Origin of the sequence: Streptomyces sp. NPDC058401 (assembly GCF_042722885.1) — a bacterium.
GTDB lineage: Bacteria > Actinomycetota > Actinomycetes > Streptomycetales > Streptomycetaceae > Streptomyces.
In genome coordinates this window covers 1-44,786 of the sequence record NZ_JBHXKA010000062.1, presented here as the reverse complement: position 1 = coordinate 44,786, position 44,786 = coordinate 1, and the positions used below count along the sequence as shown (strand labels likewise).

Genomic DNA, 44,786 nt, shown 5'->3' with positions numbered 1-44,786 from the left:
GTGCCGCGGAGCGGGCCGGGAGCGGTGTGCGTGCAACAGGTTCAGGTGTGCGTGCAACACGTTCAACAGCGGCACCCGTTTCCCACCGTTGCCCCCGGGCCCTGGGAGCGGTTGATGCACCGGAGGACTCCGGCACCCCTGCGTCAGCAGGACGCCTGGACAGCCGTATGCGATTCAGCCTTTGGGGCGATACCCCGATGGCCCAGCGGCGGTAACGTTTCTTCCTGCACACCGCTGAGCTGCGGCGATGACGCCGCAGCGGGCTTCCAGTACATGCGTTCCCCTCCGTCTCCGCACCCGCCGTGATCTTGACGCGCCCTACAGTCGTGCCGCTCCCCCGAGATCCCTGCTGAGAGACGTGCGTGACTTCCCTCCTGCCTTGCCCAGAAGACCAGTTGACACTCCCGGCCAGCCGTTCCGTCCCGCCCGCGGCGGTGCTGGAGGGCATCGCCGGATACGTTCCGCCCCGGGTGGTCGCCAACGCCGGACTCCCCGCGGCCTGGGGCATCGACGACGCCTGGGTGCACCGCCGCACCGGGATCCGCGAGCGGCGCCGGGCCGATCCCGGAGTCTCCACCGGCGAACTCGCCCTCGAAGCCGGGCGCCGGGCCCTGGCCGTGGCGGGCGGCGCTCCGGTGGACACCGTGCTCGTGGCCACGTCCACGCCGGACCGGCCCATGCCGGCCATGGCCCCGCAACTGGCCACCCGCCTGGGCCTGGGCGGCGCGGCCGCCTGGGACGTGAACGCCGCCTGCAGCGGCTTCCTGTACGGGCTCGCCACCGCCGCCGGCGCCCTGCTGTCCGGCTGCGCGGACCGGGTGCTGCTCGTCGCGGCCGACCTGTACTCCACGCTCCTCGACCCCGAGGACCGCTCGGCCGGCATCGTCTTCGGCGACGGGGCGGGTGCCGTCGTCCTGCGCCGGGGCCGCTCCGGGGAACCGGGGAGCATCCTCGCCTTCGACCTCGGCAGCGACGGCTCGGGCGACGAACTCATCGAGGTGCGCGGCGGCGGAGCCCGGGAGCGGTCGGCCCCGGACGCCTACGGCCCCGGCGACCGGCACTTCCGCATGCAGGGGCGCGAGGTGTTCCAGCACGCGGTGAACCGGATGACCCAGTCCTCGCAGACCGTACTGAAACACGCGGGCTGGGGGCCCGAGGACGTGGACCGCTTCTGCGCCCACCAGGCCAACGCCCGCATCCTGAAGGCCGTCGGGGAGCGCCTGCCCGTCCCCGGTCCGCGCCAGGTGACCAACATCGAGCGGGTCGGCAACACCGGCGCCGCGTCCATCCCGCTCGCCCTGGCCGACGCCGCTTCGCGCGGCGAACTGCACGCCGGGGAAAGGGTGTTGCTCACCACCTTTGGCGCCGGGCTCACCTGGGGGTCGGCGGCCGTGCTCTGGCCCCGGTTCGAGCGTGCGGTGCCCGGCATCGAACCGGCGCCCTGACCCCTGGTCTCTGATCCCTGCTTCCTGACCGCTGGCCGCTGGCCGCTGACGCCTGATTCCCGAGCCCTCTTCTCCGGCTCCGGCTCCTTGCCGCCAACCGGCCCTTTCCGCCTGCCCGTTTCCGCCTGCCCGTTTCCCCTGCCCGCCCGTAACCCGTCCCGGAAGGACACCACGCCATGCCCCCGGTCCAGACCGTGCTCACCACCGTGCTCACCGAGAAGTTCGAGGTCTCCCCGGAGAGCGTCCTGCCCGACGCCACCCTGGAGAGCCTCGACCTGGACTCGCTCGCCCTCGCCGAACTGGCCCTCACCCTCCAGGAGGAGCTCGGTGTGAAGGTCGAGGAGCACGAGGCGGCCAAGCGCACCACCATCGGCGAACTCGTGGCCGTGCTCCACTCCAAGCGGTCCGAGCGGGAAGCCCTGTGACGGGCTCCCCGCGCCCCCGCGCCGTGGCCGTCACCGGTCTGGGGCTCATCACCCCGGCCGGGGTGAGCCGCGAGGAAACCTGGGCCGGAGTGCTCCGGGGCCGCTCGACCGCGGACACCGATCCCGAGCTCAAGGGCTGCCCGGTGGACTTCTCCTGCCGGATCCCCGCCATGGCCCCCGAACAGGGGCGCATCGGCGGCCGCAAGGCCTGGCGGATGGGCCGTTTCACGCAGCTCGCGGTACTGGCGGCCCGCGAGGCCGTGGCCGACGCGGGACTCGATCCCGCCTCCTGGGACGGGGCCCGCGTTGCCGTGGTCATCGGCTCCGGACTGGCCGGGGCCGCCCACCTGGAGGCCCAGACCCTGCGCCACCACCAGGGCGGACCCGACCTGGTCACGCCCTCCCTCATCCCGATGCTCATCCCCAACATGGCCGCGGGAGAGGTGTCGGCGGACCTCGGCACCCACGGCCCCTCCCTGGCCACCGAGACGGCCTGCTCCTCCGGGGCCACCGCCCTGGCCGTCGCCCGTGACCTGCTGCTGTCCGGGGCCTGCGACATCGCGATCGCCGGCGGCGCGGAGGCCGCCGTGACCCCGGTGGTCACCACCGGGTTCGCCCGGATGGGCGCGCTGTCCGGGCGGGTGGACCGGCCGGAGGAGGCCTCCAGGCCGTTCGCGGCGGACCGCGACGGCTTCGTCATCGCCGAGGGGGCCGCAGTGCTCGTACTGGAGCGGCCGGCGGACGCGGCGGCCCGCGGGCGGCGCGGATACGCGCACCTCGCCGGGGCCGGCCTCACCTCGGACGCACACCATCCGACGGCGCCGTCGCCCGGCGGGGAGTACGCCGAGGCGGCCCTGCGGGCGGCGCTCGCCGAGGCCGGGCTGTCCGCCGCCGATGTGGACCACGTCAACGCCCACGGGACCTCCACCCCCCTCAACGACCGCACGGAGGCCGAACTCATCGGCCGCGTCCTGCCGCACGGTCCGAGCGTGACCGCTCCCAAGGGGGTGCTCGGCCACACCCTCGGCGCCGCCGGCGCCGTGGAGGCCGCGCTCACCGCGCTCTCCATCCGGGACTCCCGGGTGCCGCCCATCGCCAACCTCGGGGCGCGCGGGTCCGGTTCCGGCTCTCCCTACGACATCGACTGCGTGACCGGCACGGTGCGCGAGCAGCGGGTCACCGCGGCCGTCAGCCACTCCTTCGGCTTCGGCGGACACAACGTGGTGCTCCTCCTCACCGCGCCCTGACCGCCTCCGACGTCTCCCACCAGCAGAAGGCTCCGTACCCTTGGCCGTTCACAGTGCCGTCGTCCACGCCACCGTCCACGTACCGCAGGAGCGCCAGAGCGTCTCCGCGGTCGAGGACCGCTTCCGGGCGGGCAGCCCCGGCATCCCGATGTCGCGGGGCGTGCTCCAGCACATGTACGGGCTGGCCCACCGCACGGTGGCCCCGCACGAGGAGCAGCCCTCCGACCTGGCGGTGCACGCCGCCCGCAGTCTGCTGGAGGAGAGCGGCACCCCGGCCGGGTCGGTGGACCTGCTGCTGTACGCCGGGATCCTCGCCGATATGGAGGAACCGGCCACCGCCCATGTGGTGGCGGCCAAACTCGGCCTGGACTGCCCGGTGTTCGACCTGAAGAACGCCTGCAACGGCGTACTGAACGCCCTGGAGGTGGCCGACGCCTTCGTCCGCACCGGACAGTACCGGCGGGTGCTGATCACCAGCGCCGAGGTCAGCACCCGGGAGAGCCGCTGGAACGTCACCGACCCGGACGAGGTGCTGAGCGCCCTGCCGAGCCTGAGCACCGGCGACATGGGCTCGGCGGTCCTGGTCACCGCGAGCACGCGGCCCGGGATCCTCGGAAGCCGCTTCTTCGCCAACTCCTGGGGCTGGCAAGCGGCGACGCTGCCCAATCCGTACGCGAACCACCGCACGATGGGCCGCCTGGAGATCGACTCGGCCCGGCTCGTGGCCTCCTTCGACGGCATGCCGGCCAAGGTGCGCGGAGCGGTCCGCGAGCTCGGGGTGGACGTCGAGGACCTCGACCTCGTCTGCGTGCACCAGCCGTCCGTGCCCTTCACCCGGGTGGCGTGCGGCTGGGTGGGCGTGGATCCGGCGCGGATCCTGTCCACCTTCCCGGCGCACGGCAACGTCGCGACCAACACGATCCCGCTGCAGCTGGCCACCGCACTGAACTCGGACCGGCTCCACCCGGGGGACCTGGTGGGCATGTTCGGGTTCGCGAGCGGCGCGAGCGCCGGCGTCGTGATCTGCCGGTGGTGAGCCCGATGACCATCGAAGAGCCCGTAGGACACGAGGGTCCGGAGCAGCGCGAGGACGCCGACCGGCCCGGGCAGCCCGGGCACTCCGTACGGATCGCCCCGCTGCCGCCCGAGCAGTGGACACCCGCGCTGCGCGCCCTGCTGGCCGGATCCGCCAAGGACGGCCCGGGCCGGGTGAACCTCTTCGGGACCCTCGCCCACCATCCCGGCCTCGCCCACGCCTGGCTCTCCCTCGCCCGGGTCCTGACCCACGAAGGCACCCTGACCAGCCGTCAGCGCGAGCTGGTCGTCCTGCGCACCGCCCACCGCCGCGGCGGGTCCTTCGTGTTCGACCGCCACAGCGCGGTCGCCTCCGACGCCGGGCTGGACCCCCGCGAGGTGGCGGCAACGGCCCTGCCCCTGGCCGGACATCCCTGGTCCGTCGCCGATGCGGCCCTGCTGGAGGCCTCCGACGCGCTCGCCGCCGGGGAGCCGCTGCCGCAGCCGCTGTGGGACCGGCTGGCGGGCGGACTGCGCCCCGACCAGCTCATCGAACTACTGATCCTCGCCGGGCAGTGCGCCACCATGTGCGCCACGCTCGGCGCCCTCCGCACCCCGCCCGACGGCGGCCGAACCCCCTCCGGATGAGATCCGCCACCATGACCGCCATCACCTCCCCGACCGGCACCTCCCCGACCGCCGCCGGTGCCGACACCGCCGCGGACGGCGCTTCCGCTGCCGCCTCCGCCCCCGGGTCTGCGGCCGCGGCCCCGCTCGCCCTGCCCGCCCCGTACGGCTCCTGCCCCTACGATCCGCCGCCCGGCTACACCCAAGCCGCCGCCGGGGAGCCGGTCAGCCGCGCCGAGCTCCCCGACGGCACCCCCTGCTGGCTCGTGACGGGCCACCCGGAGGTGCGGGCGGTGCTCGCCGACGCCCGTTTCAGCGCCGACGCGCGCACTCCCGGGTTCCCCTTCCTGTCCCCCGGCCAGCGTCAACTGGCCACCGCCCAGCCCAGCTTCATCCGGATGGACGACCCGGAGCACGCCCGGCTGCGGCGGATGGTGGCCAAGGACTTCCTGACCCGCCGGGTCCAGGAGCTGCGCCCGGCCATCGTCGAGGTGGTCGAGGCCGCCGTCGGGGCCATGACCGCCGACGGGCGCCGGAGCGCCGACCTCGTCGCGGACTTCGCGCTGCCGGTCCCGTCGCTGGTCATCTGCCTGATGCTGGGGGTCCCGTACGAGGACCACGCGCTGTTCCAGTCGCTCAGCCGGACCCTGCTCGACAACACCACCGACCCCGGGCGGGCCGCCGCGGCCCACCGCGAGCTGATGGGTTACCTGTCCGGTCTGGCCGAGCGCAAGCGGCGGGATCCCGGGGACGACATCCTCAGCCGGCTCGCCGTCCGGCCCGACCTGACCGCGCGGGAAACGGCCTCGCTCGGTTTCATGCTGCTGATCACCGGCCACGAGAGCACCACCAACATGGCGGCGCTCAGTGTCCTGGCCCTGCTGCGCCGTCCCGATCAGGCCGCCCGGCTGCGGGCCGAACCGGCCCTGGTTCCGGGGGCGGTGGAGGAGCTGCTGCGCTACCTCACGATCATCCACCTCGGTCTGGGCCGCGCCGCCACCGAGGACGTCACGGTCGGCGGAGCGAGGATCAGGGCCGGCGACGGGGTGATCTGCATGCTGTCCACCGCCAACCGGCAGCCGGAGCTGTTCGGTTCACCGGACGGCGCCGCGGCCTGCCCGGCGGAGCTGGACGTGACCCGGGACGCGCGCCGGCACGTGGCCTTCGGCCACGGCGCCCACCAGTGCCTGGGCCACACCCTGGCCCGGGTCGAGCTCCAGATCATGCTGGAGACCGTCCTGCGCGAACTGCCGGGCCTGCGCCTGGCCGTGCCCGAGGAGCGGCTCGTCTTCCAACGGGACACCATCGTCTACGGATTGCGGGAGCTCCCCGTGACCTGGTGACCCAACCGGACTGGTTCGGACGCGGGTTGACATTCCCCGCGTCCGCGGAGAACCGAACGGGTCCGTCCGGCGTGATACCCCACACCACATGCATGGGCATGCACACGGACTCGGGGGAACACGGGTGGGATTTACCAGGAAGGCCCGGACGGCGGCGCTCGCCGCAGCGGTGACGGGGACTCTGCTCACGGGCACGGCGGCGGCCGGCGTCACACCGGCGCTGGCCGCGGGCACCGCCGCACGGGACGGCACGGGGGGTCCGGCCGCGGACCGCGCGAAGAAGGAGACGAAGCCGCCGGCGACGGTGACCCTGATCACCGGCGACCGGGTCGTCGTCAAGGGCGACGGCAGCGTCGAACAGCTGCTGCGCGGCGCGGGCCGTGAGGGGACCGCCTTCTCGGTGCGCCGCGAGGGCGAGCGCACGTACGTCGTTCCGCAGGACGCCCTGCGCCTGGTCGCCGACGGGGTGCTCGACCGGCAGCTGTTCGACGTGGCCGGGCTGGTCAGGGACGGGTACGACGACGCGCACCGCAGCACACTGCCCCTGATCGCCGGCTACCGCCTCGACGCCTCGGGGGCCAGGACCTTCGGGGCCTCCGGCGACACGCTGGCGGCCGTCGCCCGCGACCGCCGCGAACTGCCCGCGGTGGCGGGCGAGGCGTTCAACGCACCGAAGGCCGACGCCGCCGCACTGTGGACGGCGGTCACCGGCCGGAAGGACGCCCGCACGCTGGGCTCCGCGCCCGAACCGCCGGTCGCGCACCTGTGGCTGGACGGCAAGGTGAGCGCCACCCTGGACAAGAGCGTGCCGCAGATAGGTGCGCCCGCCATGTGGAAGGCGGGCTTCACCGGCAAGGGCGTCAAGGTGGCGGTCCTGGACACGGGGGTCGACGAGACCCACCCGGACCTCAAGGGCGTCGAGACCCTGCAGAAGAACTTCAGCAGCTCGCCCGACTCCAAGGACCGGTACGGGCACGGTACGCACGTGGCCTCCACGATCGGCGGGTCGGGCGCGCGGTCGGGCGGCCTCTACAAGGGCGTGGCACCCGATGTGCAGCTCCTGGACGGCAAGGTCCTGGGCGACGACGGGTTCGGCTCCGACTCCGAGATCATCAGCGGTATGCAGTGGGCCGTGGACCAGGGCGCCGCGGTGGTCAACATGAGCCTGGGCTCGCCCGACACTCCCGGCGTCGACCCCCTGGAGGAAGCGGTCGCCCGGCTCTCCGGCAAGGCGCTCTTCGTGGTGGCCGCCGGGAACGAGGGCGACAAGGCCGCCACGCTGCGGTCGCCCGGCAGCGCCGCGGCGGCGCTCACCGTCGGCGCGGTGGACAAGCAGGACCAGCTCGCCGAGTTCTCCAGCCGCGGTCCGACGGCCGACGGACTGACCAAGCCGGACATCACCGCCCCGGGCGTCGACATCACCGCCGCCTTGACCACGCAGAACGACGGTACGCACGAAGAGGGCTACACCAGCATGTCGGGCACCTCGATGGCCACCCCGCACGTCGCGGGCGCCGCGGCCCTGGTCAAGCAGCAGCACCCGGGCTGGAACGCGGCCAGCATCAAGGCCCTGCTGACCGCCTCGGCCACGCCCAACCCGAAGCTCAACGCCTACCAGCAGGGCGCGGGCCGGGTCGACCTGGCCCGGGCCGGCAAGGCCGTCGTCAGAGCCGATCCCGGTTCCCTCGCCTTCGGTACGCACCTGTGGCCGCACGCCGACGACAAGCCGGTGTCCAAGTCACTCACCTACCGCAACCACAGCACCAAGCCGGTCACGCTGAAGCTGAGCACGGCCGGCACCGGGCCGACCGGCCAGCCGGCAGCGGCCGGGATGTTCACCGTCAAGGACGCCCAGCTGACCGTCCCCGCGGGGGGCAGCGCGACGACCACCGTCACCGCCGACCCCCGCAAGGGCTCCGTCGACGGCGTCTTCGGCGGAACCGTGCTGGCCTCCGGGGGCGGGCAGGAGGTGCGCACCGGTCTCGTGGTCGAGCGCGAGGTGGAGTCCTACGACATCACCCTGAAGCACCTGGACGTCAAGGGCGCGAACCCGGCGACGTACTACACCACGGTCACCCCGCTCGGTGCGGGCCCGGACGCCCGCCGCGAGGTCCCGTACGACCCGAGCGGCACGGTCGTCCAGCGGCTTCCCAAGGGCGACTACCTGCTGGAGGGCGTCGTCTGGGGCCCGGACTCCACCCTGGGCTTCTTCGTCCAGCCGGTGCTGAAGGTCACCGGGAAGGCCACGGTCACCTTCGACTCCCGCAAGGCCAAGCCGTTCGCCGTCACCCCGCCGGATCCCGGCGCGAAGCTGGTGAGCGGGTACGCCGGGTTCTCCGACGACGGCGCGATGGTGTCCGACATGTGGGCCACCGACGGGACGACGAAGATCCTCACCCAGCACCTGGGGCCGGCCTCGTCCACGCTGCGGGCCCAGTACAACGGCCTCTGGAAGACCCCGGGGGCGGCGGGCAAGAACGTCGACTACCGGCTGGTCTTCAACCGGACGGGCACGTGGTTCAACGGGCTCGACCGCAAGCTCACCCGGGCCGACGTCGCCGAGGTCAAGCTCGGCTTCGGGGCCTCGGTCACCGGGGCGAAGGCCCAGGTGACCGCGATGGCGACGGACGACCACGGGTACACCGCCGGGGTGATGGACCCGCCGGTGCAGAGCCTGCCGCTGGCGAGCACCCAGTACGTCACCACGGAGGGGGTGCGCTGGTCCTGGACGGCCTCGCAGCTGGACTCCGCGGGCGAGACGCGCATCCTCTACACGCACGACCGGGCGTCCTACAAGCCGGGCAAGCGCTACGCGCTGAACTTCAACACCGGCGTGGTCGGCCCCGACCTGGATGCCGGGGACGAACAGGGCGGCTGGCGCAACGGCGACTACCTGGACGCCAACGTCGGACTGTTCAACGACGGCAGCGGTCACGCGGGCTACTCCTTCACCACCGGGGGCTTCACCCGGCTGGAGTCCGGCGGGCGGGTCATCGTCGAAACCCCGTCCACCGGCTGGATCAGCGCCGACGTTCCGGCCGGCTCCGCCGTGTACCGGCTGACGAAGGAGGCGACCCGGTCCGCCAAGGACACCGCCACCAGCACGAAGGTCCGGGCGAGCTGGACGTTCACCTCGGCCCGTCCGGCCACCGACCGGCAGGTGAAGCTGCCGCTGTCCTCGGTGCGGCTCTCGCCGAACCTGAGCCTGGCCGGAACGGCGCCCGCGGGCGGCGCGCTGAAGGTGCCGCTGCGGATCGGCGGGCCGGCCGCCGCGGCAGGTCAGGTCGCCGCGCTGGCGGTCCGGGCCTCCTTCGACGGGGGCAAGACCTGGCAGCTCCTCGCGGTGGCGACGGACGCGGACGGGGCGCGTTCGGTGACCGTGAAGCACCCGGCGTCGGCCAAGGCCGTGTCGTTCCAGGTGGATCTGAGGGACAAGGCCGGCAACACGGTGCGGGAGACGATCACGAACGCCTACCTGCTCGCCCCCTGACCCGACCGTACGACGCTCCGGCCCGGGCGCTCTACCGCACGGGGTCGGGCAGTCAGTCGCGGGCCGGGTCGTACTCCGGCCGGCGGCTGCGCCCGGCCTCCGCTCGCAGGCGGTCCAGTTCGTCTCCGATCGCCCTGCGCAGCGGGGCGTGGCGGGGGCCGAGGGCGAACTGTGGGGCGGACCAGTGGGTGCGGGGGTAGAGCCAGACCGGGCTGCCCACCGCGGTGGGCGGCTCCCAGTCGTAGCGTGGCCACACGTGGGCGTGCAGGAAGCCGTCGGTGTTGCCCAGGATCTCCAGGTTGACCCGCCGGAAGGCGGGATCCGTGCGGCGGCATGCTCGCTCGACCGCCTCCCCCAGGTGGTCCATGTCGGAGAGGAAGGCCAGCCGTTGCGGTCTGGGGAGGTCGGACAGCCTCTCCGTGCCGGGGTCGTCCGCCAGGAGCACCGCGTACCCCGGCAGGAACTGCACGTCGCCGATCACGGCGAACCCCGCCGCCAAGCGCCGCAGCACCGTGGGGTTTTCGCCGCGCAGCGCGCTCCCGATCCGGTCCGTCCGCCAGTCGTCCGCCATGGGCAGAGAGTAGGGGAGCCGCGTGCTCCGGCGTCAGGGGCCGACGCCCCTCCCGCGCGGGTGCGCCCGGCCGGGTTGGGGGCCCGGCCGGGCGGGTGGTGTGCGGGCGGGGGTCAGGAGATGGTGAGGAACCGGGCCGTGCTCGGTACTCCCTGGGCGTCCAGGGCGAAGAGCATGTAGTTGCCCGGGAGGACCACGCCGGGGTCGGCGGGTATGGACACCGTGTGGGTGCCGGTTCCCGTGGCCGTGGAGGCGAGGGGGATCCGGCGCTGGTCGTTGTCGGTGGAGTGGGTCGCGGCTGCCGCCCGCATCAGGACGAAGGACGCCGCCGGGGTGGAGGGGGAGGTGGAGAGCGTCAGGGTGGTGCCGGGGGCCGTCCTGGAGGGGGCTCCCCCGGTGATCTCGGGGCGCGGTTTCGGCGATCCGTCCGGGTTGAGCAGGTACGGCGGTGTGAAGACGGCCCCGTCGGCGTGGTTGGTGGCGCAGTCGCCGCACAGGCCTCCGCCGCCGGAGAAGACCCGTCCGTCCGGCAACAGGTTGGCCACGCTGTGGTAGTTGCGCGGCACGGCCATGGTGGCGAGCGGGGTGAAGACGCCGGTCGCGGGGTCCCACAGTTCGGGGGTCAGGACCGAGGTCGCGTCACTGAAGGGGACCGGGTAGCTCTGTCCGCCGAAGACGAGGACCTTGCCGTCGGGCAGGACCACGCTGTTGGCGAAGGCCCTGGCGTACGCCATGTCACCGGTCCGCGCGGTCTCGACCTGGGTGCCCGCGATGTTCACGGTGTAGGCGCGGCGCGTGGCGGGGGTGTTCTGGTAGGCGGGCGAGCCGCCGAGGGTGAGCAGTTTGCCGATGTCGTAGGCGACGGCGTTGCCCGTCATGGCGTCGCCGCTGTCGGACCGGGTGCCGGCCGGGGTGATACTGCCCGTACCGGTGGTCGAGATCCAGTTCATCTGCTTGCTCGGGCCCAGTTGCAGCACCTTGCCGCCCGAAGTGGCGTGCAGCCACATGTGGTTGTCGGCGCGGTAGGGTCCGGCCGGGTCGGCCGTGGAGGCCTGGAGGGCGGGGACTCCCGGGAGCCCGCGCCAGGTTCCGGTGGCCGGAGACCAGGCCTCGGCGGCCTTGTCGCCCGCGGGGCCGCTCCAGGATCCGCCCAGGACGAAGGCCTCGCCGGTGGAGAGCAGCGTCATGGCCTGGTAGCCGCGCGGGATGTTCATGTTGGCGGTGGCCGACCAGGCGTCGGTGGCGGGGTCGTAGATGCTGGCCTTCTCCGCGTTGCTGCCCCCGGTGACGAGGACGCGGCCGTCGGCCAGCATGGCTATGCCGGGGCAGAACATGTCGTGCCCGGTGTTGTCGATGCGGCGCTGGGTGACCTTGCCCGTCTTCAGGTCGAGGATCGCGGTCTGGGTGTAGCCGTTGCTGCCGCCGAAGCGGTCCACCGCGTACGCGGACCAGGCCAGCAGTTTGTCCCCCGGCAGGACGGCGGTGGCCACGGGAACCAGGGGGAAGCCGGTGATCCGGCCCCAGGATCCGTGGGCGGCGGGGCTGGCGGGACCGCTCAGGCGGATCTCGGCGGCGGAGGTCCACGGGCCGCGGGCGCCGGCCTCGGTGGTCACCGTCAGCCTGACGAACCGGGCGTTCGCGGTACGGGTGAAGGTGGCGGTCTTGACGGTGTCGTCGTCGCGCCAGGTGCCCGCGGCCACCGGTGCGCCGAAGGCGGTTCCGTCGGTGCTGGTGGTGACGGTGTACGCGCCCGCCCGGCCGTTGATGCCGTTGGTGCGGGGGTGGTAGACGAGTGCGGAGACCGCGGCCGTGCGGTGCATGTCGATGGTGATGCTGTGCGGCAGCGGGGCCGCGGTGCCCGACCAGCTGCTGTGCCAGAGGGTGGCGGTGTCACCGTCGAGGACCTGGGCGGCGCGGCCGTTCTCGCGGACCGTCTCCTCGTCGCTCGCCACGGCCGTCCACCCGGTCCGGTCGAGGACGGGGGCCGCCGGCTCCATGGCGTTCGCCGGTGCGATGCCGTGGTGCGGCGACTGCTTCGCCGCCTGATCGCCGAAGGGCGCGGGTGACGGCGCGGACGCCGACCGGGGATCCGGGCCGCGGCCGGCCGCGGCCTGGCTCGCGACCCCGAGCCACGGCGTGAAGCCGATCAGCAGCGCGCCGAGGCCGAATGCGATGAGCAGACGTGATCGGCGTAGCAAGCGGGGTGGGGCGAGGAAGCGCCTGGACTGCAATCTGACCTCCTGGGACGAACCGGTATGCCCCATGGAAGATAGGTCAACATGGCGTCAACTCTCCTAAATGAGAGGAGAGTTGACGCAAAACCGCAGTCTCCCCCGGGGACCGCGCCGACACCGGCGGCCCCGAACGTCCCGAGGCGGCAGAAGAGACGGCCTAGACCGGCACGGTGCCGGCGGCGGCGAACGGGCCGCCGTGGCCGGGGACGATCAGGTCCGCCGCGGCGAGCACCCGCAGCCGGGAAGCGCGCAGCACCTCGCGGTCCGGGGCCACCGGGTCGTCGGCGGGGCCCTCGGCGTGCCACCACAGGTCGCCGGCGAACGCCACCACGCCCGAGTCCGTCCCGGCCAGCAGGGTGATGTCCTCGTGGCTGTGTCCCGGGGTACGGATCAGGCGCAGGGACGGGGTGAGTTCGTAGCCCTCGGCGTCCCGGTTCGTCCACTGGTCGCCCCGGTACTCGACCTTGTGGTCGTGCACCCGGGCCCGGCCGAACAGGCCCACGTTCATGGTGTTGTCCGGGTGGTGGTGGCTGAGCACCACGTCGGTGATGTCCTCGGGGCCCAGCCCCAGTTCCGCGAGCGGGCCGAGGATGTCCGCGTGGCTCGCCACCATGCCCGGGTCGAAGACGAAGTGCCGGCCTGCATCGGACACGTACGAGACGGTGGCGGCGACCCCGGGGCCGGTGGAACCGACGTAGCCGGTGGTGAGGATCTTGTAGACGGCGCTGCGGCCGAGCGGTGCGCCCGCCTTGGCCTTCGGCGCGTTGTCCGCCGTGGCCTTCGCCGTGGCCTTCGCCGCGTTGTCCGCCGTGGCCTTCGGCGCGTTGTCCGCCGTGGTGTCCGTCGCGATGTCCGTCTTCGTGTTCGTCATGGCCGTCATCCTTCCGCGCCCCCGGAGGGCGTACGAGTGGCACATCTGCCAGTGATCGCAGGATTCGTGCCACGGGTGGCAGACTGCCCCCGTGCCCCCTTTCGCGACCGTCGCCGCGTACGTCCCACCCGGTGTCGGCATGCTCGCCGTCGGGATCGTCTCCGAGGTCTTCGGCCCGCACGGGCAGGGGCTGCCCGGCTTCGACTTCGCGCTGTGCGCGGAGCGGCCCGGGCCGGTCCCCACCGACATCGGCGTGCCGCTCGCGATCGAGCACGGCCTCGACCGGCTGGCCTCCGCCGACCTGGTGATCGCCCTGCCCGGGGCCGGTTTCCGTACACCGCCCGGTCCGGCGGTGCGCGAGGCGCTGGTCTCCGCGCACCGGGGCGGCTCCGTGCTCGCGGCCCACTGCGTCGGCACGTTCGCGCTCGCCGAGGCCGGGCTGCTCGACGGGCTGCGGGCCACCACGCACTGGCGGTTCGCCGAGCTGCTGGCCCACCGCCATCCGGAGGTCGCCGTCGAACCGGACGCCCTGTACATCGACGAAGGCAGGATCGTCACGGGCGCCGGAGCCGCCGCCGGCTTCGACCTGTGCCTGCACCTGCTGCGCCGGGAGCACGGGGCAGCGATGGCCAACGCCGTCGCCCGGGACATGGTGCTGCCCTCGCACCGCGACGGCGGTCAGGCCCAGTACCTCGCCGCACCCGTCCCCGAGGACTGCCGCGACGAGCGGCTCGCCGACGTCCTCGCCTGGGCCCGCGAGCACCTCCACGAACCGCTTCCCGTCACCGAGCTGGCCCGCCGCGCCGTGATGAGCAGGCGTTCCTTCGCCCGCCGGTTCACCGCCGCTACGGGCACCACCCCGCACGCCTGGCTGCGCAACCTCCGGCTGAGCAGCGCGGAGGAGCTGCTGGAGAGCACGGACCTGCCCGTCGAGGAGATCGCCCGCCGGGTCGGCTACGGCAGCGCGGCGGTCCTGCGCGAACAGTTCGTGCGGCGCAGGGGGGTTCCGCCCCGCTCCTACCGCCGCTCCTTCACGAGCACGCCCTGAGGCCCGCCGCAGCCCGCAGCCCCCGCCCGGCCTTCCCTCCCGCCGGGGCCGCGGCGGCGGTACGGCCCTGTCCTATGATCGTTCCCGTGACCTCCGCACTGATCCTCATCGACCTGATGCCCCGCATCATCGACATGCCGGTCGCCCCTCACTCCGGTGAAGAGGTACTGGGCCGCTGCCTCCGGCTGGCCGAGGCCTTCAGGGCGGACGGGCGTCCGGTGGTGCTCGTCCGAGTGGACCGGCCGGGGGTCGCCGAGCAGCCGCCGGGCAGCGGTTTCGCCGGCGGGCTGGTGCGGCCGGGTGATGTCCGGATCGTCAAGCACACCGTCGGGGCCTTCCACGAGACGGGCCTGGACGAGCGGTTGCGCGGCCTGGGCGTGGACACGCTGGTGCTCGCCGGGCTGGTCACCACGATGGGGGTCGAGTCCACGGCGCGGGCCGCGAGCGACCTCGGCTACGAGCTGGAGTTCGTGGCCGACGCCATGTCGGGTTTCGCCGCGGACGAGCACGAATTCACCGTGGAGCGGATCTTCCCCAGGTTCGGCGACGTGCACGACACGGCGCACTACACCTGATCACGATGAACGACCTGAACGACCTGAGCGACCTGAACGAACAGCCCGGCCCCGCGACCGTCCGCGTGTTCATCGCCCTCGCCCCGCCCGACGACGCGAAGGACGAACTCGCGCGCGAGCTGGGCCCGGCCTACGCCGCGTACCCGGACATGCGGTGGAACCGCATCGAGGACTGGCACATCACCCTGGCGTTCCTCGGCGAGCTGCCGGTCGGGGCCGTCCCGCTCCTGCGGCCGCCGCTCGCGGAGCTCGCGGCGGCACGCGGTCCCGTACGCCTGGCCCTGCGCGGGGGCGGGCACTTCGGCGAGCGGGTGCTCTGGAGCGGGATCGACGGGGACCTCGACGGGCTGCACCGGCTCGCCGCCGATGCCCGCGCCGTGGTCAAGGAGTGCGGGATCCCCTTCGAGGACCGGCCGCTGCGGCCCCATCTGACGCTGGCGCGCGCCCGCCGCAACGATGTCTCCTCGGCGGTGGAGGCCGCCGCCGGACTCTCCGGGTTCACCGGACAGCGCTGGCGGTCGGAGCGTCTGCACCTGGTCGGCAGCAACATCGGCCGTGGCCCGGGGCCGATCCACTACCGCGACATCGAGGCGTGGGATCTCGGCGGCGTGGCGGACCCCGGCATCGGCGGCCGGGAGGACTGAATCCCCAACACCCCTCCCCCACTTCCCCGTTCGGCGATCCCCGGACGACAGGCAGGCCACCCTTGCCCGCACCGCAAGGAAAACCCTTGACGCAAAACCACTTAGCGCTAAGCTACTTCCTAGCAATCTAATCGGGGGAGAGATCGACGTGGTCACGGTCAGGGGCAAGGGCATGCGCGAAGAACGGGTGGCGGGCGAACGGTCGCTGCTGCTCGGGGTGGGAATCAGCGCGATCGGGATCGGGATGTACATCCCCTTCTCCCTCGTCTTCTTCCACCACGTCACCGGCCTCTCCTTCGCCCTGGTCGGCATCGTGCTGACGGCGACCGGCCTGGCCGGGCTCGCGGTCATGCCGCTCGCCGGCTCGGCCGTCGACCGGTTCGGGGCCAAGAAGGTCAACCTGCTGCTCTACGCGGTACGGGCCCTCGGCTTCGCCCTCTACCCGCTCGCCGGGTCCCTCCCCGCCTTCGCCGCCGTCGCGCTGATCACGGCCCTCGCCGACCGCTCCTTCCCCATCGTGCAGCAGTCGCTCATCGGTGAAGTGGCCCGCGGCGGCGCCCGCGACCGGCTCCAGGCCTCCATCCGGGCCCTGCAGAACGCGGGCATGGGCGCCGGCGCCCTGATCGTCTCCGGGGTCCTGGCCCTGTGGGGCACGGCGGGGTTCACCTACACCGCCTGGGGCAACGCGGTCGCCTTCGCGCTCGCCGGACTGCTCGTCAGCCGGGTGAAGCCGGTACGGGACCACGCGTACGGCGAGCTCGGCGCGGGCGGCGCACCCGTCTCCGCCAAGCGTCCGCCCGCCGGTTACCGGATGGTGCTCGCCGACCGGCCCTTCCTGGGCCTGACCGCCGCCAACTTCCTTACCGCGCTCGGGTACTCGGCCCTGTCCGTCCTCTTCCCGCTCTACATCACCACCTGGCTGCACGGCCCCGACTCCCTCACCGGTGCGGCCTTCACCGTCAACACCGCGCTCTGCGCCGGGATCGGCGTCCTGATCGCGAGCCGGGTGCGGCGCTCCGGAGCCCGGCGCACCCGCTCCGCCGCCCTCGGGGCGCTGCTCTTCGCCGCGGCCTTCGTGGGGCAGATCGTGCTCGGCACGGTCCGGCCCGGACAGACCACGACGCTGGTCGCCCTGCTGCTGATCGTGGTGGTCTACACGGTCGGCGAACTGGTCCACAGCCCCTCGGCCGGCGCCCTGTCGGTCTCGGCCGCGCCCGAGGCCGTGCGCGGCCGCTACCTCGCCACCTACCAGGTGTCGTACTCCCTGGCCAGCGCCCTGGCCCCGTCGCTCTTCACCGGGCTGCTCGCCCTCGACGGCCGCCTGCCCTGGGCCTTCCTGACCGTCGCCGCGCTGGGCGCCGCGCTCGCGCTGACCCGGCTGGAGCGCCACCTCCCGGCGGAGGCGGTGTACGCCGCACGGCCGGCCGCGACTCCGGCTCCGGCCGCGGCCCAGGACCCGGCCCCCTCCCCCGCTCGCGAGCCGGCCGTCACGGCCGGCGCCTGAGGGGCGAGGTCAGGCGGGCTGCCACAGTTCGATCCGGTTGCCCTCGGGATCGGTGACCCAGCCGAACCGGCCTACGCCGTCCATGTCCTGGGTCTCCTGGGCCACGTCCGCCCCCTTGGCGCGCAACTGCGCGAGCATCGCGTCCAGGTCGCGGACGCGGAAGTTCAGCATGGTCTGCTGGGAGGGGGACCCGAAGTAGTCGGTCCCGGACTCGAACGGGGCGAACACCGTCGGTCCGGCGGCCTGGCGCCACAGACCGTGCTCGTCCGAGTCCAGCCCGAGGCAGTCCCGGTACCACGCACCCAGGGCCGCCGGGTCCGCGGCCCGCATGAAATATCCACCGATTCCCAGCACACGTTCCATACCCGCGATCCTGCCAGGCGGCCGTCAGAATCCCTTGCCGAGCGCGCCCAGCACCAGGGGGTTGATCCCGGTGTCGACCTCGGGGAGCGGACGGGGCTCGGATCCCCGGCCCGCGTACATGGGGCGTATCCCCCTCAGTCCCTTCGTGCCCTCGGCCGCCCACGGCGCGTCCGGCTCACTCCCGCCCGGGAGCGGCCGCCAGGGTGGTGTGGAAGCGGTAGCGGTCGGCGCGGTAGACGACGCGGTTGTACTCGCAGGGGCGGCCGTGCTGGTCGTAGGTGAGCTGTTCGATGTGCAGTACGGGAGCACCCTCGGGCAGGTCCAGCAGGGGGGCCTCGTCCGGGGGGACCAGGGAGGAGTGGACCGTGTAGCTCGCGCGGGTGGGGACGATGCCGCGTGCGGTGAGCTCGCCGTACAGCGAGGCGGTGGTGTAGTCGGCCTCGCCGATGCCCGGGGCGCGCTCGGCCGGGACGAGGGTGACGGAGTGGCACATGACCGCGCCGTCGAAGAGCCGCACCCGGTCCAGCTCGAAGATCACCGCCCCGGGCAGCACCTGGAGGGTGTCCGCCTCCTCGAAGTCCGCGGGGCGCAGCCCGGCGGCGAACACCCGCGCGGTCGGCGTGAAACCGCGCCGGCGGCTGTACTCCCTGAGCCCGCCGATGAGCTCGGAGGTGTGCTCGAAGGCGGGAAGGACTCCGGAGCCTGCCGCGACGTGCCAGCCCGCCCGTTCCGCCGAACCGACCCGGCCCTCCTCCTGGAGCGCGTGCAGCGCCTTGCGGAGCGTGACCCGGCTGACGCCGAGACGCTCGCAGAGGTGGCGCTCGGAGGGCAGGCGCGTGCCGGGGGCGAGGGCGCCCGCGGCGAGGGCTTCGGCGATCGCGTCGCGCGCCTGTACGTGGACGGGCCGCGCCCCGTCCCGGAGGACGGGCCGCAGGTCGAGAGGCTGATTCACCCCTCCAGTATTCACCGGCGCGGACCCCTCTCCATACCAGGAATGGACCAGAAGGATGAGGCGCATCCGGGCTGGCGCGGCCCACGGGCCTGGGATTGGGGGACCTTCGGCCGGGTTCCGGTGCTCCGCTGTGGTCTATTTTTGGTCTACATCTGGTCCATACGCAACGTCTGGTCCACGCAACGGGAAGAAGCGCACGGGATGGACAGCCGACGGAGCTCCGGGATCATCAGTCTGGCGACGGGCAAGCTGACCGCCGCTTCCCGGCGCCACCACATCGTGGAGACGGCGTGCCGGGAGGGCTACGTCTCCCTCGAACGGCTCGTCCGCGAACTGGACGTCAGCTCGATGACCATCCACCGCGACCTCCGGCTCCTGGACTCCCTGGGCGAGGTGCGCCGGGTCCGCGGTGGCGCGGTCGCCCCCTGGATGACCACGGCCTCGTGACGCAGCAGAACGCCGCCCGCGGTCCCCATCGAGACCACGGGCGGCGCGTCACGCCATACGGCCGGCAGCCGGCAGCGACTAGTCGGTGCCGAACTCCATCGCGGCACGGTCCAGCAGCTCGTCGTCGCCGGAGACCTCGCCGCGCGAGGCGATCGCCTCGGCGCCGCCCTCGGGCATGGCACCGATCAGGCCGGAGCCGGGTGCCTCGACGGCGCCGATCAGCGCGGGGTGCGTGGTCCCGACGATGCCGAGGCCGGCGTACTGCTCCAGCTTCGCGCGGGAGTCGGCGATGTCGAGGTTGCGCATGGTGAGCTGGCCGATGCGGTCGACCGGGCCGAACGCCGAGTCCTCGGTGCGCTCCATGGAGAGCTTGTCCGGGTGGTAGCTGAACGCCGGACCCGTGGTGTTCATGATCGAGTAGTCCTCGCCACGGCGCAGACGCAGCGTCACCTCGCCGGTGATCGCCGTGCCGACCCAGCGCTGCAGGGACTCGCGGATCATCAGCGCCTGCGGGTCCAGCCAGCGGCCCTCGTACATGAGGCGGCCGAGGCGGCGGCCCTCGTTGTGGTACTGGGCGACCGTGTCCTCGTTGTGGATCGCGTTGACGAGGCGCTCGTACGCGGCGTGCAGCAGGGCCAGGCCCGGAGCCTCATAGATCCCGCGGCTCTTGGCCTCGATGATCCGGTTCTCGATCTGGTCCGACATGCCCAGGCCGTGGCGGCCGCCGATGGCGTTGGCTTCCATGACCAGGTCGACGGCGGAGGCGAACTCCTTGCCGTTGATCGTGACCGGGCGGCCCTGCACGAAGCCGATGGTCACGTCCTCGGTGGCGATCTCGACCGAGGGGTCCCAGAACCGGACGCCCATGATCGGGTCGACGGTCTCCACACCGGTGTCGAGGTGCTCCAGGGTCTTCGCCTCGTGGGTGGCGCCCCAGATGTTGGCGTCGGTGGAGTAGGCCTTCTCGGTGCTGTCGCGGTAGGGCAGCTCGTGGGCGAGCAGCCACTCCGACATTTCCTTGCGGCCGCCGAGCTCGGTCACGAAGTCCGCGTCGAGCCACGGCTTGTAGATGCGCAGGTGCGGGTTGGCGAGCAGGCCGTAGCGGTAGAACCGCTCGATGTCATTGCCCTTGAAGGTCGACCCGTCGCCCCAGATCTGGACGTCGTCCTCCAGCATCGCGCGCACCAGCAGCGTGCCGGTGACGGCGCGGCCCAGCGGCGTGGTGTTGAAGTAGGCGCGGCCGCCCGAGCGGATGTGGAACGCGCCGCAGGCGAGAGCGGCCAGGCCCTCCTCCACGAGCGCCGCACGGCAGTCGACCAGGCGCGCGATCTCGGCGCCGTACGCCGTAGCGCGCGTGGGCACCGACTCGATGTCGGGCTCGTCGTACTGGCCGATGTCGGCGGTGTAGGTGCAGGGGACGGCACCCTTGTCGCGCATCCAGGCGACGGCGACGGAGGTGTCGAGGCCTCCGGAGAAGGCGATACCGACGCGCTCGCCGGTGGGCAGGGAGGTGAGAACCTTTGACATGGGATGAGTATGCGCGACGATGCATTTTCATGCAAAATCCCGGGCCGGGAAGTTACCGGGAACCGGGCGGGCGTGCCGTCATTGTGGCGCGCTACCGGGCCTGCGGCGAGTCCGGCGGGGCGAAGGGGCCCCCGGCGGCGAAGGCGTGGCGGGCGAAGTTCTCGGCGATGCGCACGTGGCCCGCCGGGTCGGGGTGGAGGTCGTCCGGCAGCGGCAGCTCGGCGTGGTCCGCAGCCCCGTAGAGCTCGCGGCCGTCGAGGTAGTGCAGGTGCGGGTCCCCGGCCGCCCGCTGCGCGACGATCCCGGCGAGCGCCTCGCGGACGACATTGAGCGTCAGGCGTCCGGCGGCCCGTTCGGCGGGGTCGCCCAGCGCCTTGAACCGCAGGGTCCCGGTGCTGAAGTCGGTGGTGAGCGGGCCGGGGGTGTCCTCCTGGATCGGGCACAGGAGGGGCGACACGACGAGGAGCGGCGTCGCGGGATGGCCCTCGCGGAGGGTGTCGAGGAAGCCGTGGACCGCGGGGGCGAAGGCGCGCAGCCGCATCACGTCGAGGTTGACGAGGTTGATGCCGATCTTGACGCTGATCAGGTCGGCGGGGGTGTCGCGCATCGCGCGGGCGGTGAAGGGGTCCAGCAGGGCGCTGCCGGAGAACCCCATGTTGAGCAGGTCCACCGCACCCCGCGCCGCGGCCAGGGCCGGCCAGGTGCCGGTGGGGCGTTCCGCGTTCGAGCCGTGGCTGATGGAGCTGCCGTGGTGCAGCCACACCCTGCGCCCGCTGTCCGGCGCCGGGGTGACGGGGGCGTCGGTGCGCAGCGCGATCAGTTCGGTGATCTCGGTGTGGGGGAGCCAGATCTCGACGTCCTTGTCCCGCGCGGGCAGATCCGCGAAGCGGGCGGTGCCGGGCGGGCCCTCTTCGAGTTCGACCGCCTGGGTGGCCAGGTCGAGGGTGCGGACCCGGCCGCCGGGCACGGTGGCCCGGGCCGTGAGCACGCCGTCGACGACCAGGTCGTACGCGCCGTCCGGCGAGGCCGGGAAGCCCCGGTAGGCCCGCTTGGTGGGCAGGGCGTCCAGTTCGATGACGGTGGCGCGGGTACGGAAGGCGAGGCGCACGCCGGACGGGCGGGCCTCGGCCGTGGCCAGCTGGTCGTCGGGGATCTGCAGGCGGGCCCGGGCGGGCAGCCGGTGGGGCAGCAGGCCGTGCGCGGTGCGTTCCACGTCTGCGGCGCCGCGCAGGAGGTCCTCGGTGACCGGCGTGGTGACGGATGGGGTGGCGGAAGGGGTGACAGGGGTGTTCATCGCCTCGGCCTCGTGATCGGGGACTGATGGGTCTCGGGGTGTGCGCGCCCGCGGGCGCGGGTGCGGGTGCGGGTGCATGGGGCCGCTCAGGACGTCGGCCAGTTGCGCAGCATCACGTCGAGCGAGTCCACCATCCGGTGCCAGGACTCCTGCGGGTCCACGGCGGTGTGGCTGAAGCCGCCGCCCAGCTCCAGGCTGACGTAGCCGTGGAAGACGCTGCCGAGCATCCGGACCGCGTGCGTCTGTTCCGGTTCCGCCAGGTCGTAGCCGCGCAGGAGGGCCCGCGTCATCTGGGCGTGCCGGACGCCCGCGCTGGCGGCCGCCGTCTCGGGGTCGAGCCGGAAGCGGGCGGCGTCGTAGCGGCCGGGGTGCTCGCGGGCGTAGTCCCGGTAGGCGTCAGCGAAGGCGGCGAGGGCGTCTTTTCCGGCCCGCCCGGCCAGGGCGGCCGCGACCCGGTCGGCCAGTTCCTCCAGGGCGAAGAGGGCGATCCGGGTCTTGAGGTCCCGGGAGTTCTTCAGGTGCGAGTAGAGGCTCGCGACCTTGACGTCGAACCGCCGGGCGAGCGCCGAGACGGTCACCTGCTCGAAGCCGACCTCGTCGGCGAGTTCCGCGCCCGCCCGGGTCAGCCGCTCGGTGGTCAGTCCTGCTCGAACCATCATGTGCCTCCTAGCTGGCGATAGCCATTATGCATTTGCCTAAAACCTTTAGGCAAATTAGCCTACCGCTCATGAAGCCGTTGACCGAGCAAGAGATCCGTGCCGCCTTCGTGAACTGCACCAAGGGCGAGGCCAAGCGCCTGTCCGTTCCCCGCGACCTGGCCGAGCGGCCCTGGGACGACCTGGACTTCCTCGGCTGGTGGGACCCCAAGGCCCCCGAGCGCGCCTACCTCGTCACCGAGCTGGACGGCCGCACGGTCGCCCTCGCGCTGCGCACCTCCGGCGCCGCCCCCTCCCAGGCGCGGCGCAGCATGTGCTCGCTGTGCCTGACCACCCACACCGGGGGCGTCTCCCTGATGGTCGCGCCGAAGGCGGGCAAGGCGGGGCAGCAGGGCAACACCGTGGGCGCCTACATCTGCGGGGACCTCGCCTGCTCGCTCTACGTACGGGGCAAGAAGAACGCGGGCCCGGACGGCCGGCTCCACGAGTCGCTGACCCTGGAGGAGAAGATCCAGCGGACGGTCGCGAACCTCGCCGCGTTCTTCGCCAACGTCACGGCCGTCGGCAGCACCGGCGCCAGCGCATCGGCGACGTCGACGGCGACGGCCTGAAGCACCCCTCCCCTACTCCGTACGAGCCCTCTTCGGCGCCCGTTCGGCCCCATGGGCCGAGTTCATGATCATCGGGCTGCCCGGAAATCGTTTTGATGCTGCCATCCGGCCGAAGGCGATCTGGGAGGGCTGCGTGGCGCGCATGCTGTCATCGACACACCGTGGAGGACTCCGACTCCGGCGACGGGGCAGGACCTGGAGGGTGGCCGGAGCGGTGGCCGGGGTGGTCTTCGTCGTCGCCGCCGCGCCGCAGTCGGCGTCGCGGCCCGCCGACGGGCCGCAGCCGGGCGGCGAGCACCCCGGCTCCGTCGAGCTGCTGGTCGGCCGGGTGCTGGACGACGGGGGCCGGCGGTGCGCGATGGACGCCTTCCGGGCGGAACTGTGCGGCGGACTGGAGCAGCAGCTGGTCCGGGCCACCGCCAGCGGGGCCGGTTCCGTGGTGCGCGATCCCTCGTCCCGCGGCGCGGCCGGAGCGGCGGCGCACACCGTCGTCCTGCCCACCGACGCGGCAGGCCCCCTGGAGATCGCCCTCGCCGGACCGGGCCTGCTCACCTACGTCACCGTCCACGACGGTCACGGCCGCTACGTGGGCGGCGCCCTGGGCGCCCGGGGCCACCGCTGGGGCAACACCGAGCCGCTGCGCGCCGGTGAGACCTACACCGTCCGGGTCGGCGCCCAGGACGCGGCGGGCACCCCGGTCGGCGTAACCATGGCGTTCCGGACCGCGGCGGCGGCACAGGACGACCGGCTCACCGCCGAGTTCGGGCCCCGGCCGGGCACGTACGGCGCGGGACAGATCGTGACCGCCTCCCTGAGCCGCCCCGTCCCCGCCGCCGACCCGGCCGCGCGGGCCCGGCTGGAACGGGCCCTGCAGGTCACCTCGGAACCGGCGGTCGACGGGGCCTGGCACTGGGTCGACGACTCGACCCTGCACTACCGGCCCCGTACCTACTGGCCCGCACACGCGGTGGTGCACGTGGTCAGCGGTCTCGACGGGGTCGAGGTCGGGGAACGGGAGTACGGCGGGCCCTCGGAGGACCTGCGGTTCACCGTCGGGGACCGGATCGAGGCGCTCACCGACGCCGCCGCGCACGAGATGACCGTACGGCGCAACGGCCGGATCGTCCGGACCATCCCGGTGACCACCGGGAAGGCGGGGTTCCTGACCCGTACCGGCGTCAAGGTCGTGCTCGGCAAGGAGCGCAAGGTGCGCATGCGCGGGGACACCGTGGGCATCAAGCGCGGCACGAGCGAGTTCTACGACCTGCCCGTCTTCTACGCGACCCGCGTGACGTGGAGCGGGGAGTACGTGCACGCCGCGCCCTGGTCGGTCGACGCGCAGGGCGAGGAGAACGTCAGCCACGGCTGCACCGGCATGAGCACGGCCGACGCGGCCTGGTTCTTCGACACGGTGCGGGAGGGCGACGTGGTCTCGGTGGTGAACAGCGGCGGCGAGCCGATGGCCCCCTTCGCCAACGGGTTCGGCGACTGGAACCTCAGCTGGGACGCCTGGCTGGCCGGCAGCGCCCTGGGCGGCGCCACCGACGCCCCCCTCGCATCCGCCGCGGCACTCGCACCGGCGCACACCCCGTCCCGGCTCCTCCCCCTCACCTGACCGATCCACTTCCACACGGGCAAGGAAGAAGCCCCCGGGGACCTTGGGGAGTCCGGGGGCTTCTTCCTTGTCAGGCGGGAGGCACCGGCATTGATCCACAACTGATGCTCAAGGCCCTACGTCGCCAGGACTTGGGGCTCGCCGTGAATGGCGGTGTGTCGCGTCGTGGGCCGTGAGGGCGGCTGCCAGGTGGCGGGCCGAGGTGGGGTCGGTGGCGTCGTGGCCGGTGAGGAGGCGGATGCGGCCCAGGCGGTAGGTCAGGGTGTTGCGGTGGACGGTGAGGGCTTCGGCGGCCTCGGCGCGCCGGTAGCCGGCCGCGATGAACTCACGCAGCGTGGCGATCAGATGGGGCTGGTCGTCGAGGGGTTCCAGGACGCGGGCCAGGGCGTCGCGGGCCGGTCCGGGCTGCACGAGCTGGTACTCGACGGCCAGGTCCGACAGTCGGTAGAGGCCCGGCGGGCGCCCCAAGTCCTCGGCCAGGGAGAGGACTTCGGAGGCCTCGGTCTGGGCCTGCGGGATCGCTCCGTGGTCCTCGGCGACGGCGGCGGCCGCCGTGCACCGGAGCTCGGCCGCGGTGTCGAGGCGGGTGAGCAGGCGCCGGGTGGTGCCGTCCGCGCCGAGCGGGACCAGGAGGACTCCGCCTTCGCCCTTGAACGTGGCCAGCACCTCGGGGTTGCCGTCCAGTTCGGAGCGCAGGGCGCGCAGGATCCGGTTCGTCGCGCCGCCGGGCGCCTCGGGCAGGCGCAGGACGACCACCTCGTACCGTTCGGCGAGGGTGCGCCCGTACCGTTCGGCCGCGCGGCGCGCGGGGCGGCCCGCGAGCAGGACGCCGGCGAGGTTGCGGCCGTGTTCGCGCTGCTCCCAGTCGAGGTCGGCCTGTTCGCGCAGGTAGGCCTCGGCGACCTTGGGCATGACCTCGCCGAGGAACGTCAGCAGGCCTGTGACCAGGGCGTACGGGTCTGCGACGGGGTCCGGGCCGGTCGCGGCGAGCTCCCAGGCACGGCGGGCGCCGAGCGGGTAGACCCGTAGCACCGCCTCCAGGGGAACCCCGTCGCGGGCCCGCTCGGCGCCCCAGGCGACGGGGGCCGCCAGCTCCGCCTCGGTGGGCGCCCGGCCTTCGGCGACGGTGGTGAAGAAGAGCCGCAGCACGGCTTCGGTGTTCGCGACGAGGTCCCCGCCGAGGACGCTGTCGGGCAGCAGCCGGTAGGCGGGGATGTCGGCGGTCAGCCGGGCGACGGTCTCGGCCGCCATCTCCGGTATCCGGGGCAGCAGCGCGGCGGCGAGCCCCGCCGCGGCCCCCGACTCCCCGCCCGAGGTCACGTCCGAGGTCACGCCCGCGTCGTCCATCCCCGCATTGTCACCGTGCACAAACGCGGGAGGAAGCATTCTGCGCGTACCGCCAGGGGACAGGGGCGGCGCGCCGGAGCATTCTGTGCAGTCCGACCAGTGCATGACCCCCCGTCAGGAGATGTCGTATGGTCCGCCGTACCCGTACCCGTACCCGTGCGTCGCGCACCCGCACCCTGCTCGCCAGGGCCGCCCTCCCGCTGGCCCTCGTGCTCGGCGCCGCCTTCCCGGCGCACGCCGCCACCGAGGGCGTCACGGGAGGCGGGGTCAACGACTTCTCCTGCCGGCCGAGCGCCGCGCACCCCGAGCCCGTGGTGCTCCTCCACGGCACCTTCGCCACCTGGTACGAGGACCTCAACTTCCTCCAGCTCGACCTGGCCGCCCGCGGCTACTGCACCTTCGCCCTGACCTACGGCGCCTACGACGGCTTCCCGTTGGCCGGCGGCCTCAAGCCGGTGGCCGTCTCGAACCTGGAGATCAAGGAGTACGTGGAGAAGGTGCGCGGCGCGACCGGCGCGGCCCAGGTGTCCGTCGTCGGCCACTCCGAGGGCGGGCTCCAGGCCCTCTACCTCGCCAAGATGCAGGGCATCCAGCCCCACATCAAGGCGGTCGTGGCCATCGCTCCCCCGACCCACGGCACGAACGCCGCCGGGCTGCTGGACCTGGGCGACAAGCTGATCGGCCGGGAGACCATGGAGAAGATCGTGACCACGATCGGCATCCCGGTGCTCGCCGACGAGGTACCCGGCGGTCCCGCGATCCTGGCGCTGAACAACGGTCCGGTGGCCCAGCCCGGGATCGCGTACACCATCATCACCTCGCGCTACGACGAGCTGGTGACCCCGACCGGGACGGCGTTCGTCCGCGAGCCGGGGGTCAAGAACCAGTACGTGCAGGACTTCTGCCCCTTCGACCCGGTGGGCCACATCGGCGAGGCCTACGACCTCAACGTCTGGCACATGGTCCGCAACGCCCTCGACCCGCGCCGGGCCACCCCGATCCTGGTGTGTGCGGTCGGCTCGCCCGGGTAGGCGGCGGGGGCTGGAGAAAAGACCTAGGGAAGCGGCCCGCCCCGGGCCGTGAGCCACAGGGAGTACCACTCCTCGTGGCCGAGGTCCGGGGCGCGCAGCGCGGCGTCGCGGCAGGCCCGGATGCGCTCGGGGCGGCCGGTGCCGATCACGGGGGCGATCCGGGCCGGGTGGCGTTGCAGCCACCACAGCAGGATCGCCTCCGGCGTCGTGTCCTTCGCCTTGGCCAGAGCGCGCAGGTGCTCGGCGGTCGCATGCTCCCCCACGCTGGACTCCCGCCCGGTGAAGCGGCCTTGGGCCAGCGCCCCGTAGGCCTGGAGGCGGACTCCGTTCGCCGTGCAGTACTCGACGGTGCCGGCCGGGAAGCCGACGGCCGCCGCGGCCGGGGTGTTCACGAGGACCCCGTCCTCCAGCCAGTCCCGCCGGTGCAGGCTCATCTCCAGCTGGTTGGCGACGAGCGGGACGTCGAGGTGGCGTTGCAGGTGGGCGCACTGGGCGGCGTTCATGTTGGAGACGCCGAACTGCCGTACGAGGCCTTGGCGGTGCAGCGAGGTGAGGGCCTCGGCGATCTCCGCCGGGTCCGCCAGGGGGTCGGGCCGGTGCAGGAGCAGGACGTCGATGACGTCGGTGCGCAGCCGCGTCAGGCTCTCCTCGACGCGGCGCAGGATGCTCGCGCCCCGCAGGTCGTAGATGCCGGGGCGGTCGCCTTCGGCGAGCCGGATGCCGCACTTGGTCTGCAGCGTGATGCGCTCGCGCAGACCGGGGGTGCGGGCCAGCACCTCGCCGAAGACGGCTTCCGCCTTTCCGTGCCGGTAGATGTCGGCGTGGTCGAACATCGTGATGCCGCTGTCGAGGGCGGCCTCGATGACCGCCTCGGCCTCGTCGATGTCCTCGGCCCCGTACGGGCCGGGCTCCCAGCTCCCGCCGAGAGCCATGCAGCCGTAGATCAGCCGGGTGTCGCCTGTCACTGGTGCCGTGATCGCCATGCGGTCACCCTACGAGGCGGACGCCTTCCACAGAACCCGCTTCCCGTCCAGGATCACCAGCTCTCCGGAGCTGCGCAGGAGCAGGCGGGCACCGGGGTGGCCGCCGGTTCCGCTGGACCAGACCTCGGCGCCGTCGGCGTCGCGCACGCGCAGTTCGCCGTCGGTGAGCACGGCGTCGTGCCCGACGCCGCCGGTGTACGTGCGCCAGGTACGGGTGCCCTTGGCGTCGAGCAGGGCCAGGTCGCCCGTGGCGTCGAGGGTCAGCCGGGCCTTCCCCGCGTCGAGGACGTCGCCGGGGCGCAGCACGGAGGCGGTGTGGAACTCGATGGAGTCGTCGAGTTCCCCCTTGGCCAGGGCGCGCAGGACGGGGAGGGAGGGGCTGAAGGCGTAGACCGAGCCCTCGGTGCGCACGAACCGGCCGAAGTAGAGGGTGTTGGCCCGGCTGCCGGTGCCGTCCGCCGAGGGGGTTTCGAAGGCGATGGGCGAGTCGGGGCCGAGCACCGGGTCGCAGCCGGTGCGGGGGTTGCGGCCGGCCGGGAAGTCCGGCTCGTTCACCCACTTGCGCATCACCAGCTCGAACTGCCCCACCAGGTCCGACTGGTGGCAGACGAAGACCAGCCCGCGCGGGGCCTGCGGACCGTGCTCCTCGCCCAGTTCGGGCTTGTAGACGGGGCCGTACGGGATTCCGCGCCGCATCAGGCGCCGTGCGTCGAGCTCCGCCTGGGTCACGGGGGGCCGTCCCGGGGCCAGGACGAGGCCGCCGCGCGGGTTCCCCTTGCGGATGTGCGCGAACAGCGGCATCTGCCAGCCCTGCGGGTCCTGGCCGTAGTCGAGTCCGGCGTCGGGGTGCTTGCCCGGCACGGGCAGCTGCTCCGCCGCGGGGCACAGGGCGACCGGCATGCCGCCGGGCCAGCGGCCCATCAGGCGGGCTCCGAGCCACTCCCGGCCGGCGTCGGCGGGAGCGGCTCCGGCGCGCTGGAGTTCGGCGAGGCGCAGGGCGACCTGGGTCCACCAGCCGGGCACGTCCTGCGCGAGGCGGCGTACCACCTGGAAGGCGCCGCCGGTGGCCCAGGCGGGCAGGCCGGTCGGGCGCTTGTTGACCCGCTCGGGGCCGACGACGAACTCGCCGGCCGGGATCAGCCTGGTTCCGGGCTTTCCGAGGACGCCGGCGGGGTCGGCCGGATCGGGCTCGTCGAAGCCCCGTACGCCGGGCTGGCTGATGCAGTCGAGGAAGCCGAAGTGCTCGTGCCCGCGCAGCGCGCCGGGGAGGGTGGCCCCGTCCTGGCGGAACAGCACCGTCCCGCCGGCCCCGGCCGCGGCGGCGTGGTGTTCGGCGACGGCGGTGACGAGCCGTTCGGGCTGGTCGGCGGCAAGGGTGAGGACGGCGTGCACCGCGCGGCCGGGCTCCTCGGAGCCGAACAGCCAGGACTGCGGGGCGCTGGTGCCGGTGTCGCCGATCTGCTGCGCACGGGCGGCGGAGCCCTGGGTGAAGGCCTCGGCGCTGGAGCCGGGCGGAGCGGCGGGGAAGGGCTCCTTGCCCGCGAAGAGGCGCAGCCCCGGATGGGTCAGGCCGATCCCGGTCCACAGGGTGGCCATGGAAGCGGGGTCGATGCCTCCGCTGCGTCGGCGGGCCCTGCTGAAGGCGCGGTTGAAGCGGGCCACTTCCTCGGTGGCGGAGATCGAGGGCAGCAGGGCGGTCAGCCAGCGCCGGGCCTTGTCGGCGTCGCCGAAGTGGAGGAACAGGAAGCAGGCGTGGTCCTTGCGGAACCCGGCGAGGATGTCGCCCTGGGAGTCCCGGTCGGTGCGCAGCGGGAGGGCCTCGGGGGCGGTGTCCCTCCGCGCGGACTCCGGGGCCGCTCCCGCGGCCGGGCCCGCGACCGGGAGGACCGGCGCCTCGGCGGCCCGTGCCGTGGCGGCGAGGCCTGTGGTGAGACCGGCGGCGGTGAGGACCGCGGCCTGGACCACGGTCCTGCGGGCGGGTCCGGCGTGGGGGCAGCCCGGGGGCGGCGACGGGGCGAGGGCCATCGGCTTGCTCCAAGTGGCGAAGGGGCGGGGGCGAACGGTCGGGAACGGCCGGGTTCAGCGCAGCGGCGCCGCGGGCACTCCGGAGTCGAGCTTGATCCACTGGGCGACGCCGGGCACGCCCTTGGCATCGAGGAGGAAGAGCATGTAGTAGCCGGGAGGTGCGGCGGCGGCGGTCGGCGGAGCCTGCAGGGTGAGGGTGTCGCCCGCGCGCCGCTTGATCCGCAGTTCCACGTGGCGCTGGCTGGTGTTCACCGCGTGCGTGGCGGTGGTGGGCGCCAGCAGGACGGCCCGCTCGACCCGGTCGGGGGTGCTCGTGGTGACCTCGAAGCGGGTGTTGTGGCGGATCGGGCCGGTGGGCACCTTGCCGAGTGCGGGCCGGGCCCCCTGGTGGAGGTAGGCGGGCTCGTAGATCTCGATGGTGCCGTTCATCTGGTCCGTGATGTCGGCGTCGTTGGCGAGCTGCTGGAGCTCGTCCCCGGTGACCATGACGCGGCCGTCGGGCAGGACCACGGCATTGGAGTGGTAGCCGCGGGGAAGCCGCTGGGCGGGGCCGAGCTTCCAGTTCCCCTGTGCGTCGCGCATCTCGAACTGCCGGTACTTCAGATCGGCGTTCGGGTTCAGGACCCCGTTGCCGTAATCGCGGATGTCGTATCCGCCGCTCGCCGTGAGCAGCGTTCCGTCCGGCATCAGCAGGGTGTTGTCCTGGGTCCGGCCGAAGGCCCGGGGCTTCTCGACGGTCCAGCGGCCCCCGGAGAGCTTGTAGGTGTTCGGGTCGGTGCGGTCACCGCCGATGATCAGGGCCGCCTTGGGGCCCTCGTACCCGCCGGGCAGCGGCACGGCTCCCCCGTACAGCCGCATGCTGCCGTCGGGGCGGGGCGGCAGGTCGGTGCGGGTCTCCTTGACGGGGTCGAAGGCCCACTGTTCGTCGTGGACCCGGCCGAGCCCGTAGACCAGGCCGTCGCGGAGCGAGAAGAGCTGGGGGTAGTCGCGGGTGAAGGGGGCCTTCGCCTTGAACGGGCCGACCGGGACGTCGCGCGGGACGTCCGTCTTCTCCCGGGGCACGGGGTGCCCGAGGGCGGGGAAGCGCTCGACGAGCGGGGTCGGGGTGCCCCAGCCCAGCTCGGACTGGCCGGACATGATGAGCTGGCGGCCGTCCGCCCCGGTCACCACGGAGGGGTACCAGCGCCCGGTGGCCATGTCCTGGTTGCGGCTCCAGGTCTCCGTCCACGGGTCGAAGACCAGCGAGAGCTTGGCGCCGCTGCCTCCGTTGGAGCCGAGGTTGCCGCCGAAGACCCCGAGCATGCCGTTGGGGAGGAAGGAGTGGCCGGAGCAGAAGAACGGTGCGGGGCGCGGCGAGCCGGTCCCGTCGGGCATGTCGACCACCGGCGGCGTGACCTTGGTGAACGCCGCCGCGCCGGTGCCCTTCGCCGGGTCCCAGAGGAAGGCGCGGCCGGCGTTCGTGGCGCCGATGATGTTGGTGGGGGCGGGTTCCTTGGTGGGGTTGGTCTCGATCCGCTCGAAGGAGAAGAGCAGCACCTTGCCGGTGGGCAGCAGCGCGATGTGGGCGGCGAAGTCCGGCGAGTCGAAGTACTCCTTGAACACCCCGTACTTCTCCGGCGCCAGATCGGCGTTGGCCTCGGCCTGGGACTCCGTGAGGGCCTTCAGGCGGGCGCGGCGGGTGGTGTCGGGGTAGTCGGCGGCGTCCCGAAGCGCGACGCGGGTCCGGGCGTGCTCCTCGGCGTGCTCCTCACCGAGATTGCGCCGCTCGTCCGCGCTGATCTCGCGGCGCACCCGCTCGGGGGCGACGTACGGTGCCGGCCGCGCGGCGTCCGGATCGTACGGCGCTTCGTGCGCGGCCGCGGGGCCCGCGGGGAGCAGGCCGAGGAGGGTGCCGGCGACCAGGGCGCGGGCGACTCCGGGACGGGACATGGGGAACCCTTACGTGGGGGGGGGAGGCGGAGAGAGGGGGGTCTCAGATGCCGTGGGCGGTCACGAAGGCCATCCGGCGCAGCGCCTCGTGGAAGGCGTCGGGATCGACGTGCACGCCCGAGGCGTAGGCGTGGTTGAGCTGGAGGACCAGCCAGACGCCGTACCCGCAGATGCCGCCGAGCGCGGCGATGCCGAGGATCCCGCGCACGCCCTTGGGCCAGCCGATCAGGACCAGGAAGGCCACCGAGAGGACGGCCGCACCGATCAGGGTGGTCACCATGATGAGCGGCAGCCCGCCCTGGATGTCCGCCACCCGGACCCGGCGCTGTGCGAGCAGCCGGTTCACCGCGTCCCGCGCGTCGTCGACGGCCTTCGGCGGGGTCTCCGCGGGGACCTTGGCGACCAGTTGGTAGAGCCCGTAGGCCATGGCCCAGGTCTCCTCGTCGGTCTCGCCCTCGCGCATCCTGGGCCACTCGCGGTCGATGACCATGTGGGCGTACTTCTCGGAGTGTCCGCGCACCTCGGCCTTGGCGGAGGCCGGCATCCGGTCGGCGGCGAGGTAGAGGTCTATCAGCGCGCCTGCTTCCGCGTAGTTGCCCTTGCGTGCGACGGCCAGCTCCTGGGCGGAACTCACCATCAGGAAGGCAAGGGTGAGGATGAAGAAGGAGAAGACCACTCCCGCGGCGGTGCCGACGGCGGGACCCACGTCCGGCATCGTGCGGTTGCGTGCCACGTGGTGGCCGAGCTTCGCGGCGCCCACCGCGATGAGGGCGGCGCCTAAGACGGAGAGGACGGCGGCGACAGCCATGGGGCCGGGGACTCCTCGGTGCGGGGGCCGACGTGCAGCGCGCGCTGCCGGTGATCAACACACTCGGTGATCAACGCCGTGCGCGCGCGCCGGGGCCACCGATGGGGTGACGGGGCCCTGGCGGACCGTCACCCGGACGCACCAGGACCGGGGCTGTCGCCCCGTCCGGGCTGGGCGGAGGGCGGCGCGGCGCGGGGCCTCGGGTGGCCGAGGGCGGAGCCGCAGAGGGGCGGGGTCCGGGGAGCCAAAGGCGGCACGGGGCCCGGGAGCCAAGGGCGGCACGGGGCCCCGGGGGCCGCAGGCGGCGCGGCATGGGCGACCGGGGGCGACGCGGCGGACCGCGCGGTCGGCGGTCAGCCCTCCGTGGCGAGCGCCCGGCGGTAGGTCAGTCCGGGGCTGCCGTTCAGGACGGTCTCCCCCACCACCGTGAATCCGGTCCGCCGGAGCACCGCCGCCGATGCCGGGTTGTCCAGGGCCGCGGACGCGGTGAGGACGCCGAGCCCGTACTCCGTGGCGGCGATCCGGCAGATCTCCCGGACGGCGGCGGTGGCCGCGCCGCGGCCCGCCGCCCGTTCGCCGATCCGGTAGCCGAGGTCGGCGGCGCCGTCCGCGAGGTCCACCAGGTTGATGCGTCCGATCAGTTCCCCGGCGGTGTCCAGCACCACGTGGAAGCGGCACGCACCCGTGTCCTGCTCCGCGAGCAGGGCGCGGTGGCGGGCCGGGTAGTCCGCGAAGAACGCGTCCCCGCGGTCCGGTACGGAGCGGGCGAAGTACGCCCGGTTCTCCCGCTCGAAGGCCAGCAGGGCGTCTTCGTGATCGGCCCGGAGGCGTTCGATGCGCAGCATGCCGGGCAGGATATACGGGCTGTTCGGACGGGCGCCGCGGGTTTTCGGGGGGGCGGCCCGGGGAGCGTCGCGACGGGGCGGTGGGGGCCGAAATCCTCGCTCCCCGTACGGAAGTTGTGCGAGCGTAGGGCGGTCAGGTCCGGTCCGGGGGGACGGGCGACGGGGACGGCAACCGAACCAGGGGTGGGGAATGAAGACGGGAACACTGACGGGAACACTCACGACGAGCATCGCGGCGGCCGTGATCGTGACGGCGGGGCTGAGCGGCTGCACGGCCGGGGCCTCCGTCGGCAAGAAGGCGGCGGACTCGGCGGAGACGCTGGTCGCCACCCTCGCGAAGGCCTCCGACGAGGCCGCCGAGGCGGGCTCGGCCGAGGTCCTGATGAGCGTGGCGACGCCCGACACGGGCGGCAAGCCGGTGGAGATGAAGGGCACCTACTCCTGGGGCAACGGCCTCGCACTCGAGGCCGAGATGCCGGCCGAGTCCCTCCGGATGCAGGACCTGGTCGCCGACGGCACGATCACGTACCGGCTCGTCCAGGGTGCGTACTACTACAACATCGATCCGGCGCCGAGCGGCCCCCTCAAGGGCAAGACCTGGCTGAAGGTCGAGGCCTCGGCCGTGCTCGGCGAGCAGGGCGCCGCCGGGATGAACGCGGGCAACGGCGACCCGACGGCCGGACTGAAGTCGCTCAAGTGGGCCAGCGGCGTCACCAAGGTCGGCCGGGAGGACGTCAACGGCAAGAGCTCCGTCCACTACCACGCGACGGTTCCGGTGGACAGGCTGGGCGACGCGAAGGCGATGTTCGGCGCGGTGGCCGGGAGCAGTGCGACCGAGCTCGTCTCGGACATCTGGGTCGACGACACGGGGATGCCCTCCCGGCTGAACCAGACCGTCGGGGACGTCACCGTGAACCTGGACTTCCTGTCCTTCGGCGTCACGAAGGACATCCCGGCCCCGCCGGCCGCCGACACGGCCGATGTCACCGAGGACGTCAAGAAGGGCAGGGCCGCGCAGGGCTGACGGACGGGGCTCAACCGCGTGCCCGGCCGGCATGGCGGCGCCGGGCACGCGGTGCGCACCGAACGGTCCGGTTCCTACACTGGCCTCGGCACGCACCGCACCGCCCCCACGCCGCCCCGCAGGTACGAAGGACTCCCCCATGGAAGCCGACCCGGCGAACGCCACCGACGCCCACGGCATCCCGGTCATCCCCGTTTCCTCCGAAGCCGTCCGGCGCAAGCGCCGGGCGATCGTCGACGCGGCCGCCGCGGAGTTCCTCGCCGGGGGGTACGCGGCCGCCTCCATGGACGCGATCACCAGCCGCGCCGGGGTCTCCAAGGCGACGCTCTACAAGCATTTCGGCACCAAGGAGCGGCTGTTCCTCGCCGTCATCGGCGGCATCCTGCGCGAGACCTACGCCGGCCGCGAACCGGACGGCTCCGCCCTCGTGGAAGCCGCCGATCTGCGCGCCGCCCTGATCGCCCTCACCGGCGACTGGGCCGCGCTGCTGCTGCGCCCCGACATCATGGCCCTGCGCCGCCTGGTGATCGGGGAGATCGACCGGTTCCCCCAGCTGGGCCGGCTCTGGTACCGGGTCACGTACGACATGTACAACGGGCCCCTGGTCGAGGCCTTCACCGAACTCGCCCGGCGCGGAAGGCTCCGCCTCCCGGACCCCGAGCTCGCCGTCCGGCAGCTGGTCGCGACCACGGTCGGCGTCCCGCAACTGGTGCACACCTTCGCACCCGGCACCGGGACCGGCCCGGCGGAGTTGACCCGCGTCGTCACCTCGGGGGTCGACCTCTTCCTGGCCGGCTACGCAGCTCCGTAGCCGCGCCCGCACGGGACCCCGCTCCGCAACGTCCCTTGCATGCCTTACGTTCCTACGGAGCGGGGCACGCGGGTCAGCGGTCCTGTGAGAGCCCGTACAGCTCGGCGAAGGTGCCGCCGAGGGCGGTCAGTTCGGCGAAGGTGCCGGTCTCGATGACCCGGCCCTTGTCGAGGACGATGATCCGGTCGGCGAGGCGGCAGTTCTCCATCCGGTGGGTGACGATCATGGTGATCCGGTCCTCCTTCATCTCCTGCAGGCCGGCGAAGATCCGGTGCTCCCCACGGGCGTCCATCGCCGAGGTGGGCTCGTCCATGATCAGCAGCCGGGGCCTGCGGTGGAAGGCGCGGGCGCACGCCAGTCGCTGCCACTGGCCCCCGGAGAGCTCGTGGCCGCCCCACAGGGAGCGGGCCAGGAGCGTGTCCAGACCGTGCGGATATCCGCGGACCGCCTTGCTCATGCCGACCGCGTCGAGCGCGTCCCACACGGCGTCCTCGCCCCGCGCGCCGGGCTGGCCCAGGGTGACGTTGTCGCGGACCGTGAAGGGCCACTGCGCGTAGGACTGGGCGACCAGCCCGACGTGGCTCCACAGGGTCCGCTGGTCGTGCGCGCGGGTCGGGGTGCCGTCCCAGTACGCCTCCCCGTCGCTCGGGACCGTGAGGCCTGTCAGCAGCCGGATGAGGGTGGACTTCCCGGCGCCGTTCTCGCCGACGACGGCGATGATCTCGCCGCGGGACAGGGACAGGCTCACCGGCCCGAGCGCCGGGGTGTCCTTGCCCGGGTAGGTGTACGAGGCGTTCTCCAGGCTGACCTTCTCCGGCGGCCCGGCCTCCACGCCGCCCCGGGTGACGGCCAGTTCGCGGGCCTGTTCCAGGAAGAGCCGGTAGTCCTCGAGGTAGAGGGCGTGCTGGAACATTGCGGCGCCGTAGACCACCAGGCTGGACAGGGCGGCGGCGGAGGTCCGCATCGCGACGATGGCGGTGCCGGCCGCCGCCAGGGCCATGGAGCCGGACAGGACCAGCGCGCCCAGCGCGGCCCAGGTGCCGAGCTGGAAGAGGCCGCCGAGGGCCGCGGCGAGGAGCGAGACCCGCAGGTACCGCGGGGCGGAGCCGACGAGTTTGGCGTCGATGCGGGCGCAGACGGCGGCGTACCAGGCGTGCGCGTGGGGGCGCATGGAATTGCAGCGCAGCTCGTCGCCCAGTTTGTGCGTGGTGAGGTACCAGCGCATCATCCCGCGGATGTTGCGGGAGGCGATCGTCTCGTTGTGGAGTGCGTGGTCCAGGCGGGCGGCGATGACCGCGCCCACTCCGCGCGGTACGACGGAGAGCAGGAGCAGCGGCATCAGGACGGGGTGGACCACGGCGAGGACCCCGGCCACCGCCACCAGGTTGACCAGGCCGTTGGTGAAGGCCATCGCGTCCTTGACGAGCATGGAGGACCGGGCCGCGCCGATCTCGGCGGCCTCCGAGCGGTCGGTGAACGCCGGCTCGTCGTAGGCGGAGACCTCCACGTCCATGTGGGCGTCGACCATCTCCAGGTCGGCCGTCGTGGACAGGCGCGGGGTGAGGCGGCGGGCCGCGCCGCCGGCGACGATCTGGGCCGTCGTGCCCGTTCCGGCCGCGAGGGCGGCCACGGCCAGCGGCCGGGCGGCGTCCGCGATGCGCTCGGCCGCGCCGCCGCCGGTCAGCAGCGGGCCCATCGCTTCGGCGACGGCCCCGAGGGACACGGCCGTGCAGAACCCGGCGAGGACCTGGCCCGCCAGCAGCAGGGTCGCGGAGGCGGGGTCGATGCGCCAGGCCATCCGGGCCGTCTGCGCGAGGGCGGCGGGCAGCCGCGCGGCCATCTCCCGGAGCGAGAGCTGCTCCATGGCCTCCTGGTGGGCGCCCCAGGCGAACGTGAACTCGGGTGGGTCGGCGGGCGCCGGATCCTGTGGTGCCACCGGTTCGGCCTGGGTGTTCCGTGCCGTCTTCTCAGCCACGTGCAGCTCCTTCACGTCGTCGTCGAACAGCGGTGGTTCCCGCCGGACGGCGCCGCTCCGCGGCATGGCGGAGCGGGGCCGCGAGGCGTCCCCGGGAACCGTTCGAGAGGTCGAGTGAGGGAGTACATCCGAGCCCGGAACGCGGAGTAACGAGAACCGGCCTTCGTCGCGGAGCGGTGGGAACGGGCGCGCGAGGCCGCGGGGACGGAGGGCCGGAGCGGGCACGGGGGCCAGAACGGCCTGATCCCGACGGAGCGCAGGGGAAATGCCTTGCACTCCCCCGGCTCACGCCGGGAGGCGTGGTGGCCGACAGGGTGAAGCCGAGCGGGCGCATCCGGGTCCCGCCCCCGGGCTCCGTCAGGTGCCCAGCGGGAGGGTGGCGACCAGGCGGGCTCCCTTGGGGGAGTCCCGGACGGTGAGGGTGCCTCCGAGGCGCAGGGCGATGTCGCGGGCGATGGCCAGGCCCAGGCCGGTGCCGCCCTCGTCGCGGGCGCGGGCGTCGTCGAGCCGGGTGAAGCGTTCGAAGACCCGTTCGCGGTCGGCGGGCGCGATGCCGGCTCCGTCGTCGGTCACTTCGAGGACGGCCTCGCCCCGGGTCTCGTCCAGCCGCAGGACGAGGCCGACGTGCTGCTCGGCGTGGCGGGCGGCGTTGTCCAGCAGGTTGGTGACGAGCCGCGACAGCCAGATCGTGCTGCCGCGGACCGCGATCCCGGGGGCGACGTCCGCCCGGACGGCGACCCGCCCGCCCCGGCGGGTACGGGCCGCTTCGCGGACCACCTCCGTGAGGTCGACGGCGGCGGCCGGCGGTGGTTCCGAGGTGTCGAGGCGGGCCAGCAGGAGCAGGTCGGCCGCCAGGTCCTGGAGCCGTACGGTGTCCTCCAGCGCGCCGCTGACCAGCTCGCCCCACAGCTCGGGATCCGGGTGGGCCTGCGCGACCTCCAGCTGGGTGCGGAGCACCGTGATCGGGCTGCGCAGTTCGTGCGAGGCGTCGGCGATGAAGCGGCGCTGGCGGATCCCGGCCGCTTCGAGCCGGTCCAGGGTGGCGTTCATGGTGACGGCGAGCCGGGCCACCTCGTCGCGGGTGGGCGGTACGGGCACCCGCCGGTGCAGTTCGCGGTCGCCGATCTCGGCCATCTCGGCGCGGATCGCCTCGACGGGGCGCAGGGCCCAGCCGGTGACCCGCCAGGTGATCAGGGCCACGACCAGGACGAGCAGCGGGACCACGACGGCCAGCACCGCCATGATGGTCTCGTCGGCGGTGTCGGCGTCCCGGAGCGAGGTACCCGCGTAGACGGTGACCAGGCCGTTCGCCGTGACGGTGGTGACCTGCACGACGCGCTGGCGGTGTTCCTGGCGGACCCGGCCGCCCTTCCAGGTGCCGCGGACCGTGCCGGGTGCGTCGGGCGGTTCGGGGACGAGGGCCGGGCGGCCGCTGAGGTTGGGGCTGGCCGCGAGCACCCGGCCCTGGGCGTCCACGACCTGGACGAAGTCCGTGCCGCGGCCCGGCGGCGGTACGGGCTCCAGCCGGCCGGTGGCCGCCATCGCGGCCACCTTGACGGCCTGCCGTTCGGCGTCGGCCTGGGCGCTCATGGTCAGGTTGGTCTCCAGGGCCCCGAGCAGCGCGAAGGAGGCGAGGCCGAGGGCCAGGGCCACCACCGCGGACGCGCCGAGGGTGGCCTGGGCGCGGACGGAGCGCGGGCGGAGCCGGGACAGGGACCTGCACAGCCGGTACGGGAGCACGCGCGGGCGGCGCCGGTCCTCGTGGGAGCCGTCCCGGTGCTCGTGGGGGCCGTCCCGGTGCTCGTAGGAGCCGTCCCGGTCCTCGTAGGGCTCGTAGGGCTCGTACGGTTCAGCCACCGTCGGCCGCCAGGCGGTATCCGGCGCCCCGGACGGTCTCCACCGCGGCCCGGCCGAAGGGTGCGTCTATCTTCCGGCGCAGGGCGCTGACGTGGACCTCGACGACGTTGAGGTCGCCTTCGTAGGCGGCGTCCCAGACGTGGTCGAGGATGTCCCGCTTGGGCACGACCTCGCCCGCCCGGCGCGCCAGGTGCAGCAGGACGGCGAACTCGCGGGCGGTCAGCCGGGCTTCGACGCCGCCGCGGGTGCAGCGCTGCCGGGCCGGGTCGACGAGCAGGTCGCCGAACTCCATGACCTGCGGGCTGCGGCGGCCGGTGCGCCGGATCAGGGCCCGCAGGCGGGCCACGAGGACCACGTAGGAGAACGGTTTGGAGAGGAAGTCGTCGGCTCCGGTGTCCAGCGCCTCGGCCTCGTCGTACTCGCCGTCCTTGGCGGTGAGCATGAGGATGCCCGACTCGCAGCCGGCCGCGCGCAGCCGGGCGCAGACCCGGTAGCCGTTGAGGCCGGGCAGCATGATGTCGAGCACGATGGCGTCGTAGTCGTGTTCGCCGGCCATCCACAGGCCTTGCGGACCGTCGTGTGCCGTGTCCACAGTGAAGCCCTCGGCCCGCAGACCACGTTGCAGGGCGGCGGCCAGCCGCCGCTCGTCCTCGACCACCAGTACGCGCATGGGGCAAGGTTCTCAGGTCGTGCCGCCGGCTTGCTGAAGGGTTCTTCAGCTCGCTTCAGCGGGGCTTCAGCATCCTGCTCGCAGGATCGGCCGAGCCGGGCACGTCGCCCGGAGAACGCGAGGAGTGTCCAGATGACTCAGTCCAGTCCGCAGCCGCCCGAGTTCCCCCCGGCCGCTGTTCCCGGGGAGGGCGGCGGCGAGGTCGTGGGCAATGGCGACCCGGCCGGCAAGGCGGCGGGGCCGCGCGGCGCCCGGATCGCCCGCTTCACCCGGTTCGCCCGTGAGGGCCGGGGACGCTGGGTGGCGCTCGGGCTCGTGGTGGTGGCGTCCGCCGGAGCGGGGGCGGCGGCGGTGGCCGTGACGGACCACGGGTACGACGTCCGCCGCACGCGCGCGGAGCGGGTGTGGGACCGGTTCGACGTGGAGCGGGAGGGCGGCGGGGAGATGACGGCTCCGCTGCCCGTGCGCCCTGGGAAGCCCGGCGAGCCCGGCAAGCCCGGCCTGCGGGGCCAGAAGGGCGAGGGGGGTGTCTTCCCGCCGGACGGCCAGGGGCGGCCCGCGCTGCCCGACGGCGAGGAGGGGTTCGGTGTGGACGGGCCCGGCCGGGCTCCCGTACCGCTGCCCGCGCTGCCGGCGGCCCAGGCCCTGGAGAAGGCGGAGGCCGCCGTGCCCGGAGGCAAGGCCGAGGCGCTGCGCGTGATCGCCCAGGAGGGCGGCGGCAGCGCCTGGCGCGTGGTGGTCCTCGGCTCCGACGGGGTCCGGCACGCCGTGACCCTGGCCGGAGCCGACGGCGCGGTCACGAGCAACACCGTCGCGGGGAAGGGTGCCGGAGCGGCCCGCTGAGCAGGGGCCGACGCCCACCCGGTGTCCCGTACCGCGGCGACGGCGGTACGGGACACCGGCACGGGCATCGGCGGGCATCGGCGGGCGTCCGCGGGCGGCAGCGCGGGCGGCGCCGGGCGGCGGGCATCGGCGGTCCGCCGGTGAACGCCCGTCAGGAGGAAAGGCCCAGCAGCCGGGCCGCCGTCTCCCGCATCTCGATCTTGCGGATCTTGCCCGTCACCGTCATGGGGAACTCCTCCACGACGTGGACGTAGCGCGGGATCTTGAAGTGGGCCAGCCGGCCCTCGCAGTACGCGCGCACGGCCGCCGCGGTCAGCGGCTCGGCGCCCTCGCGCATCCGTACCCACGCCATGAGCTCCTCCCCGTACTTCGGGTCGGGCACGCCGATGACCTGGACGTCCATGACGTCGGGGTGGGCGTGCAGGAACTCCTCGATCTCGCGCGGGTACAGGTTCTCCCCGCCGCGGATCACCATGTCCTTGATCCGGCCGGTGATGCTCAGGTACCCGTCCGCGTCCATGACGGCGAGGTCTCCGGTGTGCATCCAGCGGGCCGCGTCGACGGCCTCGGCGGTGCGCTCGGGCTGGTCCCAGTAGCCGAGCATGACGGAGTAGCCCCGGGTGCACAGTTCGCCCGGTTCGCCGCGCGGGACGGTCCGGCCGGTGGCCGGGTCCACCACCTTGACCTCCAGGTGCGGTCCGACCCGGCCCACGGTCGAGACGCGGCGCTCCACGGAGTCGTCCACGCGGGTCTGGGTGGAGACCGGCGAGGTCTCCGTCATTCCGTAGCAGATGGACACCTCGCGCATGCCCATCCGGTCGATGACCTCCTTCATCACCTCGACCGGGCAGGGCGAGCCCGCCATGATGCCGGTGCGCAGGCTGGAGAGGTCGTAGGTCTCGAAGTCCGGGTGGGCCAGCTCGGCGATGAACATGGTGGGGACCCCGTAGAGCGAGGTACAGGACTCCGCCTGGACGGCGGCCAGGGTGGCGCCCGGGTCGAAGGCGGGCGCGGGGATGACCATGGCGGCCCCGTGGCTGGTGCAGGCGAGGTTCCCCATGACCATGCCGAAGCAGTGGTAGAAGGGCACCGGGATGCAGACCCGGTCCTGCTCGGTGTAGTGACACAACTCGCCTACGAAGTAGGCGTTGTTCAGGATGTTGTGATGCGAGAGGGTGGCGCCCTTGGGGAAGCCGGTGGTTCCCGAGGTGTACTGGATGTTGACCGGGTCGTCCGGGCTCAGCGCGGCCTGGGCGCGCAGCAGTTCGGCCCGGTCGCCGCGACGGCCGCGCTCCTGGAGGGAGTTCCAGAGCGGGCCGTCGAGCAGGGCGGTGAACTCCAGGTCCGGACAGCCCGGCCCGACCTCCTCGATCATGGCCGCGTAGTCGGAGGTCTTGAACCGCTCCGCCGCGACCAGCAGCCGGATCCCGGACTGGCGCAGGACGTACTCCAGCTCGTGGGAGCGGTAGGCCGGGTTCACGGTGACGAGGACCGCGCCGATGCGGGCGGTGGCGTACTGCACCATCGTCCACTCGGGGCGGTTGGGGGCCCAGATGCCGACCCGGTCCCCCTTGACGATCCCGAGGTCCAGCAGGCCGAGCGCCAGGGCGTCCACGTCCGCGGCGAACTCCGCGTACGTCCAGCGGCGCCCGGAGGCCATGTCGACGAGGGCGTCGCGGCCGGGGAACCCGCGGACGGCGCGGTCCAGGTTCTCGCCGATGGTGTCGCCCAGCAGCGGCACCTCGCTGGTCCCCGACGCGTAACTCGGCTCGACGGACGACCCGGAGGACGCGAACGCCCCGGACGACGCGAACTGCTGGGCCTGATCCAACTGCACGGACGATTCGGACTGCTCGGACTGCTCGGACTGCTCGGACGGCACATGGACCCCCAGGACTCGGTGGCGGGCGCCGGGGCCCCATCGCCCCGGCGCCCCCTCATGATCCACGCGGCCCGCGGCCGGGGCCAGCCCCCGAGAAGCCGCGGTGCCCGCCCGCCGACGAGGCGGGCGGGTGACCGGAGCTCTCGCTCCAGGCCACCCGCCCGGGTGCTCCGTACGCCTGCGCCCTATGCCCTACGCCCTACGCCCTACGCCCTACGCCGGCAGGGTCAGCAGGACCAGCGGGCTGGTCGTCGGCTGCGGTGATCCCCCGGCGGGCTCCAGCGTCAGGCCGACCGCCGTGGCCGTAGCGAGGTCGCCGTCCAGTACGGCCGCCCCGTCGCCGGTGAGGAAGCCGGCCGGGCGCATCCTGCCCCCGTCGGCCAGCCACAGCTGGTACGTGTGGCCCTCCCCGGCGGCCGGCAGCCGGTCGGTGAGGAACACGGCCCGGTCCCGGGCGGCCGAGGTGATCACCGTGGCGGCGGCTCCGCCGCTGGTGCGGCCGTGGACGGTACGGGCGTCCGGGGCGGTGACCACGGCCCGCAGCTCCTGGCTGCGCGCCTCGGCCTGCCGGGCCTCTTGCCGGGCCCGGTCCGCCTGGCCGTTCTCGTGGAGCGCGGCCCCGCCGAAGAGGGCGGCCCCGACGAGGGAGGCGGCCACGACGAAGGCCCCGGTCCTGCGCGGCAGCCGGTCCAGGAAGCCGGCCGCGCGGCGGACGCCGACCCTCGGGGGCAGCTGGCGGACGGTCTCGATGCGGGCGAGCACTTCCGCCTTCAGCTGCGGCGGGGGCACGAGGGACACCGCCACGGCCAGCCTGCCCGCCGTCGCGGAGAACTCCGCGACGTCTCCGGAGCACGGCGCGCAGCGGGTCAAGTGCCGGGAGAAGGCCTCCTGTTCACCCGGTCCGAGCGCGTCCAGTACGTAGGCCGCGGTGAGGGTGTGCAGTTCTTCGTCGTGCTTCACGTGGTCACCCCCATGCAGTCGCGCAGGCGGATCAGTCCGTCGCGCATCCGGGTCTTGATCGTGGGAAGAGGAGTCTGGAGGGTCTCGGCGACCTCACGGTAGGTCAGCCCCTGGTAATAGGCGAGGGTGACGGCCTGGCGCTGGAGCTCGGTCAGCCGGCGCAGGCAGCGTTTGACCTGATCGCGTTCCAGCCGGGTCTCCACCTGCTCGCTCACCTCGTCGAAGGGCCGTTCCTGGCCGCGTACGCCCACGTCGTGCTCCCGGGTGGCCGAGGCCTGGGCGGAGCGGACCCGGTCGACGGCGCGGCGGTGGGCGATCGTGGCCACCCAGGCCATGACGCTGCCCTGGTCGGGGCGGTAGCGGGCGGCCTGCCGCCACACGTCGATCATCACCTCCTGTGCGACCTCTTCCGACTGTGCGCGGTCGCGCACCACCTTGACCGCGATGCCGAAGACGGTTCCGGCCACGGCGTCGTAGAGCGCGGAGAAGGCGTCCTGGTCGCCCTGGGCGACGCGTGCCATCAGCTCCGCGAGTTCGGCCGCGACCGATCCGGGTCCGTTGCCCGGTCCGGGGCCGGGGCGGTTGCCCGGGTCCGGTCCGGGGAAGCGCAGCTTCTCGGGGTTCACCTGAGCGGCCCCCGTGTACGGCCGGGCCCGGGCGGGCACGCCGGTGCCGCGAGTGGTTCTCGCCGGTCCATCCATCGCATGAACGATCCTTCGTGGCAGGCGCACCCGTTCCCCGTCCGCCGGGGCCGCGGTGCGCGCCGGGTCCTTGCTGTCTCACCTTGTCTTCGGAGCCGGCCCGCTCGCGGATTGGCGGGCATACACGCGAAAGTGCATCCGTTCGGGGGAACCGGCCCCCCAGGACCAAACCGCGCCGGCGGTCCGGACCGAAGGAGGGTCGCGGGCCCGTTCCAGGGGCCGCCGCGCGGCAGGTCACGGAGCGAACGGCCCCGGGATCCGCCGCCGCACAGCCAGCAAGGAGATCTGTCGTGTCGCGTGTCCTCAAGACTGCCGCACTCGCCCTCGCTTCGGGCGCCCTTCTCGTCGGCGGGGCCTCGGTCGCCTCGGCCGACGCCGGAGCCCAGGGCCTCGCCGCCTACTCCCCGGGGGTCGGCTCGGGCAACCTGATCCAGATCCCCATCCACATCCCGATCAACGCGTGCGGCAACTCGGTCAGCGTGATCGGGCTGCTCAACCCCGCGTTCGGCAACACCTGCGTCAACGCCTGACGCTGGACCCGGGCCGCAGACTCCGGCCCGCCGCCGGCAACGGGGCGGCGGCGGGCCGGTGG

The 44,786-nt window shown here is 73.4% G+C and carries 39 protein-coding genes; 19 read left to right on the top strand and 20 right to left on the bottom strand.

Translation table 11 applies throughout. The features are described from left to right. The first annotated feature begins 395 nt into the window (after positions 1-395). The 7 genes from ACFWNV_RS22870 (at position 396) to ACFWNV_RS22840 (ending at position 9,591) form a co-directional block, all read left to right on the top strand. Entirely contained in the window at positions 396-1,445 is a 1,050-nt protein-coding gene (locus ACFWNV_RS22870; RefSeq protein WP_383950038.1) for a beta-ketoacyl-ACP synthase 3, read from the top strand. Between the two features lie 176 nt (positions 1,446-1,621). Next, positions 1,622-1,870: a phosphopantetheine-binding protein gene (locus ACFWNV_RS22865; protein WP_383950035.1), complete on the top strand. Its 249-nt coding sequence runs from the start codon at positions 1,622-1,624 to the stop codon at positions 1,868-1,870. After that, positions 1,867-3,117 carry a beta-ketoacyl-[acyl-carrier-protein] synthase family protein gene (locus ACFWNV_RS22860; protein WP_383950032.1) on the top strand — a complete coding sequence of 417 codons (1,251 nt, stop codon included), beginning with the start codon at positions 1,867-1,869 and terminating at the stop codon, positions 3,115-3,117. Before ACFWNV_RS22865 ends, ACFWNV_RS22860 begins: the two co-directional genes overlap by 4 nt. A 40-nt stretch (positions 3,118-3,157) precedes the next feature. Beyond that, a complete protein-coding gene (locus ACFWNV_RS22855; RefSeq protein ID WP_383950029.1) occupies positions 3,158-4,153 on the top strand; it encodes a 3-oxoacyl-ACP synthase III family protein in 996 nt (331 codons plus the stop codon). A 5-nt stretch (positions 4,154-4,158) separates the two neighbouring features. Continuing rightward, positions 4,159-4,779 carry a carboxymuconolactone decarboxylase family protein gene (locus tag ACFWNV_RS22850; protein ID WP_383950026.1) on the top strand — a complete coding sequence of 207 codons (621 nt, stop codon included), beginning with the start codon at positions 4,159-4,161 and terminating at the stop codon, positions 4,777-4,779. 11 nt (positions 4,780-4,790) lie between these two features. Next, on the top strand, positions 4,791-6,101 hold the full coding sequence (locus tag ACFWNV_RS22845; protein ID WP_383950023.1) for a cytochrome P450: 1,311 nt from the start codon (positions 4,791-4,793) through the stop codon (positions 6,099-6,101). A 124-nt stretch (positions 6,102-6,225) separates the two neighbouring features. After that, a complete protein-coding gene (locus ACFWNV_RS22840; protein ID WP_383950020.1) occupies positions 6,226-9,591 on the top strand; it encodes a S8 family serine peptidase in 3,366 nt (1,121 codons plus the stop codon). Positions 9,592-9,643: 52 nt separating this feature from the next. On the opposite strand, the gene ACFWNV_RS22835 is transcribed toward ACFWNV_RS22840, so the two are convergent. The 3 genes from ACFWNV_RS22835 to ACFWNV_RS22825 all read right to left on the bottom strand — a co-directional run bounded on the left by ACFWNV_RS22835 (position 9,644) and on the right by ACFWNV_RS22825 (position 13,267). Then, positions 9,644-10,162: a diadenosine tetraphosphate hydrolase gene (locus ACFWNV_RS22835; protein WP_383950017.1), complete on the bottom strand. Its 519-nt coding sequence runs from the start codon at positions 10,160-10,162 to the stop codon at positions 9,644-9,646. Positions 10,163-10,275: 113 nt separating this feature from the next. Next, positions 10,276-12,393, bottom strand: coding sequence for a galactose oxidase-like domain-containing protein (locus ACFWNV_RS22830; protein WP_383950014.1), 2,118 nt, complete (start codon positions 12,391-12,393; stop codon positions 10,276-10,278). Positions 12,394-12,553: 160 nt separating this feature from the next. Beyond that, positions 12,554-13,267 (bottom strand): MBL fold metallo-hydrolase, encoded by a 714-nt coding sequence (locus tag ACFWNV_RS22825; RefSeq protein ID WP_383950011.1) that lies wholly within the window; start codon positions 13,265-13,267, stop codon positions 12,554-12,556. 139 nt (positions 13,268-13,406) lie between these two features. Between ACFWNV_RS22825 and ACFWNV_RS22820 the strand changes: the two genes are divergently transcribed. The 4 genes from ACFWNV_RS22820 (at position 13,407) to ACFWNV_RS22805 (ending at position 17,038) form a co-directional block, all read left to right on the top strand. Beyond that, the gene (locus ACFWNV_RS22820; RefSeq protein WP_383950050.1) at positions 13,407-14,315 is read left to right on the top strand and encodes a GlxA family transcriptional regulator; all 909 of its coding nucleotides are present in this window, start codon (positions 13,407-13,409) and stop codon (positions 14,313-14,315) included. A gap of 86 nt (positions 14,316-14,401) precedes the next feature. Next, positions 14,402-14,890, top strand: coding sequence for an isochorismatase family protein (locus ACFWNV_RS22815; RefSeq protein ID WP_383950008.1), 489 nt, complete (start codon positions 14,402-14,404; stop codon positions 14,888-14,890). Positions 14,891-14,895: 5 nt separating this feature from the next. Beyond that, positions 14,896-15,534, top strand: a complete 639-nt coding sequence (thpR, locus tag ACFWNV_RS22810; protein ID WP_383950005.1) for an RNA 2',3'-cyclic phosphodiesterase — start codon at positions 14,896-14,898, stop codon at positions 15,532-15,534. Between the two features lie 148 nt (positions 15,535-15,682). Further along, entirely contained in the window at positions 15,683-17,038 is a 1,356-nt protein-coding gene (locus tag ACFWNV_RS22805) for an MFS transporter (protein ID WP_383950003.1), read from the top strand. Positions 17,039-17,047: 9 nt separating this feature from the next. On the opposite strand, the gene ACFWNV_RS22800 is transcribed toward ACFWNV_RS22805, so the two are convergent. Next, positions 17,048-17,401, bottom strand: a complete 354-nt coding sequence (locus tag ACFWNV_RS22800) for a VOC family protein (RefSeq protein WP_383950000.1) — start codon at positions 17,399-17,401, stop codon at positions 17,048-17,050. Positions 17,402-17,576: 175 nt separating this feature from the next. Next, positions 17,577-18,353 carry a GntR family transcriptional regulator gene (locus ACFWNV_RS22795; protein WP_383949997.1) on the bottom strand — a complete coding sequence of 259 codons (777 nt, stop codon included), beginning with the start codon at positions 18,351-18,353 and terminating at the stop codon, positions 17,577-17,579. 201 nt (positions 18,354-18,554) lie between these two features. Here ACFWNV_RS22795 and ACFWNV_RS22790 point away from each other — a divergent pair, with 201 nt between their 5' ends. After that, entirely contained in the window at positions 18,555-18,800 is a 246-nt protein-coding gene (locus ACFWNV_RS22790; RefSeq protein ID WP_383949994.1) for a DeoR family transcriptional regulator, read from the top strand. A gap of 78 nt (positions 18,801-18,878) precedes the next feature. On the opposite strand, the gene argG is transcribed toward ACFWNV_RS22790, so the two are convergent. From argG to ACFWNV_RS22775, 3 genes are all read right to left on the bottom strand, one after another. Continuing rightward, positions 18,879-20,327, bottom strand: coding sequence for an argininosuccinate synthase (argG, locus tag ACFWNV_RS22785; protein ID WP_383949992.1), 1,449 nt, complete (start codon positions 20,325-20,327; stop codon positions 18,879-18,881). 91 nt (positions 20,328-20,418) lie between these two features. Next, on the bottom strand, positions 20,419-21,621 hold the full coding sequence (locus ACFWNV_RS22780) for a GDSL-type esterase/lipase family protein (RefSeq protein ID WP_383949989.1): 1,203 nt from the start codon (positions 21,619-21,621) through the stop codon (positions 20,419-20,421). 86 nt (positions 21,622-21,707) lie between these two features. Next, positions 21,708-22,277, bottom strand: a complete 570-nt coding sequence (locus tag ACFWNV_RS22775; protein WP_383950047.1) for a TetR/AcrR family transcriptional regulator — start codon at positions 22,275-22,277, stop codon at positions 21,708-21,710. A gap of 71 nt (positions 22,278-22,348) precedes the next feature. Between ACFWNV_RS22775 and ACFWNV_RS22770 the strand changes: the two genes are divergently transcribed. Beyond that, positions 22,349-22,888, top strand: a complete 540-nt coding sequence (locus tag ACFWNV_RS22770; RefSeq protein ID WP_383949986.1) for an FBP domain-containing protein — start codon at positions 22,349-22,351, stop codon at positions 22,886-22,888. Between the two features lie 358 nt (positions 22,889-23,246). Next, complete coding sequence (locus ACFWNV_RS22765; RefSeq protein WP_383950044.1) at positions 23,247-24,503, top strand: Ig-like domain-containing protein; 1,257 nt, start codon at positions 23,247-23,249, stop codon at positions 24,501-24,503. A 108-nt stretch (positions 24,504-24,611) separates the two neighbouring features. Here the strand turns inward: ACFWNV_RS22765 and ACFWNV_RS22760 are convergent, their stop codons facing one another. Beyond that, positions 24,612-25,850 (bottom strand): PucR family transcriptional regulator, encoded by a 1,239-nt coding sequence (locus ACFWNV_RS22760; RefSeq protein ID WP_383949983.1) that lies wholly within the window; start codon positions 25,848-25,850, stop codon positions 24,612-24,614. Between the two features lie 128 nt (positions 25,851-25,978). Between ACFWNV_RS22760 and ACFWNV_RS22755 the strand changes: the two genes are divergently transcribed. Continuing rightward, on the top strand, positions 25,979-26,881 hold the full coding sequence (locus ACFWNV_RS22755) for an esterase/lipase family protein (RefSeq protein ID WP_383949980.1): 903 nt from the start codon (positions 25,979-25,981) through the stop codon (positions 26,879-26,881). 23 nt (positions 26,882-26,904) lie between these two features. Here the strand turns inward: ACFWNV_RS22755 and ACFWNV_RS22750 are convergent, their stop codons facing one another. From ACFWNV_RS22750 to ACFWNV_RS22730, 5 genes are all read right to left on the bottom strand, one after another. After that, positions 26,905-27,864, bottom strand: a complete 960-nt coding sequence (locus ACFWNV_RS22750; protein WP_383949978.1) for an aldo/keto reductase family oxidoreductase — start codon at positions 27,862-27,864, stop codon at positions 26,905-26,907. Positions 27,865-27,873: 9 nt separating this feature from the next. After that, positions 27,874-29,889, bottom strand: a complete 2,016-nt coding sequence (locus ACFWNV_RS22745; RefSeq protein WP_383949975.1) for a peroxidase — start codon at positions 29,887-29,889, stop codon at positions 27,874-27,876. A 54-nt stretch (positions 29,890-29,943) separates the two neighbouring features. Next, complete coding sequence (locus ACFWNV_RS22740) at positions 29,944-31,818, bottom strand: galactose oxidase-like domain-containing protein (RefSeq protein ID WP_383949972.1); 1,875 nt, start codon at positions 31,816-31,818, stop codon at positions 29,944-29,946. A gap of 43 nt (positions 31,819-31,861) precedes the next feature. After that, positions 31,862-32,626 (bottom strand): hypothetical protein, encoded by a 765-nt coding sequence (locus ACFWNV_RS22735; RefSeq protein ID WP_383949969.1) that lies wholly within the window; start codon positions 32,624-32,626, stop codon positions 31,862-31,864. A 353-nt stretch (positions 32,627-32,979) separates the two neighbouring features. Further along, positions 32,980-33,471, bottom strand: a complete 492-nt coding sequence (locus tag ACFWNV_RS22730; protein WP_383949967.1) for a GNAT family N-acetyltransferase — start codon at positions 33,469-33,471, stop codon at positions 32,980-32,982. 190 nt (positions 33,472-33,661) lie between these two features. On the opposite strand from ACFWNV_RS22730, the gene ACFWNV_RS22725 reads away from it, so the two are divergent. Continuing rightward, complete coding sequence (locus tag ACFWNV_RS22725; protein WP_383949964.1) at positions 33,662-34,495, top strand: hypothetical protein; 834 nt, start codon at positions 33,662-33,664, stop codon at positions 34,493-34,495. Positions 34,496-34,634: 139 nt separating this feature from the next. Beyond that, positions 34,635-35,306, top strand: coding sequence for a TetR/AcrR family transcriptional regulator (locus ACFWNV_RS22720; RefSeq protein ID WP_383949961.1), 672 nt, complete (start codon positions 34,635-34,637; stop codon positions 35,304-35,306). A 73-nt stretch (positions 35,307-35,379) separates the two neighbouring features. On the opposite strand, the gene ACFWNV_RS22715 is transcribed toward ACFWNV_RS22720, so the two are convergent. From ACFWNV_RS22715 to ACFWNV_RS22705, 3 genes are all read right to left on the bottom strand, one after another. Further along, positions 35,380-37,281 (bottom strand): ATP-binding cassette domain-containing protein, encoded by a 1,902-nt coding sequence (locus tag ACFWNV_RS22715; RefSeq protein WP_383949958.1) that lies wholly within the window; start codon positions 37,279-37,281, stop codon positions 35,380-35,382. A 357-nt stretch (positions 37,282-37,638) separates the two neighbouring features. Then, the gene (locus ACFWNV_RS22710; protein WP_383949955.1) at positions 37,639-39,138 is read right to left on the bottom strand and encodes a sensor histidine kinase; all 1,500 of its coding nucleotides are present in this window, start codon (positions 39,136-39,138) and stop codon (positions 37,639-37,641) included. Continuing rightward, positions 39,131-39,808: a response regulator transcription factor gene (locus tag ACFWNV_RS22705; RefSeq protein ID WP_383949953.1), complete on the bottom strand. Its 678-nt coding sequence runs from the start codon at positions 39,806-39,808 to the stop codon at positions 39,131-39,133. Before ACFWNV_RS22705 ends, ACFWNV_RS22710 begins: the two co-directional genes overlap by 8 nt. A gap of 132 nt (positions 39,809-39,940) precedes the next feature. Between ACFWNV_RS22705 and ACFWNV_RS22700 the strand changes: the two genes are divergently transcribed. Then, positions 39,941-40,651, top strand: coding sequence for a PepSY domain-containing protein (locus ACFWNV_RS22700; RefSeq protein WP_383949950.1), 711 nt, complete (start codon positions 39,941-39,943; stop codon positions 40,649-40,651). Between the two features lie 151 nt (positions 40,652-40,802). On the opposite strand, the gene ACFWNV_RS22695 is transcribed toward ACFWNV_RS22700, so the two are convergent. The 3 genes from ACFWNV_RS22695 to sigK form a co-directional block, all read right to left on the bottom strand. Continuing rightward, entirely contained in the window at positions 40,803-42,392 is a 1,590-nt protein-coding gene (locus ACFWNV_RS22695; RefSeq protein WP_383950041.1) for an AMP-binding protein, read from the bottom strand. 354 nt (positions 42,393-42,746) lie between these two features. Continuing rightward, a complete protein-coding gene (locus ACFWNV_RS22690; protein WP_383949947.1) occupies positions 42,747-43,493 on the bottom strand; it encodes an anti-sigma factor domain-containing protein in 747 nt (248 codons plus the stop codon). Beyond that, positions 43,490-44,014: an ECF RNA polymerase sigma factor SigK gene (gene sigK, locus ACFWNV_RS22685; RefSeq protein WP_243333252.1), complete on the bottom strand. Its 525-nt coding sequence runs from the start codon at positions 44,012-44,014 to the stop codon at positions 43,490-43,492. Before sigK ends, ACFWNV_RS22690 begins: the two co-directional genes overlap by 4 nt. Before the next feature lie 470 nt (positions 44,015-44,484). On the opposite strand from sigK, the gene ACFWNV_RS22680 reads away from it, so the two are divergent. Next, positions 44,485-44,724: a chaplin gene (locus ACFWNV_RS22680; protein ID WP_383949945.1), complete on the top strand. Its 240-nt coding sequence runs from the start codon at positions 44,485-44,487 to the stop codon at positions 44,722-44,724. Positions 44,725-44,786 lie beyond the last annotated feature (62 nt).

Coding starts and splice junctions, on each gene's coding strand:
- ACFWNV_RS22850 (WP_383950026.1), top strand. CDS start 4,159: ATGACCATCGAAGAGCCCGTAGGACACGAGGGTCCGGAGCAGCGCGAG.
- ACFWNV_RS22750 (WP_383949978.1), bottom strand. CDS start 27,864: ATGGCGATCACGGCACCAGTGACAGGCGACACCCGGCTGATCTACGGC.
- argG (WP_383949992.1), bottom strand. CDS start 20,327: ATGTCAAAGGTTCTCACCTCCCTGCCCACCGGCGAGCGCGTCGGTATC.
- ACFWNV_RS22865 (WP_383950035.1), top strand. CDS start 1,622: ATGCCCCCGGTCCAGACCGTGCTCACCACCGTGCTCACCGAGAAGTTC.
- ACFWNV_RS22745 (WP_383949975.1), bottom strand. CDS start 29,889: ATGGCCCTCGCCCCGTCGCCGCCCCCGGGCTGCCCCCACGCCGGACCC.
- ACFWNV_RS22740 (WP_383949972.1), bottom strand. CDS start 31,818: ATGTCCCGTCCCGGAGTCGCCCGCGCCCTGGTCGCCGGCACCCTCCTC.
- ACFWNV_RS22720 (WP_383949961.1), top strand. CDS start 34,635: ATGGAAGCCGACCCGGCGAACGCCACCGACGCCCACGGCATCCCGGTC.
- ACFWNV_RS22775 (WP_383950047.1), bottom strand. CDS start 22,277: ATGGTTCGAGCAGGACTGACCACCGAGCGGCTGACCCGGGCGGGCGCG.
- ACFWNV_RS22790 (WP_383949994.1), top strand. CDS start 18,555: ATGGACAGCCGACGGAGCTCCGGGATCATCAGTCTGGCGACGGGCAAG.
- ACFWNV_RS22725 (WP_383949964.1), top strand. CDS start 33,662: ATGAAGACGGGAACACTGACGGGAACACTCACGACGAGCATCGCGGCG.
- sigK (WP_243333252.1), bottom strand. CDS start 44,014: ATGGCACGCGTCGCCCAGGGCGACCAGGACGCCTTCTCCGCGCTCTAC.
- ACFWNV_RS22800 (WP_383950000.1), bottom strand. CDS start 17,401: ATGGAACGTGTGCTGGGAATCGGTGGATATTTCATGCGGGCCGCGGAC.
- ACFWNV_RS22765 (WP_383950044.1), top strand. CDS start 23,247: ATGGACGCCTTCCGGGCGGAACTGTGCGGCGGACTGGAGCAGCAGCTG.
- ACFWNV_RS22735 (WP_383949969.1), bottom strand. CDS start 32,626: ATGGCTGTCGCCGCCGTCCTCTCCGTCTTAGGCGCCGCCCTCATCGCG.
- ACFWNV_RS22780 (WP_383949989.1), bottom strand. CDS start 21,621: ATGAACACCCCTGTCACCCCTTCCGCCACCCCATCCGTCACCACGCCG.
- ACFWNV_RS22770 (WP_383949986.1), top strand. CDS start 22,349: ATGAAGCCGTTGACCGAGCAAGAGATCCGTGCCGCCTTCGTGAACTGC.
- ACFWNV_RS22845 (WP_383950023.1), top strand. CDS start 4,791: ATGACCGCCATCACCTCCCCGACCGGCACCTCCCCGACCGCCGCCGGT.
- ACFWNV_RS22700 (WP_383949950.1), top strand. CDS start 39,941: ATGACTCAGTCCAGTCCGCAGCCGCCCGAGTTCCCCCCGGCCGCTGTT.
- ACFWNV_RS22835 (WP_383950017.1), bottom strand. CDS start 10,162: ATGGCGGACGACTGGCGGACGGACCGGATCGGGAGCGCGCTGCGCGGC.
- ACFWNV_RS22820 (WP_383950050.1), top strand. CDS start 13,407: ATGCTCGCCGTCGGGATCGTCTCCGAGGTCTTCGGCCCGCACGGGCAG.
- thpR (WP_383950005.1), top strand. CDS start 14,896: ATGAACGACCTGAACGACCTGAGCGACCTGAACGAACAGCCCGGCCCC.
- ACFWNV_RS22760 (WP_383949983.1), bottom strand. CDS start 25,850: ATGGACGACGCGGGCGTGACCTCGGACGTGACCTCGGGCGGGGAGTCG.
- ACFWNV_RS22705 (WP_383949953.1), bottom strand. CDS start 39,808: ATGCGCGTACTGGTGGTCGAGGACGAGCGGCGGCTGGCCGCCGCCCTG.
- ACFWNV_RS22730 (WP_383949967.1), bottom strand. CDS start 33,471: ATGCTGCGCATCGAACGCCTCCGGGCCGATCACGAAGACGCCCTGCTG.
- ACFWNV_RS22755 (WP_383949980.1), top strand. CDS start 25,979: ATGGTCCGCCGTACCCGTACCCGTACCCGTGCGTCGCGCACCCGCACC.
- ACFWNV_RS22825 (WP_383950011.1), bottom strand. CDS start 13,267: ATGACGAACACGAAGACGGACATCGCGACGGACACCACGGCGGACAAC.